The sequence below is a fragment of the Clostridium akagii DSM 12554 genome, from assembly GCF_000686725.1.
Lineage (GTDB): Bacteria > Bacillota > Clostridia > Clostridiales > Clostridiaceae > Clostridium_I > Clostridium_I akagii.
The window spans coordinates 417773-475443 of the sequence record NZ_KK366008.1; the positions used below are offsets into that span (position 1 = coordinate 417773).

General features: G+C 30.3%; 52 protein-coding genes (2 of these 52 running past the window's edge). 9 read left to right on the forward strand and 43 right to left on the reverse strand.

Going from position 1 to position 57671, the window contains the following annotated elements; all coding sequences use genetic code 11:
• The 6 genes from BR66_RS0120450 to BR66_RS0120475 form a co-directional block, all read right to left on the reverse strand.
• A protein-coding gene (locus BR66_RS0120450; protein ID WP_026884582.1) for a hypothetical protein crosses the window boundary here: on the reverse strand, positions 1–322 show its 5' portion. Its footprint begins 101 nt before the window's first position; only the first 322 of its 423 coding nucleotides appear in the window; its start codon is at positions 320–322; its stop codon lies beyond the left edge, outside the window.
• A gap of 314 nt (positions 323–636) precedes the next feature.
• Positions 637–1605 (reverse strand): ABC transporter ATP-binding protein, encoded by a 969-nt coding sequence (locus tag BR66_RS0120455; RefSeq protein ID WP_026884583.1) that lies wholly within the window; start codon positions 1603–1605, stop codon positions 637–639.
• On the reverse strand, positions 1605–2624 hold the full coding sequence (locus BR66_RS0120460) for an ABC transporter ATP-binding protein (RefSeq protein WP_026884584.1): 1020 nt from the start codon (positions 2622–2624) through the stop codon (positions 1605–1607). Before BR66_RS0120460 ends, BR66_RS0120455 begins: the two co-directional genes overlap by 1 nt.
• A 14-nt stretch (positions 2625–2638) precedes the next feature.
• Positions 2639–3559 (reverse strand): ABC transporter permease, encoded by a 921-nt coding sequence (locus BR66_RS0120465; protein WP_026884585.1) that lies wholly within the window; start codon positions 3557–3559, stop codon positions 2639–2641.
• 10 nt (positions 3560–3569) lie between these two features.
• On the reverse strand, positions 3570–4502 hold the full coding sequence (locus BR66_RS0120470) for an ABC transporter permease (RefSeq protein WP_026884586.1): 933 nt from the start codon (positions 4500–4502) through the stop codon (positions 3570–3572).
• A gap of 77 nt (positions 4503–4579) precedes the next feature.
• The gene (locus BR66_RS0120475; protein WP_026884587.1) at positions 4580–6271 is read right to left on the reverse strand and encodes a peptide ABC transporter substrate-binding protein; all 1692 of its coding nucleotides are present in this window, start codon (positions 6269–6271) and stop codon (positions 4580–4582) included.
• Positions 6272–7098: 827 nt separating this feature from the next.
• On the opposite strand from BR66_RS0120475, the gene glgP reads away from it, so the two are divergent.
• On the forward strand, positions 7099–8736 hold the full coding sequence (gene glgP / locus BR66_RS0120480; RefSeq protein WP_026884588.1) for an alpha-glucan family phosphorylase: 1638 nt from the start codon (positions 7099–7101) through the stop codon (positions 8734–8736).
• A gap of 155 nt (positions 8737–8891) precedes the next feature.
• Here the strand turns inward: glgP and BR66_RS0120485 are convergent, their stop codons facing one another.
• The 7 genes from BR66_RS0120485 to BR66_RS0120515 form a co-directional block, all read right to left on the reverse strand.
• The gene (locus BR66_RS0120485) at positions 8892–9437 is read right to left on the reverse strand and encodes a YcxB family protein (protein ID WP_026884589.1); all 546 of its coding nucleotides are present in this window, start codon (positions 9435–9437) and stop codon (positions 8892–8894) included.
• Between the two features lie 19 nt (positions 9438–9456).
• Complete coding sequence (locus tag BR66_RS0120490) at positions 9457–10383, reverse strand: methylenetetrahydrofolate reductase (protein WP_026884590.1); 927 nt, start codon at positions 10381–10383, stop codon at positions 9457–9459.
• Between the two features lie 65 nt (positions 10384–10448).
• Positions 10449–10919: a hypothetical protein gene (locus BR66_RS0120495; protein WP_026884591.1), complete on the reverse strand. Its 471-nt coding sequence runs from the start codon at positions 10917–10919 to the stop codon at positions 10449–10451.
• 109 nt (positions 10920–11028) lie between these two features.
• Positions 11029–12078 carry a response regulator gene (locus tag BR66_RS24395; protein ID WP_051624327.1) on the reverse strand — a complete coding sequence of 350 codons (1050 nt, stop codon included), beginning with the start codon at positions 12076–12078 and terminating at the stop codon, positions 11029–11031.
• A gap of 18 nt (positions 12079–12096) precedes the next feature.
• The gene (locus BR66_RS0120505; protein WP_026884592.1) at positions 12097–13266 is read right to left on the reverse strand and encodes a response regulator; all 1170 of its coding nucleotides are present in this window, start codon (positions 13264–13266) and stop codon (positions 12097–12099) included.
• A gap of 29 nt (positions 13267–13295) precedes the next feature.
• The gene (locus BR66_RS0120510) at positions 13296–14582 is read right to left on the reverse strand and encodes a response regulator (RefSeq protein WP_026884593.1); all 1287 of its coding nucleotides are present in this window, start codon (positions 14580–14582) and stop codon (positions 13296–13298) included.
• Positions 14583–14662: 80 nt separating this feature from the next.
• On the reverse strand, positions 14663–16354 hold the full coding sequence (locus BR66_RS0120515) for an ATP-binding protein (protein WP_051624328.1): 1692 nt from the start codon (positions 16352–16354) through the stop codon (positions 14663–14665).
• A 235-nt stretch (positions 16355–16589) separates the two neighbouring features.
• Between BR66_RS0120515 and gloA2 the strand changes: the two genes are divergently transcribed.
• Entirely contained in the window at positions 16590–16976 is a 387-nt protein-coding gene (gene gloA2, locus BR66_RS0120520) for an SMU1112c/YaeR family gloxylase I-like metalloprotein (protein ID WP_026884595.1), read from the forward strand.
• Positions 16977–17031: 55 nt separating this feature from the next.
• Here gloA2 and folE2 read toward each other — a convergent pair whose 3' ends face one another.
• Both folE2 and queC read right to left on the reverse strand, forming a co-directional pair.
• On the reverse strand, positions 17032–17835 hold the full coding sequence (gene folE2, locus BR66_RS0120525; protein WP_026884596.1) for a GTP cyclohydrolase FolE2: 804 nt from the start codon (positions 17833–17835) through the stop codon (positions 17032–17034).
• A gap of 20 nt (positions 17836–17855) precedes the next feature.
• Complete coding sequence (gene queC / locus BR66_RS0120530) at positions 17856–18536, reverse strand: 7-cyano-7-deazaguanine synthase QueC (protein ID WP_026884597.1); 681 nt, start codon at positions 18534–18536, stop codon at positions 17856–17858.
• A 155-nt stretch (positions 18537–18691) separates the two neighbouring features.
• Here queC and BR66_RS0120535 point away from each other — a divergent pair, with 155 nt between their 5' ends.
• On the forward strand, positions 18692–19561 hold the full coding sequence (locus BR66_RS0120535) for an aldose epimerase family protein (RefSeq protein WP_026884598.1): 870 nt from the start codon (positions 18692–18694) through the stop codon (positions 19559–19561).
• A gap of 32 nt (positions 19562–19593) precedes the next feature.
• Here BR66_RS0120535 and BR66_RS0120540 read toward each other — a convergent pair whose 3' ends face one another.
• A complete protein-coding gene (locus BR66_RS0120540; protein ID WP_026884599.1) occupies positions 19594–20007 on the reverse strand; it encodes an acyl-CoA thioesterase in 414 nt (137 codons plus the stop codon).
• 245 nt (positions 20008–20252) lie between these two features.
• Here BR66_RS0120540 and pyk point away from each other — a divergent pair, with 245 nt between their 5' ends.
• Positions 20253–21671: a pyruvate kinase gene (gene pyk, locus BR66_RS0120545; RefSeq protein WP_026884600.1), complete on the forward strand. Its 1419-nt coding sequence runs from the start codon at positions 20253–20255 to the stop codon at positions 21669–21671.
• A gap of 125 nt (positions 21672–21796) precedes the next feature.
• On the opposite strand, the gene BR66_RS25395 is transcribed toward pyk, so the two are convergent.
• The gene (locus tag BR66_RS25395) at positions 21797–23092 is read right to left on the reverse strand and encodes a VTT domain-containing protein (RefSeq protein ID WP_156946340.1); all 1296 of its coding nucleotides are present in this window, start codon (positions 23090–23092) and stop codon (positions 21797–21799) included.
• 247 nt (positions 23093–23339) lie between these two features.
• Between BR66_RS25395 and BR66_RS0120555 the strand changes: the two genes are divergently transcribed.
• Complete coding sequence (locus BR66_RS0120555; protein WP_026884601.1) at positions 23340–24065, forward strand: ABC transporter ATP-binding protein; 726 nt, start codon at positions 23340–23342, stop codon at positions 24063–24065.
• Positions 24058–26127: a putative ABC transporter permease subunit gene (locus tag BR66_RS24405; RefSeq protein WP_156946341.1), complete on the forward strand. Its 2070-nt coding sequence runs from the start codon at positions 24058–24060 to the stop codon at positions 26125–26127. The genes BR66_RS0120555 and BR66_RS24405 overlap by 8 nt, the downstream gene beginning before the upstream one ends.
• A gap of 109 nt (positions 26128–26236) precedes the next feature.
• On the opposite strand, the gene BR66_RS0120565 is transcribed toward BR66_RS24405, so the two are convergent.
• On the reverse strand, positions 26237–26641 hold the full coding sequence (locus tag BR66_RS0120565; protein ID WP_026884602.1) for a hypothetical protein: 405 nt from the start codon (positions 26639–26641) through the stop codon (positions 26237–26239).
• A gap of 147 nt (positions 26642–26788) precedes the next feature.
• On the opposite strand from BR66_RS0120565, the gene BR66_RS0120570 reads away from it, so the two are divergent.
• The gene (locus BR66_RS0120570; RefSeq protein ID WP_051624329.1) at positions 26789–27331 is read left to right on the forward strand and encodes a DUF2383 domain-containing protein; all 543 of its coding nucleotides are present in this window, start codon (positions 26789–26791) and stop codon (positions 27329–27331) included.
• Between the two features lie 102 nt (positions 27332–27433).
• On the opposite strand, the gene BR66_RS0120575 is transcribed toward BR66_RS0120570, so the two are convergent.
• The 11 genes from BR66_RS0120575 to BR66_RS0120625 all read right to left on the reverse strand — a co-directional run bounded on the left by BR66_RS0120575 (position 27434) and on the right by BR66_RS0120625 (position 37646).
• On the reverse strand, positions 27434–28321 hold the full coding sequence (locus BR66_RS0120575) for a DUF2156 domain-containing protein (protein WP_026884604.1): 888 nt from the start codon (positions 28319–28321) through the stop codon (positions 27434–27436).
• A gap of 173 nt (positions 28322–28494) precedes the next feature.
• On the reverse strand, positions 28495–29304 hold the full coding sequence (locus BR66_RS0120580; protein ID WP_026884605.1) for a hypothetical protein: 810 nt from the start codon (positions 29302–29304) through the stop codon (positions 28495–28497).
• A gap of 72 nt (positions 29305–29376) precedes the next feature.
• Positions 29377–30123, reverse strand: a complete 747-nt coding sequence (gene ymfI, locus BR66_RS0120585; RefSeq protein WP_026884606.1) for an elongation factor P 5-aminopentanone reductase — start codon at positions 30121–30123, stop codon at positions 29377–29379.
• Between the two features lie 86 nt (positions 30124–30209).
• Complete coding sequence (locus tag BR66_RS0120590) at positions 30210–31295, reverse strand: FtsW/RodA/SpoVE family cell cycle protein (protein WP_026884607.1); 1086 nt, start codon at positions 31293–31295, stop codon at positions 30210–30212.
• A gap of 243 nt (positions 31296–31538) precedes the next feature.
• The gene (locus tag BR66_RS24410; protein ID WP_084156573.1) at positions 31539–31796 is read right to left on the reverse strand and encodes a DUF3892 domain-containing protein; all 258 of its coding nucleotides are present in this window, start codon (positions 31794–31796) and stop codon (positions 31539–31541) included.
• Between the two features lie 63 nt (positions 31797–31859).
• On the reverse strand, positions 31860–32495 hold the full coding sequence (trmB, locus tag BR66_RS0120600; protein ID WP_026884608.1) for a tRNA (guanosine(46)-N7)-methyltransferase TrmB: 636 nt from the start codon (positions 32493–32495) through the stop codon (positions 31860–31862).
• A gap of 116 nt (positions 32496–32611) precedes the next feature.
• Complete coding sequence (locus BR66_RS0120605; protein WP_035796715.1) at positions 32612–33268, reverse strand: site-2 protease family protein; 657 nt, start codon at positions 33266–33268, stop codon at positions 32612–32614.
• Between the two features lie 111 nt (positions 33269–33379).
• Complete coding sequence (locus BR66_RS0120610) at positions 33380–34408, reverse strand: hypothetical protein (RefSeq protein WP_026884610.1); 1029 nt, start codon at positions 34406–34408, stop codon at positions 33380–33382.
• A gap of 14 nt (positions 34409–34422) precedes the next feature.
• Positions 34423–35466, reverse strand: a complete 1044-nt coding sequence (locus BR66_RS0120615; RefSeq protein ID WP_035796718.1) for a phosphodiester glycosidase family protein — start codon at positions 35464–35466, stop codon at positions 34423–34425.
• 86 nt (positions 35467–35552) lie between these two features.
• Positions 35553–36584 (reverse strand): hypothetical protein, encoded by a 1032-nt coding sequence (locus BR66_RS0120620; protein WP_026884612.1) that lies wholly within the window; start codon positions 36582–36584, stop codon positions 35553–35555.
• A gap of 12 nt (positions 36585–36596) precedes the next feature.
• Complete coding sequence (locus BR66_RS0120625) at positions 36597–37646, reverse strand: phosphodiester glycosidase family protein (RefSeq protein WP_026884613.1); 1050 nt, start codon at positions 37644–37646, stop codon at positions 36597–36599.
• Between the two features lie 326 nt (positions 37647–37972).
• Here BR66_RS0120625 and perR point away from each other — a divergent pair, with 326 nt between their 5' ends.
• Together perR and BR66_RS0120635 are read left to right on the forward strand one after the other, a co-directional pair.
• Entirely contained in the window at positions 37973–38407 is a 435-nt protein-coding gene (perR, locus tag BR66_RS0120630; RefSeq protein WP_026884614.1) for a transcriptional regulator PerR, read from the forward strand.
• A 122-nt stretch (positions 38408–38529) separates the two neighbouring features.
• Positions 38530–39504 carry a hypothetical protein gene (locus BR66_RS0120635; RefSeq protein WP_026884615.1) on the forward strand — a complete coding sequence of 325 codons (975 nt, stop codon included), beginning with the start codon at positions 38530–38532 and terminating at the stop codon, positions 39502–39504.
• Between the two features lie 242 nt (positions 39505–39746).
• On the opposite strand, the gene yihA is transcribed toward BR66_RS0120635, so the two are convergent.
• From yihA to pyrF, 14 genes are all read right to left on the reverse strand, one after another.
• On the reverse strand, positions 39747–40331 hold the full coding sequence (yihA, locus tag BR66_RS0120640) for a ribosome biogenesis GTP-binding protein YihA/YsxC (protein ID WP_026884616.1): 585 nt from the start codon (positions 40329–40331) through the stop codon (positions 39747–39749).
• The gene (gene lon, locus BR66_RS0120645; RefSeq protein ID WP_026884617.1) at positions 40321–42654 is read right to left on the reverse strand and encodes an endopeptidase La; all 2334 of its coding nucleotides are present in this window, start codon (positions 42652–42654) and stop codon (positions 40321–40323) included. The genes yihA and lon overlap by 11 nt, the downstream gene beginning before the upstream one ends.
• A gap of 97 nt (positions 42655–42751) precedes the next feature.
• Entirely contained in the window at positions 42752–44458 is a 1707-nt protein-coding gene (gene lonB / locus BR66_RS24415; RefSeq protein WP_051624330.1) for an ATP-dependent protease LonB, read from the reverse strand.
• 183 nt (positions 44459–44641) lie between these two features.
• The gene (clpX, locus tag BR66_RS0120655) at positions 44642–45940 is read right to left on the reverse strand and encodes an ATP-dependent Clp protease ATP-binding subunit ClpX (protein ID WP_026884618.1); all 1299 of its coding nucleotides are present in this window, start codon (positions 45938–45940) and stop codon (positions 44642–44644) included.
• Positions 45941–45960: 20 nt separating this feature from the next.
• Positions 45961–46548 carry an ATP-dependent Clp endopeptidase proteolytic subunit ClpP gene (gene clpP, locus BR66_RS0120660; RefSeq protein ID WP_026884619.1) on the reverse strand — a complete coding sequence of 196 codons (588 nt, stop codon included), beginning with the start codon at positions 46546–46548 and terminating at the stop codon, positions 45961–45963.
• A 120-nt stretch (positions 46549–46668) separates the two neighbouring features.
• The gene (gene tig, locus BR66_RS0120665) at positions 46669–47964 is read right to left on the reverse strand and encodes a trigger factor (RefSeq protein WP_026884620.1); all 1296 of its coding nucleotides are present in this window, start codon (positions 47962–47964) and stop codon (positions 46669–46671) included.
• 199 nt (positions 47965–48163) lie between these two features.
• Positions 48164–48946 carry a sugar phosphate isomerase/epimerase family protein gene (locus tag BR66_RS0120670; RefSeq protein ID WP_026884621.1) on the reverse strand — a complete coding sequence of 261 codons (783 nt, stop codon included), beginning with the start codon at positions 48944–48946 and terminating at the stop codon, positions 48164–48166.
• Positions 48947–48960: 14 nt separating this feature from the next.
• Positions 48961–49755, reverse strand: a complete 795-nt coding sequence (locus BR66_RS0120675) for a hypothetical protein (RefSeq protein WP_026884622.1) — start codon at positions 49753–49755, stop codon at positions 48961–48963.
• A 168-nt stretch (positions 49756–49923) separates the two neighbouring features.
• Complete coding sequence (gene carB, locus BR66_RS0120680; RefSeq protein ID WP_026884623.1) at positions 49924–53118, reverse strand: carbamoyl-phosphate synthase (glutamine-hydrolyzing) large subunit; 3195 nt, start codon at positions 53116–53118, stop codon at positions 49924–49926.
• 101 nt (positions 53119–53219) lie between these two features.
• Positions 53220–54305, reverse strand: a complete 1086-nt coding sequence (carA, locus tag BR66_RS0120685; protein WP_026884624.1) for a glutamine-hydrolyzing carbamoyl-phosphate synthase small subunit — start codon at positions 54303–54305, stop codon at positions 53220–53222.
• Between the two features lie 410 nt (positions 54306–54715).
• Complete coding sequence (gene pyrE, locus BR66_RS0120690) at positions 54716–55390, reverse strand: orotate phosphoribosyltransferase (protein ID WP_026884625.1); 675 nt, start codon at positions 55388–55390, stop codon at positions 54716–54718.
• 35 nt (positions 55391–55425) lie between these two features.
• On the reverse strand, positions 55426–56322 hold the full coding sequence (locus BR66_RS0120695) for a dihydroorotate dehydrogenase (RefSeq protein WP_026884626.1): 897 nt from the start codon (positions 56320–56322) through the stop codon (positions 55426–55428).
• The gene (locus BR66_RS0120700) at positions 56315–57055 is read right to left on the reverse strand and encodes a dihydroorotate dehydrogenase electron transfer subunit (protein ID WP_026884627.1); all 741 of its coding nucleotides are present in this window, start codon (positions 57053–57055) and stop codon (positions 56315–56317) included. Before BR66_RS0120700 ends, BR66_RS0120695 begins: the two co-directional genes overlap by 8 nt.
• Before the next feature lie 66 nt (positions 57056–57121).
• Positions 57122–57671: the 3' portion of an orotidine-5'-phosphate decarboxylase gene (gene pyrF, locus BR66_RS0120705; protein WP_026884628.1), read on the reverse strand. It continues 314 nt past the right edge of the window; the window shows 550 of its 864 coding nt (coding positions 315–864); its start codon lies beyond the right edge, outside the window; it ends in the stop codon at positions 57122–57124.

Below are 57671 nucleotides of genomic sequence, written 5' to 3' on the forward strand. Positions count from 1 at the left end.
TTCTAACAAATATATTTTCATTGAAAATCACTTTGGTTCCACCTATCTCTGTTTTTGAAAAATGTCCAGTCCAAAAACCAGTGAACATTTTATTTCCCATATTAAATTCATATTCACTATACTTTTTATTTTTAGTAATAACAAATTTTGTTGTATTTCCCCTATGAGTATATTCAATAAATTCTTTTCCAGCATTAACAATTTCAATTTTTTCAATATCGCTACGCCATTTATAATCAATATTATTAGTAACCGCATTCCAGACTGATTCAACATTGGAATTAAAGTAGGCTGTTACTTCTGATATCTTTGGTTTTTTCAAAGTTATTCACCTCACAAATTATAAATATTTTCATCTTATTATAGAAGCTTGTACAAACATTACCTACAATTATACCACATGTTTACAATTTATGTTTATTACATCTTTATGAATTTTTATAAAGCTTTAAGCAGCATATTCTAAAAAAATAAAGTTGTTCTGTTAATCGCTTGTAATAACATTGTTTGATAATTATAATATAATATTTATAATTTTGGTATTAATGTGATCATGGTGAAAAAGGTCAACTAATATGACAATGTAGAAAAACTGACGTATAATTAATCAAAAAAATGGATGTATAAACATCCATTTTAAAAAAGATGGCAACTAACGAAATGTTGTTTCTCTACCTCTTTAAATTGCGGTCTTTCTTGGAAACAAATCTGCTTTGCATATTTGCATCTTGCTGAAAACCTGCATCCAGGTTTGGGATTGATAGGACTTGGTACCTCACCTTCAAGTTTAATTCTTTCCCTATTTTTCTCAATCTCAGGATCTGGTACTGGTATAGCTGATAATAATGCTTGAGTATACGGATGCAAAGGTTTTTCATATAAATCGTGACTACTTGCAAATTCCATCATATTTCCCAAATACATAACTCCAACTCTATCCGAAATATGTTTAACCATTGATAGGTCATGAGCTATAAATAAATATGTAAGACCCATTTCCTTTTGCAATTTTATTAATAAGTTTACAATCTGTGCCTGTATGGATACATCAAGCGCTGAAATTGGCTCGTCACACACTATGAACTCTGGTTCTATAGCTAATGCTCTAGCTATACCAATCCTCTGTCTCTGTCCACCAGAAAACTCATGTGGAAATCTTGAAGCATGCTCCCTGTTTAATCCAACATGGTCAAGCATTTCATATATTTTTTTTGTTCTTGCCGCCCCTCTATACATACCATGAATATCAATTCCTTCTGCAATTATATCACCAACAGTCATTCTTGGATTTAATGAAGCATAGGGATCCTGAAATATTATTTGGGCTTTCTTTGTAAAATCTTTTTTAGCTTTGCCTTTTAACCCTTGAATATCAACACCTTCATAGATTACATGCCCATCTGTAGCTCCATATAATCCAAGTACCGTTCTACCACAAGTCGTCTTACCACAACCTGATTCTCCAACAAGCCCTAGTGTTTCACCTTTTCTTATGACAAAACTCACATCATCAACAGCCTTAAGTACTGCTCCCGCTCCAACATTGAAATATTTTTTCAGATTTTTAACTTCAATTAAAATATCTTTTGAATTATCTTCTGGCATTACTCTGCACCTCCTACATTTAATGGTGATTTTACCTTAGGTGCCATAGGATGTTGAAGCCAACATGAAACTGAATGTGTTTCGGATAATTTAGTTTCTTCAGGCATACTTTCATTGCAGATTGCCATGGCATATTCACATCTTGCTGCAAAAGGACATCCCACTGGTGGCTTTAATAAATCCGGTGGTGTTCCATTCAATGAGTACAGCACATCTTTATTTACCGCATCAAGTCTTGGAACTGAAAGTAAAAGTCCCCATGTATATGGATGCTGAGGATTTTTGAAAATCTCCTCTGTTTTTCCTCTTTCAATAATTAATCCTGAATACATTACTTGAATTCTATGTGCCACACTAGCAACAATTCCAAGATCATGAGTAATTAGAATTATAGCTGTACCAAGCTTATCCTGTAAATCTTTCATAAGATCCATAATTTGTGCCTGTATTGTAACATCAAGTGCCGTGGTAGGTTCATCAGCAATTAATATCTTTGGATCACAAGCAAGCGCTATTGCAATCATTGCTCTTTGCCTCATACCACCGGAAAATTGATGAGGATACTGATTTGCTCGTTTGTCTGAATTTGGTATGTTAACAGTTTCTAGCATCTTAACTGCTTCTGCAAAAGCATCCTTTGCATTTAACCCTCTATGAATCATAATACTTTCAGCTATTTGTTTGCCTATTTTCATAGTAGGATTTAAAGATGTCATGGGATCTTGAAAAATCATGCTAATTTGCCCGCCTCTTAATTTTCTAAGCTCCTCATCTTGCATTTTTAGAATGTCCTTACCATTAAATAATATTTCTGACCCTTGTTTTATTTCACCAGGAGGTGTTTGTATAAGCCTCATTATTGATTTTGCTGTAACCGATTTTCCACACCCAGACTCCCCAACTACAGCAAGTGTCTCATTTTCATTTAAATCAAAACTTATACCTCTAACTGATTGAACCTCTCCCGCGTAAGTATGATATGAAACTTTTAATTTTTTTACTTCCAGTATTTTTCCCATTTTAATCTTCCTCCTTACTGACGTTGTTTTGGATCAAGTGCATCAGATAACCCATCACCTAATAAATTAAATGTAAGCATTATTAAACTTATCACAAGTGATGGCCAAAACAATTGATAAGGATAAAACATCATATTTGGTGTAGCATTTGAACATAATGCACCTAGACTAATATTGGGAGATTTAATACCTAAACCAATATAACTTAAAAATGCCTCCGCAAATATATAACTTGGAACAGCAAGAGTTACATCAACGATCATAATTCCAATTACATTTGGCATTAAATGTTTTAGTATAATTCTAGGAGAATTAGCCCCTAGAGCCTGGGCTGCCATAACATATTCTTGTTCCTTTATAGAAAGTACTTGCCCTCTAACCATTCTTGCCATTCCCGTCCAGCCTGTTAATGTCATTCCAATAATAAGCGGTATAATTCCATTGCTTTGCATAACAATAATTATTATAAGCACTAATATTAAATATGGAATACTATTTAATATTTCAACTATTCTCATTAATATATCATCCACAGCTCCACCAATATAACCAGATACACCACCATACAGTGCGCCTACAACGAGTTCTATCATTGCACCTACAACTCCTATTATTATTGAAGTTCTAGTTCCCGCCCAAGTCCTAACCCAAACATCTCTTCCCAGGTCATCCGTTCCAAACCAATGTGTGCCATTAGGACTAATGTTAGTTGTTAATGGATTCACTCCATTAACTCCAAAAGACCTTAGATATGGTGCAATTATAGACATAAATGCTATTATTACAAGAAGAACTAAAGAAAACATTGCTACCTTATTTTCCTTTAGTCTTCTCCACGCATCTTCACCATAGGTGATGTTTTTTCTAACTATTTCGTCAGAATTGTTATTTTCACATCCAATAGTCTTAAATTTTTCCTTTGAAAGTTCAGCCATTTTTCTCCCCCTATTTCTTGTTGTTACTCAATCTTATTCTAGGATCAATAAATCCATAGAGCACATCTACAACAAATACAGATATTATGTATAATATTGCAACAAAGATTGTTGTTCCCAATATCACTGGATAATCTCTATCTGAAATGCTACTTACAAAATATCTTCCTATTCCCGGTATTGAAAAAATGACCTCAATAACAAATGTACCAGTAAATATCATTGCTATTTGTGGTCCAAGCATTGTAATTGATGGCATAATTGCATTTCTTAACACATGTTTATAAACTAAGGCTACCTTTGAAACACCTTTTGCTCTGGCAGTCATAACATAATCTTGTCCAATCACATCTATACAGTTACTTCTCATAAATCTAGCATAAACAGCTATTGTACCCAATGCCATTGATAATGCTGGTAATACTGTGAATTTGAATCCACCCCACCCTGATGTTGGAAATAGTTCGAATTTAACCGTGAAAAAATATTGTAATATAGCGGCTAGAACAAATGATGGTATTGCTATCCCTAAAATTGCTATAAACATAACAGTATAGTCTTGCCATTTATTCTTTTTAAAAGCAGCTATAATCCCCAATATAATTCCTAATGAAAACCCAATAATCAAAGCTTCTCCACCAAGTTCACCCGAAATGGGAGCTTTTTGTGCTATTATACTATTTACAGTAAGACCTGGGTATTGATATGATTCACCTAAATCTCCATGAAGAACTAAGTTTTCCATAAACAGTGCATATTGAGTTGCTAATGGCTTATCTAAACCATATTTCTTATTTATATTTTTTACTGTCTGTGCTGGTAATTTTTTAGGACTGGCAAATGGATTACCCGGTATAGAGTGCATCATAAAAAAGGTTGCTGTAGTAACAATAAATATTGTTATTATCATATATGCAAATCTTTTTAGCACAAATCTCAGCATTATTATCCCTCCAAAAGTATATTAAAATATTATTACGGCAGAGAAAACTCTGCCGCATAATTATAATTATCCCAAAACTATTTACTTGCTTTTCCAGAAATATATGCATATTTTAATTCTGAACCAGCGGCAAATGGCAACCTTTGTGTTCCCTTTACGTAATTATAAGTGAAGCTACTTGATGATTGATGATATGTTGTAGCAAAAGGTACATCAGTAACTAGAAGTATTTTCTCTGCTTTTTGGAAATCTTCAAGTCTTTTTGATTGATTATTTTGAGTTTTAGCATCTTCTATCAACGCATCATAATCTTTATTTGAATATGCATTAGTTTGAGCTGTTGCACTTGTTTCCCACATATCTAAGAATGTCATAGGGTCATTATAATCAGCAGACCAAAACTCTCCACTTTGCATTTGGAAATTTAAAGTGCTCTGATCTTGTAAAAATTGTTTCCATTCTTCGTAATTAACCTTAACATTTACACCTATTTTATTCTTAAGTTCTGATATTAAAAGGTCTCCTTCTTTTTTAGCTACAGCATCAACACCCGCTTCTGTGTCAACAATTGTAGTTTTTGTTGGGTCTGGATCCATTCCCAATTCTTTTAAACCTTGGCTGAATAATGCTTTTGGATCACCAGTTAATTGGCTTAATGGTGATTTAACTTTATCTCTATAGAAGCTGCTACCGATTTGTATATCTGTTGGTATGTATTCATTAGCAGGTGTTCCAATTCCACCACCAACAATATTAAGGTAATCTGTTCTATTTAGTGATAATGCGATTGCTTTTCTTATTTTATCATTTGTCATTAATTTATTTTTATCTTTAAAATTAAATGCAAGGTATCCTGTTGTAGGTAATAGTGAGCTTTTATGAACTACTTTGTTGTTTTTAGAAAATTTTTCATTCCATTCTTTTGAAATAACAGCTACTGAATCAATTTCACCACTTTGAAGTGCATTCATCTGAGCACTATTGTCATTCATAAAGTCAAAAGTGATTTTGTCTAGTTTTACATTGTTTTTATCCCAATAACTATTATTTTTAACTAATTCAAGTTTGCTTCCACTTACCATACTTGTAATTTTGAAAGGTCCATTATATACTAATGAATCAGCCGTAGAACCATATTTTGCTCCTGCTTTTTCGACTATATCCTTTCTTAGAGGTATAAAGAACTTAAAATTTAATAATTTTTCAAAGTAGGCACAAGGGTGCGATAATGTTATTACAAGTGTACTATCATCTGATGCACTTACACCTAATTGATCAAGCGGTAGTTTTCCACTATTTACATCATCAGCATTTTTTATTCCGGCACCCTGAAGTAAATAAGCATATTCTGATGCCGTATTTGGATCAAGTGCTCTTCTTAATGCATATACATATTGATCAGCTGTAACAGGTTTTCCATCTGACCAATTACTTTTTCTTAATTTAAATGTCCAAGTAAGCCCATCTGACGATGATTTCCAACTTGTAGCACCCGCAGGAACAACTGTTTCTTTACCATTTTTAAGTTCATCCCTTCCAAGAGCCTCCTGAGTTTCTTGAAGAACATAAGCTGAATACATGTCCGTTCCTTTAGAAGAATCAAGTGTTTTAACATCCGATACTGGAAGTGAGAGGTTTAAGTGTTGATCCTTATCAAGTGTAGTTGATGAAGTGTCGCTAGAACTAGAAGTACTACCACATCCTGATAATGCCACTGTTGAAATAACTGCTGCTGAAAGTAATACTGTCAATAATTTTTTACTTTTCATAGATTTTCCCCCTTAAAATTATGTATCTATATTTTTATATAGTTCTTAAAATAAGCCTAAACTATATATGATGTAGCTAATGTAAAATAATCAATTTTTTTCAATAAAAACATATAAACATAGATAATCCTTGTTTTTATGATAAGTTACATATAATGTTAAATTAATTTATATTATAATATCATAATATCATAATAAATTTACATAGTCAATCGATTTTGTTGAATGTGTTAAAATAATCCTCTTTAAATTGATAATTTATCAATTGTATACTATATTTTAGTTTTATTTTATCAATTTAATATATTTTAAAGGATCGCATTAACATATTATAGATATTGTTATTATACTTATGCTAAATAAGCAAATTATATGCTGATTTATGTATAATACTCGAATTGTATATATGAGATACAATGTAACTGTAAATAATTTTAATTTATTTACTTTAACTATGGAATGCTAGTGTCCACAGCATCCTTGCCATTAATTAAACATTAATTGATAAATATTTTTATTAATATAATAACATTTATCATATTGCTTAAATCATAAATATACTTTTTATATCTTAGCTAAACATATATGTTTACTATATTTACATGACATTACTATCTTATTCATTATTTGTCAATAATATCTCCTCATAAATATGAAAAATATTGCATTAATTGAATTTATTTTTTAACAATCATATAATTCTCATATAATAAAGTAGGGATCTTTCTATTCTAAGATAAAATTATTTGTGCAAACGATTGCGTAAGTGTTGATAATAATATATAATCATTATTGTAAACATATTTTTTTAATTTAAGGAGGATACTATGGACATAAAATCACTTCCGAAAATTGCATATTTTTGTATGGAATATGCATTATATTCTGACTTTAAAACCTATGCTGGAGGTCTTGGCATACTTGCAGGTGACTACCTAAAAGGTGCAAAAGACATGAAATTACCTTTAATAGGTATAGGTATTAGATGGAAACAAGGTTATGGAGAACAGGTAATAGGAAAAGATGGTTTGCCTTATGATGCCTACCATAATTATAAACACGATTTTTTAGTTGATACGGGTATAAAAGTGTCAGTAAAAATCAGAAACGTTGATGTTTTCTGCAAGGTGTGGAAATGCGAAAACTTTGGTAATAATCCAATTTATCTTCTTGATACAGACATTCCAGAAAACTCTGAAACTTGGATAACTGGACAACTTTATGGTTGGTTTGGTGAAGAACGAATTGCTCAGGAAATGGTATTAGGCATTGGTGGAATTAAAGCTTTAAGAGCACTTGGAATCCCAGTTGATGTTTACCACTTTAATGAAGGACATGCGGATCTTGCAGCTATAGAATTAATCAGAGAGAAAATGGCTTCAGGGTCTACCTTCGAAAATGCCTTAGAAAAAACAAGGGATGAAGTTGTTTTCACAACCCATACACCTATTGTTCAAGGTAATGAATCTCATCCAATTGATAAACTTGAATTTATGGGTGCTTTTAATGGTCTAACAAAAAATCAAATGATACAGATTGGCGGAGATCCTTTCAATATGACCGTTGCAGGATTAAGACTATCAAGAAAATCAAATGCAGTAGCTCAGCTTCATGCTGAAACTGCTAATAAAATGTGGAAAGACGTTGCTAACAAATGCACGATAATTGGAATAACAAATGCTATACACAAAGGTACCTGGGTAGATCCAAGAATCACAAAAACTTTTAATGAACATGGAGACCTTTTATCTACTCATAATGAAATAAAAAAAGAACTAATCACATTTATAAATGAAAGGACAAATTCTACTCTAGACAAAGATAAACTTTTAATTGGTTTTTCAAGAAGAGCTGCCCCATACAAAAGAAGTGATCTTATATTCAGAAAACCTGAAATAATAGATCCATTATTAAAGCAAGGTAAAATACAAATAGTATTTTCTGGGAAAGCTCATCCTTTAGACGATATTGGAAAAGAAATAGTTGCCAATTTAGTTGTTATGATGAAAAAATATCCAAACGCAGTAGTTTTTTTAGAAAATTATGATATGAATATAGGTAGAATGCTAACTAGGGGATCAGATATTTGGCTTAACAACCCAAGAAGGCCTTTAGAGGCGAGTGGTACTTCAGGAATGAAAGCTGCAATGAATGGTGTACTTAACTGTTCTATACTTGATGGATGGTGGCCAGAAGCATGCAATGACGGCATCAATGGATGGCAATTTGGTGATGGAGTTGGTATCGTTGACGGTAACGAAAGTGACGAAGACCTAGCAAAACTTGACAAGCATGACTGTGATGCCTTATATAACGTACTACTGAATAAAGTATTACCAACCTACTATGACAATAAAGTTAAATGGCAAGAAATGATGCACCAAAGCATTAAAAGTTGCTCTGAATATTTCGGGGTTGAAAGAATGCTTACAGAATACTATGAAAAACTTTATATAAAAAGTTAAGCTTCAAAAAATGCTTCTAACTTAATTCATAAAAACAAAAAAACAAGTGGATTTGTGCTAACAAAAACCCTTGTTTTTTTGGCATGGAAAGTGAATAAATATTCTAATTTATGTATTTTAAAACTTATCTTTGAACCTTAAATCTTTAAAATTTCCTACTTTAATTTAAGTTTTTCTTCATGTACATACTTTTTTAAAATTTCTTTTAAAATCTCAGGTTCATTATTTTCTCTATCTAAAAATCTTATGGGTATTATAAGTCCCTGATTTCTAGATGCATAAATTTCAATGATTCGTTTATTCCCTATTACTCTACTAATACTACTCCATTTTATCATATTTTTAGAAACATCAGAGGTGATTTTTATTCCTCTATCTGAAAATGTATACACGTATTCTTTTTTAATCAGCTCATCCTTATCAATTAAACTTTTGCAATTATAGCAAATAAATATTGGTGGTCCTACTACAAATAAAATAAATATTCCTGTACATGTATTTAGAAAATTATTATTTAATTTTCCATATTTATTATAATAAGATAACAATGTATAGGATAATATAACTAAACTTGCAACAGATATTCCCATCCATATTTTTGTTCCTACTTTTCTATAATAATTATTCGCAGTATAAGCCAATAAATCCTTAAATTTCATTTCCACTTTTACTACCATTTCATCTGTATTAACTTTTTTCATTCTATTTAACACATCCATTTCATTTAATTTTTCTATTCATAATAGCTTTTATATCTTTTGTAAGCTGAATGGAGGCTTCTATTTCAATTTTTCTATTTGATACACTTTCTATGCTACAACCTATTGGTATTCCTTTTTCAAGTCCAAAATCCAATAATTGTTCAAATGTATTTATTGAAAGATCTAATGATTTCTGAAGTATATCATTGGAATTCATTAAATCATTCTCAAGCCATTTTGGTATATTAATACCTAACCATTTCATAAACTCCAAAGTTTTTATTGATCCACAAGGTGTAAGATTTATTATTATTGGTACCATCTCTATGTTATTATTTCTACAATAATAATAATAGTCAGACAAGAAATTTTTTGCTGGTTCTACATCATAAACTGCCTGAGAAACAAAAAATTTACAACCATTTTGAATTTTACTTATTATTCTAAGATGTTCATCATCATATTTTGTGTGCCGTTCAGGTATAATTACCCCTCCAAAATTTAGTTTTGAATTTAATTTTCTGCTCAAACTATAAGCATCTTTTAAATTTAATCTAACCTTCTGAGTTTTAGCCGACGCACCCACGAATACTGAAAATCTATCCTTGTCCAAATCTGATTGAAGCCAATTGGATAATTCTGTTTCTCCGTACTTACCAACGCAACGATAAATTATTTTTGGAATCTCTAAATCCTCCAAATATTTTTCACTATAAATCTGAGGGTCTATGGTTTCTAAAAAAGGAAATGGTCTTTCTTCTGTTATTCTATCTTCTTCATCTTGAATGTCATATAAAATAAGTCCATCAATATCTGTATCTTTTATTCTCTCCATTTGTTTCTGAGAAATTTCTTTTACCTTCTCTTGTTCAGTGCCCTTTTTAGGTGGCGTTATTCCATAAATTAAAATCCCTGGTTCTTTATTTAATATCTTATCTTTAAGCATAATTATTTTAGTGTTAACCCTTACTAATAATAGCTCACACTAATTTCCCACCTCACTTTGTTTCGTTAAATTTTATTGTTCCAATGCGCAAACCAAGCATCTTTCTGAAATTCATTCCAGCATATAGTGACTCTTTCAAATGTAAACCAGAATTCAGAAAATCCGTTATTATCCCCAGTAATTTTACAAAAAAAATTATTATCATCTGCGTCTTCAGTTTCCACACTCAGTACTGACATGCCCTCTACAATTTTATTAAAATCAACCATTCTTACAACTGCTATTGATGATCCTTGCTTTTTAATATTAGACTTATCATATACAAATGAATTTATGATTTTGAAATTTTCAAATACAAGTTTTGCTTGTCCCGTACTTTTAGGAATTTGAAATTCATTAAGTGGATGATCTTTTAATATATCTATATGATCAAATCTAAATTCTAAAACTTGATTATCCATAGTAGCGTCCTTTATTTCACAATCATGCAAACCAATATTTTCAAAGGTATTTTCCGAAACATATTTATAATCCATATGACATCACTTCCTTATGTAAACTATACATTAATAATTTTTTAATAATTATACCACCATACACTATGCTTTCAAATAGAATTTTATAATTTCCATAAATAAATTAACTTTAGTATCTGTTTTTTACTGTAATTTCCAAATTTTCATGGCTATTTCCTGAACAATTAATATATCCATTTGTTTTTTTAAGGATTTCATTTAAAAAGGCAGATAACACATTTAAATGGGTAATATTTATGTTTTCTGAATGAGCAGTTTGTAACCTTATTACAACTGACAAAACATTTTTTTCTTTTAGTTCCTCAGTTGAAAACATAAATTGCAGTTCTATCCTATTCTCTTTATAAAAATTTTGTATTATTGAATTTACTATAGATGCAAGTACAGCAAATAAAAGTTTATAATCCCCATTAATAGTAAATTCATTGATTGCTTGGAACTTAACATTTATCATTTTTTGCTCATGTGTTTTAATAATATAATTACCCAAATCTTCCTCTATTCTTTTAACATTAAAGTTAACGTGTACACCCAATACAGAATCAATATAGTAACTATAAAAGTCTTTTACTGCATTACGATAATTATTAATTATAATGCTATCCTTGCCTATTTTAGACTCCAATAATGATATACTTCTAATAAAATAATCATTAAGTTCTACAAATTTTTCTAGACTTATTTTCATTCCTACAGTCTTATCCTCAAAGGATTTTATCATATTCTTATACAATATATTTTTAGTTTCCAAAGCCTTTCTTAGTTCCTTATTAATTTTTTGTAGATTGTAATAATCAACAGCCTGTCTTATGCCAACAAGGAAGTCCTCTTCAAGGTCCCAAGGTTTTGCTATATATTTAAAAACTCCAACTTTATTTACAGTTGCTAGTACCTGTGAAATTTGAGCATATCCTGACAAGACAATCCTTAATGTGTTTGGATATTTTTCTTTTACAATTTGAAGTAATTCAAGCCCATTCATTTCTGGCATTCTCATATCTGTAACTATTACTGATATGTCATTTTCATTCATTATTTTCAAAGCATCTTTCCCCGATTCTGCATATAAACCAATAAACTTTTCTCCAAGTATTCCTCTACGTATAGAATGCAGTATTTTTACTTCATCGTCAACAAATAGAACCTTTGTATTATCCATTTCCCCACTTCCTTTTTATTACTCATGAATTTTACCTATTAAATCCTCACATGCTTTTTCAGTTATTCCTAAGTAGTCTAAAGTGCCTACATTAAAATCCATAAAAGTTTTTATTTTTAATAGTTTCCATGAATAATAATTTGCTATATGAGCAGCACATACTAGTTCCTTGTTAACAACTCTTTCGTCTAAAGGTTCATGGTGAAACATTGCAACTTCTATTATAGAATGTGGAACTCCCCACCAATCTAATAAATACCCACCCAATTCAGCATGTGTAACATTTAATACCTGTCTCTCAAAATCTAATGGCGATTCATTTGGATTTTGTTCTATAAGATCCAATATTTCAAAACATTCCTTCTTAAAATACTGAATTTCTAAAATTTTTCCTATATCATGTAAAAGCCCCGCTGTAGAGCAGTACTCCGGTATTTTTTTGTTAAGTAGTTCTCGATAAATTAGATGCAGTATCTTATTGGTCATAACAGCATGACTCCATAATACATCAATTTTAAGTTTTCCCATATCACCTTTTATATCAAACACATTACTTACTAGTACTATATTTTTAATATTATTAAATCCCAAAAATGATATTGCTTGTTTTATTGATCCAACATTTATGGAGTAGAATGCTGAATTGGCAATATGGAGTATTTGTGCTGACACAGATGGATCTTCTGTAATACATTCTGTGATTTTCTCCAAGGTTGCATCTTCATTTATTAAAGAACATAATCTGCTGTACATATATGGCAGAGTTGGAAGCACATCAATTTTGTCAATTATATCAAGTACTCTTTTTTCTTTACGAATATCCTCAAATTCACTTATTTGATTGATTAAATTCACAAAATTATTGTTGTCCCAAGGCTTAAATATATAAACCTTGGCTAAATTATTCTGAATAGCATCAAAAATTTGCTTTTCATCTGTATAACCACTTAATATTAATCTAAGCGTATTAGGATAGAGGGCTTTTGCTGCTTCTAGCAAGCTGTATCCGTTCATGTTTGGCATTCTCATATCCGTTACCATTATATTAATACTATTATTTTTTAATATTTCCAAAGCTTCATTACCACTTTCAGCTAAAAAAATATTATAATCATAGTCCATAAATAACCTTTTAATAGCTCTAAGAATTTGCTTCTCATCATCCACAAACAATATATTTTTTTTCACTGGTATCACCCTCATCCTTTTTGTAGAAGTTAAAATGGTAGTTTTACTGTAAATGCACTTCCTTTGTTAATTTCACTTTCAACATTTATTTCTCCATTATATTTGTTTACAATAAGATCATAGCAAACACTTAACCCAAGTCCAGTTCCTTCTCCAACATCCTTAGTTGTGAAAAAAGGATTAAAAATATCCTTTACTATTTCAGGTTTTATACCTGGACCATTGTCAGTAATTTTACAATTAATATATCCACTTTCTTCATATATCCTAATTAAAATCTGTCCTCTTCCATCCCTATATCTAGATTTAATTCCCTGGATGGCATTAAGAATTATATTGAAAAATACTTGACTTAATTCTCCTCTACTACACAAATACTCTCTACTAGTTTCAATTTTTTTTTCGATATCCGTATATTTTTTATAATCATTTCCAAGTACTATAATTACCTCATCGATAATATCTTCAATGCTGTTGCAAGTAGCCTCTGAACTTAGATCTGTGCTTGAAAAAGTAAGTAAACTCTTTATTATTTTACTTACTTTATCAATACCATCTCTAGAATCTATTAACAGTTCTTCAATATCCTCATCGATAAATTCTAATTTTTCAAAATCATCTTTAAGACTTATGGGCTTAGTTATACTATGGGCAACTATTACTTCATTTGTATCAATTTTCTGTTCCACTATAAGCTCTTTATAACTTTTTACTACTGCTTTATATACCATTATGTATTTATTTAGGGATTCATAATTACTTGACAAATATCCTAATGGGTTATTAATTTCATGTGCTATCCCTGCGGCCAAAGATCCAATAGCTGATAATTTTTCCTTTTGAATAAGCTGATATTGTGTTTCTCTTAACTGTATAGTGGTTCTCTTAAGCCTATCATTCTGTTTTTCAAGCATTTTTAAAGCTTCGATTACAGTATTTTGATTTGCCTTGATTCTAATAGCAGCTTTAACCCTTGAAATAAACTCTATCTCCTCAATAGGTTTAGTTATATAATCATTTGCTCCCAGTTCAAAACTTTTTTGTAAATTAGTTTTATCATTTAATGAAGTGAACATAAGCACGATTAAATCCTTAAATTCCGGATGTGATCGTATTTCTTGTAAAACTTCCAGACCTGTCATAACCGGCATAATTATATCTAATAGAACTATATCTATGGAACCTTCTTTAATTATTTCCATAGCCTCTACTGGTGAGTTACTTGTCTCTACATCACAATTGATATTGTTTTTCTTTATAACATCTTTGGCATGTTGTAAATTTAATTTTGAATCATCAACTATAAGTATTTTCATGATATTACCTCTCATTATTCAAAATTATTGTGTACAGTATAGCTACAATAAGGGATGTATTCTTTTTCAACTTTTTAAATTTAGCTGTTCTTAATAGGCAACTTTATAGTAAATGATGTACCTTTCCCAACTTCACTATTCACTATAATTTCTCCATGATGCTTGTTTTTAATTATATCGTAAGAAATGCTCAGCCCCAGTCCCGTGCCCATCCCAACTGGCTTAGTTGTGAAAAATGGAGCAAATATTTTACTCAAATTTTCTTTAGCTATACCTATACCACTATCCTCAATAATGCAATATACATATTCTTCATCCGCTCTAGTTGTAATTTTTATTTCTCCAAGTTCAGACTGTCCTTTTGATTTTATTGCCTGAGTTGCATTAATAATTATATTTAAAATAACTTGATTTATATGGCCTGGTATAGCCTGAATAATAGGTATGTTCTGTAAATTCTCTGAAATTTCTGCCGAATATTTAATTTCATTTTTTGATATTATAAGTGTATCTTTTATTCCTGAATTTAAATCATATTGTTCAAAATCTTCTTGATTAGCTTTATGTGAAAAATTCCTAAGCCCTTTTACAATTGCACTTATTCTTTTAATTCCCTGATTTGTATCATCATATAAATCTTCTAAATCTTCAAATATGAATGTCAAGTTTTCTGATTCATCTATATCATTTATATGATCAACCAATTTTTTATATATTTCCATATTAAAATTTTGGTATAAATCTTTGTATTGCTCAATAATTTTTTTTAATGAATTAACATATTTTTTTAATGTCTCAAAATTACTAGATACAAATCCAAGTGGATTATTTATTTCATGCGCAACACCTGATGCTAAATATCCAATGCTGGCCATTTTTTCATTTTGTATTAACTGACTTTGTGTATTTTTTAGCGTTTCCAATGTTTCTTTAAGTTCAATATTACTCTTAAGCAATCCATTTTCTGCTCTATTTCCTACATAGGAAAGGGCTAAAAGTTCACAGCATATTTGCAAAAATGCAATCTCTTCTTTTTGCCACATTTCTCGTTTTTGTAAACTATCAAATTCCACAAAACCTTCAATATGTTTTCCAATTTCTATAGGTAGTACTAAAATGGACTCTGATTGTTCTATAGATGGTATATACTTATATTTTTCATTCTTAGTAATATCATTTATTTTTAATACCTGATCTATACCTTGAAAACAATTGCTAGAATAAGTATTTTTAAAAGAATATTTTTTACTAATTGTAGCTTCACTAAACCAATTCCTAACATTATCTATATATTTATTATCATCCTTATACATATATATTCCTACTCTATCTACTCCCGAAAATTCACCTATTATTTCTAATACAGAATCAACATTGATGCTATAATCATTTTCACTTAAAAGTTGTCCTGAAATTTTCGCGAAAATTCCTTGGACTTCCGTTCTCTTAGATATATCTCTTACCTCAATTAAAAATGTATTGTCATTCTTCAGTTTTTTTAGACTAACCTCTACTGGAAATAATCTGTCATCTTTTGTTTTATGAACTGTTTCGTAAATAGTATCTGAATATTGTATGTTTTTAATTTTTCCAGCTAATTCTTCTACAACGTCATCGGTCATTAAATCTGTGATTTTCATAGCGGTCAAATTTTCTACATCGTACCCATATTTGTCCACTGAAGCTTTATTTGCATACAAGATTATCATTTCATTGCTAACTAAAAAAATCATTTCTTCAGTATCATCTAATAAAAATGTCTCTTTGCCCATATGTTCACCCCCACATAAAGAACCGGATAAAATATATCATATTTTTTATCCATAACTTCAAAAAAACTCTAATTTAATCGTATACAATATTCCACATAAATTGTCACATGTACATATAGTTATTGTATCATTAACATATATTCTAATCAATATATCATATAATGTCGAATCATGGAAGTAGATTTGAATATGTGCTATAATCTAGGATATAATTTAAGATTTGAGGAGTGTTATTATGAAATTTAATAAAATACATCATATTGCAATAATTTGTTCAGATTACAACATATCAAAAATATTTTACACAGAAATTCTAGGTTTTTCCATAATAAATGAAGTTTATAGAACTGAAAGAGATTCATATAAGTTGGATCTTAGAGTTGGTGATAATGATAGATTAGAACTTTTTTCCTTCCCTAATTCGCCTACAAGACCAAGTTATCCAGAATCCTGCGGACTTAGGCATATTGCTTTTCAAGTTGATGATATTGAAACTTGTGCTACCTATTTAAAAGAACATAACATAAAGGTTGAGCCTATAAGGATTGATGAATTCACAGATAAAAAGTTTACTTTTTTTAGTGACCCGGATGATTTGCCCATAGAAATATATGAAAGCTAACAAAATAACAAGGGACAAGTTATTAATAATTTTAACTTGTCTCTTGTTACTTTGATTATGCCTTAGGTATTTTTGTTACTTCAATTGTGGCAAAAGCGTCGTGGGGATGAATTGATTCTTGATTATGAGAGCTTACTTTAAACCATATAATTTTATGATTCTCATTCAGTTCTTTAGCTGTAAGTCTTACTATATCCTCAACGAATCTAGGATTTTCATATGCCTTCTCAGTAACATATTTTTCATCAACTCTTTTAAGTATTGGATACAGTTCACAACTAGCCGATGCTTCAACTATAGAAATTATATCCTCAATAAAAACTTCCTCATTATATCTAATTTCTACAATAACATAACCTCTTTGATTATGAGCTGAATATTCACTTATGGCTTTTGAACAAGGACAAAGAGTTGTTACTGGTACCTCTACATAAAGTATTAAATCAAATTCATCTGTTATTTTATTAAATTTAGATTTTATTTTGCATTTATATGGCATTAATCCTTGAAATTTAGATACTGGAGCGGTCTTTGTTAAAAAATATTTAAAATCTATATCTAAATATGAATCTTTTGACTGAAGTCTTTCACATATTTCATCTAACACAAATTTTATATCATCTTTGTAATTTTTTATATAAAATTTATCATTATACAATTGTGATAATATTATAGGTAGCCTACTCATATTTATGCCCTTTAAATTTTTTTCAAGACTAACTGCCATAGAAAAGTTTCCTATGGTTGAAATTATTTCACCATCTTTTTTCCCTATTCTAAGCGGATATTCTATATTTTCAACCCCCACTTTATTTATATTAAACTCAAAATTTCCTTTTTGGTTTTGTATATCTTCCATTTTCCTCACACCTTCAACTGCTATTTTGGAGTCATATATTCAACTGGGTCTTTATATCCAGCTTCTTCAAAAGCTTTTAATCTTAGTAAACAACTGTCACACTCTCCACACGCTTTTTCATATCCATTGTAACATGTCCAAGTTGATCCATAATCTACTCCAAGCTTAATTCCTAGTCTTATTTCTTCTGCCTTTGTCTTATTCATAAATGGTGCATGTATCTTTATTTTTTTATTATCTTTTACTGCACAAACAGTACCTTGGTTGATAGCATTTTCCATGGCATCTATAAATTCTTTTCTGCAATCAACATATCCTGAATAATCTACTTGGCTTACACCTATAAATATATCCTGAGATCCAATTGCCTCAGCGAAAGACGCAGCATAGGATAAAAATATCATATTTCTAGCAGGTACATAGGTTACAGGAATATCTTTCCTTTCTGCATCACCGTTAGGAACATCAATATGTGAATCTGTAAGTGCTGACCCACCCCAAGCATTCATATTAGTATTTACAATAATATGTTCTTTAATCTTTGCTCCATTTGCAATTTTTTTTGCAAAATCCAGCTCTTTTTTATGTCTTTGACCATAATTAAACGATATTGCATAAACTTCATAACCTTCAGATTTAGCTAAATATAATGCCGTACTTGAATCCAATCCTCCAGATAATAATACAACTGCCTTCTTCATCTTTATCACTTCTTTCATAACGAATAAAATTTCACTTTATTATATATGATAATTAGTATAACTTCAACTAATACAACTTGAGAATATTACCTGTATATAAAATTAATTTCTCTATATGGTATAATATAATCAAAATTTGTTTTAGGAGGATTATTATGTTTGATGTAAAAAACTATGAAGATAAGTATAAAATATATGAACTGATTGACAGTGAAAAAAAATCCTACATAAAAATATGTCCAGAAAGAGGAGGAATAATAATAGGTTTTGGAGTTAATGAAACCGAGACTCTTTACCTTGACAAAAAAACTTTTTATGATTCTTCTTCAAATATACGAGGTGGAATACCTGTTTTATTTCCACTATGTGGCCAATTACCTAATGGTAAATATGAACTTAATGGAACTCAGTATTCAATGAAAAACCATGGTCTTGCTAGAATAAATAAGTGGGAAGTAATTGATACTTCAGTAAAGGATAATGCATCTATTACAATAAAATTCCAAAGTGATGAGCTTACTAAAAAATCATTTCCCTTTGATTTTCAGGTCATATTCAAGTACACATTAAAAGGTAATGAGCTTACTATATCTCAACAATTCGAAAATAAATCAAATATTGATATGCCTATGTCAATAGGATATCATCCCTACTTTAAAGCTGAAAGCAAAGATGATATCTTTTATGATACAAATGCCACAGAATTTTTAGATAATAATGATATGAAAATAAAACCTGTTTCAAAAGAAAATATAAACATATCAAAAAGTGTTGAATCCAAAATATTATTAAATCATACTGGAAAATCATTCACTTTTAAATTAAATGATTTGAATAGAACTTTCACATTTACATATGACAAACTTTTCAAGTATATAGTTCTATGGTCGGTAATTGATTCTGATTTTGTATGTGTGGAACCTTGGTCTGCGAAAAACAGTTCACTTTCCACAAAACAAGATCTGATTTATGTTAAACCAAATGATAAATTAGATTTTAGTATTTCCTTAAAAATCGAATTATAAAATAAAGGTTGTATAAATGATTAGAACATCATCTATACAACCTTTATTTTTTCCCAAAGTTCTGGATATTTTCGTTTTAAATTTATTATCCTAAATTCCTTACTACTTACAAATGCTTGAACTGTGCTTCCTTTAGCTAATATCTTCCCATCTATTGCTCTAAACACTTCATATTGAAAAATCACTTTTACCCCAGTTATTTCTTCAATATTTGTTTTAATTATAACTTCATCACCGTACTTAGCACCTTGTATATATTTACAGTGAGTTTCAATTATAGGCATCATTATTCCCATATCTTCCATGTCTTTATATGTAATATTGAGCTTTGCTATAAATTCATCTCTAGCAACTTCAAACCACACATAATATTTTGAATGGTGTACGATTCCCATTTTATCAGTTTCAACATATCTAACTTTAAGCCTTGTTTCATTAATAAACATGTTATCCCTCCTAATTCTTATGTTTATATATTATACCATATTAACATTGCTATATTTTAAATTCGGATATCTTTACAACAAATATCTATAAAATTTTGTATATTACATTGTTGAATATATATACATAATGCTTTATTATGTAATAATACAGTAAGATAAAAATATACTAATATGCTTATTAGGTATTTTCAAAAACATGTTAGTAAATGGAATAACTATATTAAACAGTAAAGGGGATATTAATTATGCAAAAAACAAAAATGGTTTTTACAATTGGTCCTGCTAGTGATAGCGAAGAAATATTGACAAAACTCATGAACATAGGAATGAATGTCACTAGACTTAACTTTTCACATGGTACACATGAGGATCACAAAATAAAAATTGATCTTATAAAGGATCTTAGAAAAAAGCTTAATAAATCAGTTGCCATAATGCTTGATATTAAAGGTCCTAAAATTAGAACTCATGATTTTAATGGTGATAAAGTTTTAATTGACAAGGGACAAAAGTTCACCTTTAGTTGTGGCAAAGAAATACTTGGTAATAAAAACGGATGTTCTGTTACTTATGAAGCACTTTATCATGATTTAAAAGAAAATGGTACAATTCTAGTTGATGATGGTCTGCTTGAATTCAAAATAAGTTCAATTGAAGGTACTGAAATAAACTGCATAGCCTTAAATTCTGGTTATATAGGAAATCATAAAGGAATAAATGTTCCTAACGTATCTATCGGGCTTCCCGCCGTAACTGAAAAGGACAAATCTGATTTAATCTTTGGATGTGAGCAAGGTGTTGATATTGTTGCAGCTTCTTTCATAAGAAAAGCCGATGATGTATTAGATGTTAGAAATATCCTCAATGCAAATGGTGGCCAGCATATTCAAATAATATCAAAAATCGAAACTCAAGAAGGTGTAGATAACATAGATGCTATACTTGCAGTTTCTGATGGTATTATGGTTGCTAGAGGTGATATGGGTGTAGAAATCCCAATTCAAAAAGTTCCTATAGTTCAAAAAATGATAATACATAAATGTAACAGAGTTGGTAAACCAGTTATTACTGCAACTCAGATGTTAGATTCTATGATTAGAAATCCAAGACCAACTAGAGCGGAAGCTTCTGACGTAGCAAATGCAATTTTTGATGGTACTGATGCAATTATGCTTAGTGGTGAGAGTGCTAATGGAGACTATCCACTAGAAGCTGCTTTAACAATGTCCAATATTGCCATTGAAGCCGAATCAAATATTGACTATAGGGCCAGTTTAAATGAAAGAAAAGATAAAGCTGTAAATAACATATCAAATGCTATAAGTCTTGCTACATGTACCACTGCGGATGAATTAAAGGTATCTGCAATAATTACAGCAACTCAAAGTGGTCTTACTGCTAGAATGGTATCAAAATATAGACCAAGTTGCCCAATTATTGCTGTAACACCTAGCAGACAAGTTGCAAGAAGTTTATCCATTAATTTTGGATTGCAAACTATAATTTCAAAAAAATTAACTTCTACTGATGAATTAATGGCCGATGCAGTAGAAAAGTGTTTAACTGCTGGATACATAAAAAAGGGTGAGGTTGTTATAATTGCAGCCGGCATACCTGTTGGCCAGTCTGGTACAACAAATATGATGAAAATACAAGAAGTTTAATCAAGTTACATTAAAAAACTAAAACCATATAAAATCTACGTGCTATGTTAAAATACTTACATGATTTTTCAAATATAAAGGGAGTAGCTAGGATATATTTGCAAATCCTGGTTACTCCCTCTCATTTAGCTAAGGCTTGGTTTTTGATTAAGTTCTTTTATAATTTTAAATATTTGATTTATACTTATGTTAATCATTACCCAAGTTAAACCAAAAACATAACCTGCTAAAACACTACTGGCAGTTGCTTCTCTTAAAAGTATAGCTGCTGTTCCTGCTAAAATACACACTGCAATTGAAGTTATCATAACTAATGTCTTTATCCAATACTTTTTTTGATACTCCATAATTATAAAGGCAATAAACCCATAAAACATTATAGAAATAAATGCTACATCACAGGGAAAATTATTAATTATACTGTTTTTTCCTATGCCCACCATTAATAATATAGTTTTAAGCAAAATAAATACAACTTCACCACCCAAAACATTTGCTATAATTCCAATTATATCTGACTTCTTATTTTTACTCTTAAATATAATAAATGCCACTAAACACAAAGTCAAACATAAAACTACAACATTGTTTTCTATAATCAAGAATACATTCATGAATTTTGGTGTACTAAAATTAAAAATACTTCTTATTACGTAGGATGTAGTAATATTAAATTTAATAAATTCATTGTCCATAATCTTATCTATAACAATTAAAATTACAACAACCATGACCAAAAGTACAAATTGTGTAAGTATAAATGCAAACTTAATTTTTCCCAGTGAGTTATATGTGATAATTATTTTACTTATAAATTTGTAAGTATAATCTTTTATCCGAGTTTTATAGTATTTTAATATAATAATAGTAGCCACAATAAGAGCCAATATTATACAAATTATTACTGCAAACTGTCCAGCGTATCCATGCAATTTATCCCATTTTCCACCTAATACTTTTCCCAGGGATATAAATGTAAATGACCATATAAATGCGCCTAAATAAGAGTGAATTATAAATTTTTTTATGGATACATTTGTGATTCCTGCGGTATAACCAGTTATATGCCTTACTCCTGGAATAAAAAAGGTAACCACTAAAAGTTTATTCCCATATGAATCAAACCACTTTGACACTTTCTCAAGTTTTTCTGGACCAAGATGAACGTATTTCCCGTATTTTTTGAAAAACCCTATTCCTAAAGTTTTACCAATAAAATATGAAATAGTTACCCCTATACTTATTCCTAAAAATGCCACAAATAAACTTATCCCATAGTTTAACTTACCTTTATATACTAAATAGCCACAATAACTCATTAACGTTTCCCCAGGAAGTGGAAATGCCAAAAGTTCCAGTGTTAATGCACCTAGTAATACCCAATATCCATAATTACTAAAAAGTGTTTGGATTAATGACAATTTTAACACCCCCATGCCTAAAACTTAAATCTACTTAATATATTAACATAAAATCAATTATAGCAGGAATCTAATTGCTGAAACATTTATGTTTTTTGTATTATTACAATAGCAGCTATTTATCTATCTTTAAATTTTTAAGTTTATTGCATATTACCTAAGTTTTACTACTAATATTAATATTTGACTATTGAACCCTTTTGCTATATTTTATAACTATAGAGTTTAAATAATGGAGGGCTAAATAATGATTGAAATAGTAAATGTAAACAAAAGTTATAATGGTAAATCCAAAGCCGTGGACAGTCTAAATCTCACAATCAATGATGGCGAAATATTTGGTTTTATTGGACATAATGGTGCTGGCAAAACAACAACCATAAAAATGCTAACTGGTATATTAAATAAAGATTCAGGCTACATAGGAATAAATGGAATAGACATAACTCATGAACCAATGGATGCAAAAAAACAATTTGGTTATGTACCAGATAGTCCAGACATGTTTCTAAGGCTCAAGGGCATAGAATATTTAAATTTTATGGCAGACATGTACGATATAGACAGTGAAACAAGAAAAGACAGAATAAAATCATTAAGTGAAAGATTTGAAATGGCTACTGCACTTAATGATAAAATACAAAGTTACTCACATGGAATGAGACAAAAAATCGTAATAATAGGTGTACTTATTCATAGTCCTTCCATTTGGATTTTAGATGAACCTATGACTGGCCTTGATCCCAAATCCTCCTACACTTTAAAACAAATGATGAGAGAACATGCTGATAGTGGTAAAACAGTATTTTTTTCAACTCATGTACTTGAAGTTGCAGAAAAATTATGTGATAGGGTTGCAATCATAAATAAAGGCAAGATATTATTTTGTGGGACTATAAATGGGATGAGAGAACATTTTAAAACAAATGAATCCCTAGAAGAGATGTTTTTGGAGATGACTGCAAATGAGTAAAATATTTATATTGACGAAAACCTTGCTAAAAAATGACAAAATTAGTTTTAATAAAAAAACCATAGGGCTATTACTGATTCTAATTTTATGTTTTCTCCCTTTAGCACTTGTTCTCACTTTTTCTACTATCTCCTCATACGATCTTCTTGCATCCTATCATCTTCAAACTTTATTGTTGGCATCTATTTTCTCTTTAGATTGCATTATAATGATTTTTTTTGGTTTTTTCTACATAATGAGCTTATTCTATTTTAGCAACGATATTGAAACGCTTCTGTGTTTACCGCTATATCCTTATCAAATTTTGACATCAAAATTAATAATAATTGTTATATTTGAATATTTTACTGAATTTGTCACACTTTTGCCAATACTTATAGGTTTTTGTTATAAAGCTGGAAGCCTTGCATTTATTATTTACTCAATAATTATATTTTTGATTTTACCTCTGCTACCAATCATCCTTTGTTCGTTAGTTATAATGGTAATAATGTCTTTTAGTAAGGCTGCTAAAAACAAAGATCTTTTCAAAACTTTATCTGCCGTGGTTGGTGTGGCATTTGCCATACTTTTTCAATTTGTGATAAATAGATTTAATGGAAGTAGTAGAAGTGGTAATTCTCTTGCAGGAACATTAAAACAAAATACCCACGTACTTGAAAATGCTACTAATGTTTTTCCAACTGCGAAACTTGCCTCTTACGGCTTAGTAAATGCAAGTTCACTAAGTGGATTATTAAACATACTATCATTTTTAGTTATTTCCATTGCTGCTCTAATAATATTTATTATGGCAGCACAAGGTCTCTTTTTAAAAGGTGCTCTAGGAATGTCTGCAACAAATTCTACCAATAAAAAGCTATCTGATAATCAGTTTAATAAAGCTTCCATTAAAAACTCATATATAAAATCCTACACAATGAAGGAGCTAAAGCTACTATTTAGAACTCCGGCTTATTTTCAGAACTGCATACTTGGTGGCGTTATATTCCCAATAGCTATGTTTTTTGTTTTAATTTTAGGTAAAGGTGGATTATCGGATCTTCCTAAACTAACAATGAACGGCAGTTTTTTAGCAATAGCTTCTGCCATACTCATTGCTGCATCTTCATTTAATATGATTTGCCCAACGTCCATTTCAAGGGAAGGATCCAATTATTACGTTATGAAGTATATTCCAGTGCCTTATGAATCACAAATTTTATCTAAGGTATTATCTGGATTTATAATTAGCAGTTTTACCGCTATAATAACACTTATTATCGGAATATATTTATTTAAAATAACATTTATAATGATTTTACTCATAGTTATTATATCAACCATTGGAATAATAACATGTTCACTCTTTGGTGTATTCATAGATTTAAAAATTCCAAATCTTGATTGGGATAATGAAGCTAAGGCAGTAAAACAAAATTTAAATCCATTGATATTGATGTTTCCAACTATTGTTTTATTAATAATAATAGTTGCACTTATTAGCATAGCGAAATTGGATTTATTTTTTTCATTTATATCTATGCTACTTATATTTTCTCTTTTGTGTTTTGGTGGCGTAAGAATTTGTCTTTACAATGGTAGCAAAATTTTAGGTGGAAAAGATTATTCATCTTCTCCTTTTAAATTTGGTAAATTCAAAGTAAAAAAGACTAACATGAGAATGTTTGTTTCAATTGGCATTACAGTTATTACCCTAGGAGTTGTAGCTGCAATTCTAGGCATTGAGATGACTTCAAGCACTAAAGTTTCTCTTGGAATTAATGATTTTTCTATAAAAGCAGGTCTTGAAAGCTACTCCACTAATACAAATGAAATAAAAAACGTATACTTAAAAGATACGGTTCCTAGTATGAGTAAGATTGTTGGTACAGGCATTGGTTCTGTAAAAAGAGGTAAATTCAATGTAAATGGATATGGAACTGGGGAAGTATTTATACAGTCTTCAAATGGTCCATATTTATATATCATTACTAAAAATAATTTTATTATTATGAATTATGATGATGCCTCTAAAACCAAAATGCTTTATAATGATTTAGAGAAAACTACTAACAGATAGTCCAGATGTAAAACTTATGTGGATCAGACTAGAACAATATAAGTTTCTTAGCTTCATATTAGTCTCATTTAGTATTTTTACAGACAACAGTAGATTTGTTTTCACAAACCTACTGTTGTCTGTGTTTCTTTATATCTGCCTCATATACATGTATTAAATTAAATTCACCTTCTGCCTCTTGTCTTAAGCTCTCCCACTCCTTTGGTACATGAAGTCCAGTAGAAAAATCTAATGTATTTGTATTTCCAAGGTTCATTTTTACATTAGCTAAACTTTTACAATTTTCAAATAATTTAGGTGCAAAAGCTAAACAAATATCTAAAATTGCATTTTTATCATCTCTGTTTTCTGGAATAACAGCATGTATATTTCCAAGTCTTTGGAGTTTTTCTTCATCATACTTTGCTTCATACCATCGTTTTTCTCCTTCTCCTTGTAAAATTTCAACATATATATCTTCTAAACCATCCTTACTTTCCTTACCAATCATATAAATTTTAGAATAAGCCGACATAATAATCTCATCTCCAAATATATTTTAATATTATTGTGTGTAAATACAATATTTTTATAATTATTTTTTATATACACACCTGGAAAAATAATATTTACATAAAATAGCGTCACATGTGCATACTATATTTAGAAAGGAGTGTTGTGCATGACTAAAGGTAAATCTAAAATTAAAAAAAATAATCCAATAAAAAATAAGGCTGAAAATGCCACCCTTGATCCTTCTACTTTCACAGAAAAGCTTAAAAAGACTTCCATAAGTGAATTAAATACTATATTAAAAGGTGAATACATGGCAATAGACTCCTATGAAAAATATATAGATAATATATCTGATGCAAATGCAAAATCCGAACTTCAAAAAATACAAAAAGAGCATAAGACTCAAGCTATATCTTTAGCAGAAAGAGTACAAAATCTTGGAGGAATCCCAACCAAAAATATAGGTGTGATTGGAAAAGTTGCTGAAACTATTTCTGATATAGCAGATATCACTAAAAGTAAACCAAGTAGTTATATTAAAAAAGCATTAAATGGTGAAAATCAAGGAATTAAATTAGTGGATGAAATGATTAAAGGCGATCTTGATAACGATAGTAAAAATTTAGTAAATTCAATGTTAAATCAAGATAAATCTCACGTAAACATATTATCAGGTCTTTCCACTAGCCTTGAATCAACTAATAAATAAAATAAGGGAGTAGATTTTATATGAACAAAATCTACTCCCTTATTTTCTACTTCAACAGAAAATCATTCTTAACATTAATTTGGTTTTCTTCAGATTATTTTTTTATTCTACTACATACTTTTTAACAAATTCAAACAATTTATATGATTCTTTTGCTTTTCTTAACCCCGGTATACCTAAATCTTGCTCTCTGTTTATTTTTGGTATACTACTAAAACAAGTTTCAACAAAAATTTTATTTATAAAAGTGTATAATCCCTTTATTTCTGGATCTGCTTTTTCAATATGTATTACTGCTGTTTCATCACTTATCTTTTCTCCAATTGTAAGTGCTACTATTTTATCTTCCACAAATACAACCATACCCTGGAAATTAAATTTATCTATGTTTCTTAACAGGCTTTCCACCCCTTTAATCTCGTAACATAAATATTCACTCTTGTCCTCTTTTTGCTCTAACCAATAGTTAAGTGCTTTAATACACTCTTCAATAGAAACTTCTCTTATATCTTTAATAACATAAGAATAATTTTTTATAAATTGATTGTAATGATTCTTTTTAGCATGAAGTTTTTTTCCTGAAAGGGATATCAACTTTTCACTATCATAAATATAATCAAAATTATCTCTATCTTCTACAATCTCTATATCTTCGCCATATGTTTTTTTTAAATCTTCTACAAAATTCTCTTCTATATCTTTGAACAAACACTGCATTTCAAGCTGAATTTTGCACTCCTTCAGCATTTCAACTATTTCTCTAAGTTGTTCAATTTTATAACCTACAGGTTGCATAAAATGAGTTTCACCATCAAAATCCTTCTTTTTAATAATTAATACATTGTCGTATATAGCATACTCTATTTCGCAGGCGTCTTTCCATATATAAAGTGTAGTAAACGAATATTCACAACTTTTGTATTCAAAGTCATTCAAATAAGCATCTAATAACTTCTTATCGTTTAAATCAATTCTCTTAAATTTTAACACAAAACCACTCCGATTCTATAACAAATTAACATTCATTATTATTTGATACTTAATTTCAAGAATGTTGTTTTTTTATTATACCATATAATTAATTGTCTATGTACTAATTGTTAAAAACACTATGATACTGTTTCATATTTACTGAAAAATTTATCCCACATCACAATTAGAACTTAATTTTTATATGTGGATATTTCAACGTTAAAATTCCCTTCTGAATCACAATTTGTATCAACACTATGCTGGATACCTGCAGTATTTAATTTTTTATCAAACTCATCCTTAACAAAGGTCATAGCACTAAGTTTGCTTTGATTCTTTTGTATCTGAAAGTTTAATTTAGTTCCACTTACCGAGCAACTTCCAGTAACACTGACTCCGTCACTTTTGTAAGTAAGATTTATTTTATTAAATTCTCCCCCATTTGCATTTATAGCAGATTGTATTTCACTAAAATAGCTATTTCCCTTAACTGAATCATCCACATATCTAGCATCCTCCACATTATAATCTTTTATTATGCTAGCTGCTGCTCCCATAGTAGTATCGTCCCCACTAGTTATAATTATTGAGTATATCCTTTTTATGGAATGTACTTTAAGTGATTTTTCTATTGCCTTAACATTTTCTTTTTTTCCAGAATCAATGAGGGTGTTTTGTGTTCCATTTTGAATAAGTATGCAACCATTATATCCATTATCAATAAAATTTACCTTCAATATTTTTTCTGCAATATCACTAGAAATATTTTGTGATTCTGTGGTTTTAACTCCACTAGAACCATTTTCTTTATTTTCTGCACCTGCAGAGCCCGCTCTATAGATTGGTATTTGTATATATCCTATGAATGTAACTAATATAGCAATGGCAAATCCTATTATATAAAATTTTATATTTTTACTCTTTTTTACTACTGCACATATTCCCATAGTTAAAAAATAGAGTACAAAAGCAAGCCCTATTATCAATAATAATATTTCCATAGATATCATCCTCTCAAGTTATCTATTAAAAATATTGACATATTACTCACTAAATATTCATTGTGAATTATTCTACAGAAGTCCACCATCAATAGTAATTATTTTTGAGGTGATATAGCTTGAATCTTCACTTGCAAGAAAAACTGCAAGTTTGCCAACTTCCTCTCCCTTGCCAAAACGTTCCATTGGTATTTCTTCTTTTAGCGCTTTTGTTTCCTCGTCACTAAAATATCTGTTCATGTTTGTATCAATTACCCCTGGAGCTATAGCATTTACTCTTATATTTGATGGCGCTAGTTCCTTTCCAAGTGCTTTTGTAAATGAATTTATTGCGCCTTTTGAAGCCGAATATAATACCTCACATGATGCTCCTACATTACCCCATATGGAAGAGATGTTTATTATTACTCCACTCTTTCTTTCTATCATGTTTTTTAAAACAGCATGAGTGCAATTATATACCGATTTGAAATTGGAATTCAATACGTGCTCATAATCATCTTCAGTGTTATCTATAAACAGACCTATACTTGATATGCCTGCATTATTCACTAAAACATCAATTTTACCAAAATCCTTCACGATATTTCCAATCATCTCTTCTGAGTCCTTAAAATTTCTCACATCTGCTTTATATTTTCTTGAATAAGCCCCCATGTTTTTAATATCATTTAATGTTTCTTCTGCCCCAACCTCATCTAACATATAGTTAATGGCTACCATAGCTCCTGATTTCGCCATTTCAATAGCTATGCTTCTTCCGATTCCCCGTGAGGAACCTGTAACCAATACCACTTTTCCCTTTAAAATCTCATTCATTAAATATCACCAATCCTCTTAGTTATGTTCAAAGATCCTAGCATATATGATAAAAAAAAACACCTTCCCATATGGAAAGTGAATTTCTAAAAATTTATTTTTTTCTTTCTCATTCCAATGTTCATAACCAAAGCAATAATTATATAATTGGAGAAAATGAAACTATTACCATGACTCATAAACGGTAGTGGAATTCCGGAAATAGGTACTATTCCAACTGTCATACCAATATTCCAAAAAATCGAAAACATCAATCCTGTAAAAGTACCAGCACAAATCATCTGTCCAACAATGTCCTTAGATTGTCTACCAATTTTTAATATTTTGTACAATATAAACGCATATAGTAATAACAAAACTATAGCTCCTATTAGTCCCCATTCTTCACCAACTACAGAAAAAATAAAGTCTGTGTGATTTTCCGGTACATATTGTCCAGCTACTTGAGTTCCTTTTAAAAAACCTTTACCAAGTAATCCTCCAGAGCCTATTCCAACTTTAGAATTTGCAAGCTGATAGCTTGATTGTTCAAATAAAGATGTAATCCTAGATCTTTGGTGCTGTTGCAAAATACTACTATTCCAAACAAGCCAACATAATGGAACACTGGTTATTATTGCTCCATAAATTATTTTTAAATTAATTCCGCATATAAATATTATCCCTAAGGTAATACAAAGACAAATTACAGCCATACCAATATTAGGTTGTTTAAAAATCAATACAACTGGTATTATTGTATAAACTACTATAATGCCGATATTTTTAAGTTTATTAACCTCACTATCCATATCATTTATTTGTTTTGCAATAAATAATGTTAAAATAACTTCAAAAAAACCAGCAGGTTCAAGTTGCTGAGATCCTATTTGTATCCAAGAATTAGCACCATTTATTGGTGTGGTGAAAAACAGAGTATACACTAGCGAAATAATCCCTAGCCAATATAAAACAGTTGAATAACCAGTTAGTACACTATAATCTACTAGTAATACTAGATATACTAATATTAACCCTATTCCTATACCAACAAACTGAGATACAAACAAACTTGTGGAACGTGATGCACTATAAACATTTAATGCTCCAAAAATTGATATAAGCAGAACTGCAATAAGTAAACTAAAGTCAATCTGCTTGAACAATTTTTTATCGATAACCCATTTTTTCAAGTGTTAAACCTCCTGTATTCCTAGTGCTACTAATCATAGCAACTTCATCTATTTATATTACAAACATATATCAATAAAATTATACATCTAAATTATAACACTTGTCTTATAATAAATCATGAAATTATTGTATACAATGTCAATTCTATATTCACAAATTATGAATATAGAGAAAACCATCAATAACAATGATTCATGATTCTCTCTATGCAGCTGATTTTAGTCCACTATAAATCTTCATTGTTAGTTTAAATTATTAGTGTGGTTCACATTAGGGATGCTGGTGAAGTTATCATCATTTGTATCATTAGTTGTTAAATATTCGTTGCCGTCCGAGTCTTTTTCCAGACGAACACCACTAATTGTCCCTTGGTATACCATACTTAATGCTTCTTCTTTCATAATTATATCACCATTTTCAAGTCCATAAGCAATTGTATCACCATTATTGTTTGTCACTACTTTTTTTATTACATGTGAATTTTTAAATCCAAATGTCATAATTCTACCTCCCGTGGTTATGAAACTATTTTCTCCAGTAGGCAAAACTTTATGCGCAATTTATTATTTGAGAGTTGCTTTTACAAACATTATTTTCATACCTAATTTCACAAATTTATTTTCATACTCAGTAGGAATGTTTTCTGCGAAATTGCTATTATGAAGATCATAGGTATAATAGTTAATTTCAAAATTGTTTGAAGCTAAATATTCCATTGACGCTTCAAATAAATCAAAATTATCAGTTTTGAACCATATTTCTGTGTTTGCTCTTATAAATTGTTTATATTTTATTAAAAATTTAGGGTGAGTAAGTCTTCTTTTATTATGTCTGTCTTTAGGCCAAGGATTACAGAAATTTATATATATCCTGCTTATTTCACTTTCATCAAATATCTCGCTTATAAATGCTATTTCAAGTGGGATTATCCTTACATTTGAAATTTCTGCTTTTTCAACATTTCTCAGTGTGCACACTAAAACTTCATCTTTTAAATCAATTGCTATGTAGTTCTTATCTGGATTTTCCACTGCATTTCTTGTTGTGAATTCTCCTCTTCCACATCCCAGTTCAAGATATATTTCATTATTATTTCCAAAAACTTCATTCCATTTACCTTTAAAATCTTTTGGCTGAATTATAACCAAAGGACTTTTTTCCAGTTCAGGTCTTGCCCACCATTTTTTCCTAAGTCTCATTGTATTTCCTCCGCCCTTTTGTCCTAAGACATCTTATCAAAATATGCTAGTATATTAACTGAAAATTTTTAAAGATGCCTTTTCTCTATTTTAGATATTTCCGAGGAAATATCTGATTATCTTATAATTATCTGTGCTATGTTCATAAATAGGTGATACATTGCAGTACCTGGTATACCTATCATTAGACCAAGTATTGAATTGTTGCTAAATATAGGCACGGCTAATACAAAAAAAATGATTAGTTGATACCTGTACAAAGAATCTGATATATTGTAAAAGCCCTTTGGGAATAAATCTACCAATATATGAAAACCATCAAACCCTGGAATAGGTATTAGATTTAAAAGCGAAAAAGTACAATTTAAAAATACAACTTGATTCGCTATTTGTAATATTATATTACCTAAATTACTTGATGGTAAAACCTTGAATAAAGCAATTGTTATAAAAGCAAAAACAAAAGCAACAACAACATTTGCTAAAGGTCCTGCAATAGATACTTTTAAATCATCTCTATTGTAATTTTTAAAGGCACTTGGATTTGTTTCCACTGGTTTTGCCCAACCAAAATGAACAATCAAAATAAAAATAAAACCTAATGGGTCTATATGTGCAATGGGGTTCAAAGTTAATCTACCTTGAAATCTAGGGGTTTTATCTCCTAATTTATCTGCAACTAAAGCATGGGCATACTCATGAAAAGTAAATGCTATTAAGATTGCAGGTATAATTATAACGATATTGTAAATCTGGCTACTTATATTCTCCATATCAATTCCTCCTATGAATTTCTATTTCTTTTACTTTATTATATCAAATCTAAAATTAGGTTATAAGCAATTTATAAATAAAAAATTTGCAGACTAATCTCTGCAAACCTTCTATTTATATGGTATATCTGCAAGTTTGCCATTATTCTCAGATACAATTCCTTTATCTGTCATTTTAATTAAACTTCCGTTATAAGAAGTGATTTGATTTGATTTCAGTGAGGAAACTTGTCCTTTAAGATTATTATTTACATATATATTACCATTTTCTGTTATAAATAAATCTTTTGGGTCAAACTGCTTAGTAACATTTATAGTTTTCCAGTTTGTAACTGGAACTTCAGTATTTCCATAGTATATATTTGTTATTAATCCATTTACCAAATTTCCAACATAAATGTTATTCTCAGAATCAGAGCCTAATATTATTGGGCTAGAAACATTAATAAAATTCATGTTAGCTTTATCATTTGTAGATATAATTTTATGTGAACTTAAATCCTCATAAACAAGTTCAGCTTTATCCGGCAGAATCTTTATATTCCCAATTTTCACTGAAGAAGTATCCACCTGGCTTACGTCATCCATAGCATTATTTAAATAAATTTGTGATTTATATGAATTTCTACTTACTTTCACATATATTAAATTTGTTACTGGGGAAATTTGAATATCTGAAACTTTTGATGAACTATCTGACCATGTAACATCTGAATTTATGGTGTTTTTGATAGATTTACTGGCATCATATGAATTTAATTGAATTTTTCCGTTCCCAGTAATAGGTTTTTCTGCAATTATAAGTCTGTGTCTATCTGAAACCCAATTGTAAAAAGATATTTCATTCCCTTTTTCAGGTAATACTTCTTTAAGTTGACCATTAGAAGTATCAACAGTTTTTAGCGTTCCATTCTCACAATATGATACAAATCTTCCATCATATGAAGCATTAATATTTATAGCATCACTAGGAATATCAATGGAAATCTGCTGTTTTTTAGGTGCTTTAGCTACAACTTTATTTATTATAAATGAATTTTCTGGTTTTAAATAAGTCTCATTAATATAATATAGTCCAGCAAATTGTATTACTAAGGATATTATTATCCATATACTTAAGTGTTTAAAGACCTTTATCATAAGTTCTCCCCCTACTATTTGGCATAAACAATGGAAGGTACATATCTTTCACCCACTGCATCACTTGGATTGTTTATTATATCTCCATTGTAGTACATTGTGGATGAGGAACCTCCATCTAATGCTACAGCATTCAGCGCACCATATTTGAGCATTAAGTTTCTAACGTCCTCATAGGATGCCCCCATGCTTCCAACAGACCTTCCATCAATGGTTAGAAACAATATGCTACCATCTTGCATTTGTCCTATTGCAGTCCTAGGTGCAAGTCCTGACTCTTGACCGATAACCTCTGGCTTACCATTTACTACAAGAATAGCTTCACATGAAATTGCATCATTAGCATTTGCAGCTAATAAATCATTAGCACTGTAATTACCCACAATCATTTTCCCCGCAGAGGTAAGACCAAAGCTCTGTATTTTTTTATTGCTATCACTATCAAAACTACTAATGATTTTTCCATTGGAAATCAGATTACCTATAGGTATACCTCCAGTTCCTGTATATTTAGCACTTCCAGCAGTTGCCTCATCAGAAAAGTCTCCACCATTTATTGCTGCAACAGCATCATATCTTTGTGCCATAACACTGGTAATTTGACCTTCTTTACCAAGGTTCTTTGTATAGCCAACTTTTACTCTTGTAGGATCTTTAATAACTAAGAAATATCCTTTAAATTTTCCGGTTGCAGACGCAACATTTTCCAAATCAATTCCTGTATCATTTAAATGTTGTACTTGAATTTCACTTGTATTGGTTTTTTCTGAAGTTGTTAACTCGCCACTTTTGGCAGTACTGTAGTTAGTCAAATTATTTATTTCTGAATCTGATAAAAACCATCTAGCCACATATTGATGCCTTCCGGAATTAATAAACATACTAACTACATTTTTTTTGACATTTATGAACGGTCCGTAAAACACTAGCAAAGTTAACGACACTGACGTAAATAAAATCTGAAACAATAAAAATAGACCTGAATATTTAAGTTTTGAAATTTTCTTACCACCTATGTTATTGTTTTCTGATTTTATCTTATTTTTAAAAATAGACATCAATTTACCTTTCCTTTCATAATATGCTACAAGGATATTTTGCTGTTTAAAGGTATTTATTAATTTCATTAAGCCATATTTGCATTTTATAATGGCTTGAACTTAAGTTTACCACCATTGTTATAAATAATATTACCGTTATTTATTTGTAAAAAAGTGCCTTGATAATTATAGGTTTTATTCCCCTTTACATCGGTAACTATACTATTTTGCCTATCCAAAGTGTAAATGCCTCCATTTGGTAATACAACTATATTTTTATTATCAATCATTGTGCCCAATACTATTTTTTTCCATGAAGAAATATTGTCTGAAAGTTTTCCATAATAGATTGCATTTGACTGTAAACTACCATTTCCCACATAAAAATTGTCATTATCATCAGTTCCGATAATAGATGGTTTTAAAACACCTGGTATAATTATACTCGACTTTTCTGCATAGTTATATACTTTTATTCGTCCATAAATATCATTGTAAATAAGTTGATCATCAGAAGATGCTACTGCAAAAGTGCCTATATTATTAGTTAAAGTTAAAACTCTTTTAAGTTGTTCATTTCTGTCTATTCTATACATATAAAATGAATCATTACTGTGTCCAATTTTTATGTACAGCACTCCTGTTAAAACTGACATTTTCATTTCAGCACTCTGCCCAGCACTTGCAAAAAGTGCTTTGTGCGTTGTGCTATCATCTATTTCAGTTTTAATTTCCTTATCTGCATCATAAGAGTAAAATTTTATTGTAGTATTATTTACTTTTTCAACAATATCCATAATGTCTGTTCCCGGAACCCACATATAAGCAAGACATTTTACTCCACTCGAATATGTTAAATTTGCTTTTGTTTTTCCAGTACTAGTATCTACTACTTTCACCAAACCATCTTCTAAAGTCGCAGTGTATGCTAAATCATCTGATAAGGTTACATTCTTTGCTGTACTACCTAATGCTACATTAGGAACAATTTTTTTAACTTGCTCTTCTGCTGTTATATCTGTTATTTTTATACTTCCAGCTGAAGCATAATAATATTTATCTAAAAATACATATAATGTACACTGTAGAATCAGTGAAATTATAATCCAAATCATTATCCTCTTTGAAGCTTTCACTGCCCATTCCTCCTATTTCTTTACATATACAGCTGTAGGCACCGGTCTCTCACCAAATTTTGTATCACTTGGAGTATTTTGCACCTTGCCATTATAGTACATAGTTGTAGATGCACCACCATCAAGGTTTACTGCATTAACAGCGCCTGCCTTTTTCATTACCTCCTGTACATCCTCTATTGAAGCACCTGCTTCTAACCCTTGTCTTCCATCCAATGTTAGTAGCAAGATAGATCCATCATGCTTTTGTCCAATAGCTGTCCTCGGATTTGCTCCTTGGCTTGAAATTCCAGATTTTACAACTGAATTTTCAATTAGTGTTGGTCCAAAACATAAAGCATCAGTAACATTCATATTCAATAATTCGTCAATAGAGTAATCACCAACAACCATGACTCCACCTTTTTTAATACCGACAACTCCTGTGTATGTTTGCTTCGTATCAGCATTACCTGAATATGGAAAAATTAGTTTTCCATCGGAAATAATAATTCCAGTAGGTATGCCACCCGTACCGGTCCATGTGGCTGTAGAATTACTCCCTTTATCATCAAACCCGCCACCATTTATAGCTGCTAAAGCATTATTTTCTTTGGCAATATCACTAGTTTTCTGACCTGACTTTCCTATATTCTTTGTATATCCAACTTTAACCCTACTAGAATCATGTACTGTAACAAGAAAGCCACTAAATTTATGTCCTCCATCAACTTTACTTATTTCAACTCTATTATCATGACCGCCTATATTTATCTTGCTTAAATCTTGAACTACCGCTGATCCAATGCCACCTGTATCAGTACCTTTTATTATCGACTGTATTTTATTATCAGACAAAAATAAAGTAGCAATAAACTGATGGCTATTTGTAGCCATGGCTGTTCCAACTATATTTTTTCTAAGATTAGTGAAAAACGGTGAATAGTAAACAATTATTGGAGCTGTGGCTATTCCAAAAAGTAATTGAAATACTAAAAAGTACATTAATAGCTTCCATGTTTTAATTTTTTTAACATTTTTTTTAGTGTACCGTGTTTTACTGTGTTGTCTATCATTACTCATATTATTACCTCATAATTTTCATATTACGCATAGGTTATATTTTACATCAATATAAAAAACTTTTCGTTTATAATTTATGTCTTTTTTGTAAACGATTTGTTATTTAATATAATATCAAATATCTGAATTTTATTTCAACATAAAAAATTCCAGAATAATTTTCTGAAATCTTTTATATTATAACCTTTTTATTACATTAAAAGCAAGTCTTAAAACGTTTAAATTAAATTAAATGTACTAATACTCATGATTTCCATAGTATTTCTTTTGACAATTGATAGTATTTATTATATAATATAATTAATTAAACAATAAGGATGGTGCTTATGAACAGCATAACTAGTATTTTTAAAGAAAAACGATTAAAATTGACACCTCAGCGTATCGCAGTGTACAAATATTTACAGTCTACAAAAAAACATCCATCCGCTGAAATAATTTACAAAGCTTTACAAGAAGACTATCCAACTATGAGTTTAGCTACGGTTTATAAGGCCTTAAAAACACTTGCAGACGTGAATTTGGTAGAAGAATTAAATGTTGGAGAAGGTAACTTTAGATATGACAGTAATGTCACTGCTCATCCGCATATACAGTGTATTTCATGTGGTAAAGTTGAAGATATTGATAACGTGACTTTTTCAGATTTAAATATCAGAGTAAAAGAATTTACTGAATACGAAGTTTTGACTAATAAAATTTACTTCTACGGAATTTGTAAATCTTGCAAGGAAAAAGTAGTTGCTGTAGAAAGCAATTAATCTTTAATAATGGCATGCTTTAATTGCAAGCCATTATTTTTTTTATGTTAATATAAACCATAATAAAATAATATATAATAAAAAAAAGCTTTTCATCATATATTTTCCATGAGGTGATTTATATGAAGCTAAACGTTTTATTCTTAAGAAAGCGCTATATATATTATGGCACTCTCTTAATATTAATATTTGTTTTACTAATTTTATTTTTATTATCTAAAAATACATCCTACATTTTTTCAACTTCCAATGATAAAAAAAGTATTCAAAATTATGATTTAACAGGTGATGGTTTAAAAGATTCCATTTACATACTAAATAATAAAAACCAATATGAAATTAATGTGACTTCAAAAGAAAAAAATTACATTTTAAAATCCAAAAACGAACTAAATAATTTGGGTAATCACTATACTTATTGGCCACTACGTCTTACGCTTTTAGATGCTTCTAGGGATAAACTTCCTGAAATTTTTGTACAGGCCTCCAAAGATGGATCTCCAATACAAAATGTATTTATGTGGAAGAATAACAAATTTCAAAACATAATAAATAATTCGAATAATCTACTTGGTTTTATAGATTACCACAATAATAAAACCCCTAAAATTATTTTAGGAAACCTTAATAATAAAACTGCTGAATTGTCAAATTATATAATTTCTAAAAATAATTTGATTAAATATCCCTCGAATTATAATTCTAATTTTTTAGGTAAAGATTCTATTCTAGAATTTATTAAGTATATTGATAGTCTGCCTTACAACATTTTATATAGTCCGAGAGAAGTATTTTATCCAGAAGCAGCTAATAGCATTACAAAAACAGTAGATACACTTTCTAGTTTCAATGCAACATATTATTTTCAAGATGGTTTTTTTATAGATAATGGTTGTGACAAAGATGGGGTTATAACCAGTATGAAATGGATTTTAAATTTCAAAGGCATTTCTAATTCAGATACTAAAATTGTTAAAAACTACACTCTAAACTTAATTTTGAAGCCGTCTGGTGATACAAATAGCAGTTATTACTTCAAAATTTTCTATGCTGACTTTATAACTCAAGATAATTCATCTGCTTTATATCTTCCATAACCTTTTTCAACTTAAAATTTACGGACTGTTTTCAGCTAAAGTGAAAAAAATTCATAAAAAATAAAAAAGGGACCGTTTTACGGTCCCAAGGGGGATGGGGGGTTTAGCATAAGACAAAAGTTTTACCTTTATCTCACGCTAATGGAGATATTATCTCCAATTACATTTATTATGATGCCCTTATTTTAGTTTTTTATTCAACATTATAAATATTTTAATAATAATTTTCTAAAATATTTGATTTATAAAACGTCATTATAAATATGATCTAGTAAATCCTCTGTTCCAACCTTTTTTAGTGAAGAATAAAAATAAATTTCTTCATTTTTTCCAAGTCCAAATGTTTCCCTTATTACCTTTTCACTTTTTTGAAGATCACTTTTGGTGAGCTTATCACTTTTAGTTGAAACAATCATGCATTTGTATCCATAATGCTTAACCCAATTATACATTAACAAATCATCAGCATTGGGCTTTCTTCTACAATCCACCAATAGGACTACCTTCTTAAGTTCTGGTCTTCCTGTAAGGTAGATGCCTATCATGCTACCCCAACTTTTTTTCTCTTCCTTGGATATTTTCGCATATCCATACCCTGGCAAATCAACTAAATATGAGTTATTATTTATCATAAAATAATTAATAAGTCTTGTTTTTCCTGGTGTTGAGCTCACTTTAACTAATTTTCTTCTATTGGTAATTGCATTAATTATAGAAGATTTTCCTACATTTGATCTTCCTATAAATGCGACTTCTGGTAATCCGTCTACAGGAAATTGTTCGAATTTTACAGCTGAAATTATAAATTCAGCTTGTTTAATTTCCATTATTATCTTCACCAACCAATGCGTTATTTATAACATCCTCGACTTTTTCTGCTAGTATAAAATTAACTTTATTTGTAACTGTTTTGGGTATATTTTTCAAATCTTTTTCATTCTCCTTTGGAATTATTATAGTATCAATTCCAGCTCTATGGGCAGCTAAAGATTTTTCCTTAAGTCCACCTATTGGAAGCACCCTTCCTGTAAGGGTTATCTCTCCAGTCATTGCAACGTTATGTTTGACTTTTCGATTGCTTAACGCTGAAACTAAAGCAGTTATAATTGTAACTCCCGCTGAAGGACCATCCTTTGGAACTGCTCCTTCAGGGACGTGAATATGAATATCTTTTTCTTTATAAAATTTTTCATCTATGCTATATCTCTTAGCATTAGTTCGTACGTAGCTAAATCCAGCTTCTGCAGATTCTTTCATTACATCTCCAATTTGTCCTGTAATCGAAAGCTTACCAGTCCCAGGCATAACTGCAACTTCTACTGGTAATGTATCTCCACCATAGCCAGTCCATGCCATTCCTGTTACTACCCCTATCTTATCTTCTTTATCAATTTTATCATAAGTATACATATCTGATCCTAAATATTTTTTAACAAGTGCAGTGGTAATTGTTGCAGATTTTTTATCTTTTTCTACCATTTCAGCAATAGATTTTCTGATAACAGCTGCTATTTTCCTTTCAAGATTTCTAACCCCTGATTCTCTAGTATAGTTATCAATAATACAACTTAATGAATTATCAGTAAATATGATTTCCCCATTATCTAAAGAGTGTTCTTCCAATTCCTTCTGCACTAAATGATTTTTTGCAATGTTAAATTTTTCTTCTGAAGTATATCCAGAAAGCTCTATTATTTCCATTCTATCCAAAAGTGGAATAGGAATTGTATCCAAATTATTAGCAGTAGTCACAAACATAACATCAGACAAATCGAAATCTAGTTCCATAAAATGATCTCGAAAACTATAATTTTGCTCTGAATCCAATACCTCTAAAAGAGCCGATGCAGGGTCCCCTTTATATCCATCACCCATTTTATCAATTTCATCTAATAAAAATAGCGGATTCATTGACTTTGCTTCTTTCATACTATAAATGATTCTACCTGGAATTGCTCCTACGTATGTTCTCCTGTGACCTCTTATATCTGCTTCATCACTTACTCCACCAAGAGACATTCTCACAAAATTTTTATTTAAAGCATGTGCTATTGACTTTGCTATAGATGTTTTACCTACTCCTGGTGGACCAACAAGGCATAAAATTGGCCCTTTTATTGAATTACTCATCTGCTTAACTGCAAGATATTCAATTATCCTATCTTTAACTTCTTTAATACCATAATGTTCTTTGTTTAGTATATTTCTAGTTTCTTTTATATCAATATGATCCTCAGTTTTAATATTCCAAGGTAAATCCAATATCCAATCAAGATAATTCCTAATGACTCCACCTTCTGATGAAAAGCTACCAGCATTTTTAAGTCTACTTAGTTCATATATTGCCTTGGCCTTTATACCCTTAGGAAGCTTTGCTTTAGTTATTCTACTTTTATATTTTTTTTGTTCCTTTATATCTTCGTCATCTTCCCCTAATTCTTCTTGCATTACTTTAATTTGTTCTCTTAGGTAATACTCTTTTTGACCTTTTTCTATCTTATCTTTAACTTTATTTCCTATCTCTTTTTCCACTTCAAGAATATCTATTTCACTGTTTAGAACCTCTAAAATTATATTCAATCTTTTTATTGGTTCTGTTGCTTCTAATATTTCTTGCTTTTTTTCTTGTTTTACAACTAAGTAGGAACATATTGTATCTGCAAATCTTCCTAAATCCTCTTCTTCATCTAGAGAAATCAATGTATCATTTGGTGCTGCTCCTGAAAGTTTTATATAAGAACTAAAACTTTCTTTTACCATTCTAGTTAATGCTATACTCTCATTATCTTTAATAGAATTATTATCTTCAATTTCTTCTATTTCAACCTTCATGAAATGTTCGTTTTCAACATAAGCATTAATTTTTCCTCGTTTTTCCCCTTCAACTAAAACTCTTACTGTATCACCAGGTAATTTTAATATTTGTTTGATTGTACATATAGTACCTGTTGAATATATGTCACTTGCTTCAGGTGATTCGGTTTTTGCATTTCTTTGTGCAGCTAAAAAAACCTCCTGCTTATTCACCATTGCATCTTCTAGAGCAAGAATAGATTTTTCTCTTCCAACATCAAAATGCATTACCATATAAGGAAATATAATTATACCTCTCAGTGGTATTAGAGGAAGAACTTTAACATCATCACTCATTTTTCTCCCCTCACTTTCAATTGCTATACTAATTGTGTAGATAGTCTAATACATTATACATTTAAAATCAACTTTTTTCAATTGTGTAAATTTGATTTCAACTATAAACTTGATTATAATTTTTATTTGAGGTTTTTTCATTGTCAGCCAATAAAACCTCAGCCTGTGTTCCAATTAGTATTTTTTCTGTTTGCTTGTTATTTACAAATGCAAAATTGAAAACTTCATTAATACTAGATACGGGAAGAATTTTTGCACCCTTAATTTTTTTGAAATTTTCCTGCCAATTTTCCTTAGGAATTATTATTGTATTTGCTCCTGCTTTTATAGCAGCATCTATTTTGGCCTTAACTCCTCCTATTGGTCTTACTTTTCCATATAACGATATTTCTCCTGTCATTGCTATTTTATTATCTACATACATTTCTTTAATTGCACTAAATATAGCTGTAGCAATACTAATACCAGCCGATGGACCATCTACTGGTATCCCACCCGGGAAATTCACGTGTATATCATAATCATCACATGCTAAATTGAATTTTTTTTGTAACATTGTCATTACATTTTCCACAGAACATCTAGCATTGCTTTTTCTAATAATTTTGCCATTAGCACTTTTAATTTCCTCTTCATCTACTATACCTGTTACCTTAATGTTACCTTTTTTATTTAATACTCTAATCGCACTTGCTTCTATTTCCATAACAGCACCCATATTAGGTCCATACACAGCAAGGCCATTTACATATCCGATCTGTGGTGTTGCATTTATTTTTTTATCAATTTTCGGTGAATATTCACCATTCTCAATAACCCATTCAATATCTTGTATTGTTATCTTATCTCTTTTTTCGTTAAGTGCTATCCCAAATGCTAATTGTATTAAATTAACAGCATCCCTGCCATTATTAGAGTACATACTCACCATTTCTAATGCTTTTTTTTCAATCTTTGTACCAACCTTATTTACTGAGTTTAGCGCTATTTTTTTTATTTCTTCTGATTGTAATGGTTTGAAAAATATCTCTACACACCTGGATCTTAATGCAGGGCATAGTTCTTCAGGCCTACGTGTTGTTGCACCTATAAGCCTAAAATCTGCTGGCAATCCATTTTCAAATACTTCCTTTATGTAATTTGGCATATTTTTATCATTTGAATTATAATAGGAACTGTCAAAAAAAACTTTCCTATCTTCTAAAACCTTAAGCAGTTTATTCATTTCAGTTGGGTGAAGTTCACCTATCTCATCAATAAACAATATACCCCCATGTGCCTTAGTTACGGCTCCTGGTTTAGGCTGTGGTATTCCAGCAACGCCTAGTGCTCCTGCTCCTTGATATATAGGGTCATGAACCGAACCTATAAGTGGGTCTGCTATTCCTCTATCATCAAATCTAACCGTAGTCGCATCAATTTCAACAAATTTTGCATCTTTATTAAATGGTGAATAGTATATCCCTTTTGCATCTTCTAGAACAAGCCTTGCTGCTGCTGTTTTACCTATGCCCGGAGGTCCATATATTATTATATTTTGAGGATTAGGACCACATATAGCTGCCCTTAACGCTTTTATTCCTTTTTCTTGACCTATAATCTCATCAAAGTTTTTGGGTCTGCTCTTTTCAGTAAGTGGGACTGTCAATTTAATTTTCCTTAGTGCATTCAAATTATCCATTTCATTTTTGCTTTCTTTATTTATTACAATTTTAGATGTCCGCTGACTTTTGAGTAGATTAAAAAAATATATCCCTATGACTAGTGTGAAAAATAATTCTGCTACCAACAATAGTATCATCATATTAATTTGGAAATACTCTCAAAACAATTAATTTCACCAGAATAAGCATATATTTTTCTTGTTTTGAGACAATTTCCTCCTCCCTTCATAATTTTCTATTTGTTATTATTATTTACACTTTCATAGCAATATATTCCACAAAAAGAGGAGAGTAATAATTACTCTCCTCTAATAATTTAACAACTAAGCTGTTTCTGGTCCTTTTTTCTTAGTTATATCTTCAGTTTTATTTACAGGTTCTGGAACCACAACTACACTTTCATCCAATTCCAGTTCAGGCTGTTTGGTACTTATAGTGTCTTCTTTTACTAACACTTTTTTTACATCTTTCCTTGAAGGAATATCAAACATGATGTTTTTCATCATATCTTCTATTATTGCCCTCAATCCTCTTGCACCAGTATTTCTTTTTATTGCTTCTTTTGCTATTGCAATAAGTGATTCCTTGTCAAATTCAAGTTCAACATTATCCATCTTGAATAATTTTTTGTATTGTTTTACTAAAGCATTTTTAGGTTTGCTCAATATTTCAATCAATGCTCCTTCATCCAATGCATCCAACGTAACAAGTATTGGAAGTCTTCCTACAAATTCAGGTATTAATCCAAATTTCAGAAGATCTCCTGGCATAAGGTCTTTTAGAAGTACACTTACGTCTTTTTCCTTCTTTGACATGATTTCCGCACCAAAACCCAAAGAACTTTTTCTTGTTCTGTTTTCTATTATCTTATCAACCCCATCAAATGCACCACCACATATAAACAATATATTAGTAGTATTGATTTGTATAAATTCTTGATGAGGATGTTTTCTTCCCCCTTGAGGTGGCACAGAAGCTGTAGTTCCTTCTAAAATCTTTAATAATGCCTGTTGGACACCCTCACCTGAAACATCTCTAGTAATTGATGGATTTTCTGATTTTCTAGCTATTTTATCAATTTCATCAATGTATATAATACCTTTTTCAGCTTTTTCCACATCATAATCAGCATTTTGAATTAGTTTAAGAAGTATATTTTCTACATCTTCTCCCACATATCCAGCTTCTGTTAGTGTTGTAGCATCAGCTATAGCAAAAGGTACATTTAAAAATTTAGCTAAAGTTTGTGCTAAAAGAGTCTTACCAGATCCTGTTGGTCCGAGTAAAAGTATATTACTTTTCTGTAATTCAACTTCTTCACCACTTACATTAGAATTAATTCTTTTATAATGGTTATATACAGCAACAGCTAATGATTTTTTAGCATCTTCTTGACCAATTACATATTGATCTAAATAATTCTTTATCTCAATTGGCTTTGGTAATGATCCCACTTCTACTGAAGATGTATCTTCAAATTCATCAGTTATTATTTCGGAACATAACTCTATGCACTCATCACAAATATAGACTCCAGGTCCTGCAATAAGTCTTCGAACTTGATCTTGACTTTTGCCACAAAAAGAACATCTTAACTGTTTTTTATCATCGAATTTTGCCATCTTTACACCTCACTTAAAGGTTATTTCTTTTTTGTTGTAAATATTTCATCTATCAATCCATAAGCTTTAGCTTCATCAGCATCTAAAAAATTATCTCTTTCTGTATCCTTTTCGATAAGTTCTAGAGGCTGGCCTGTTCTTTCACTAAAAATCGTGTTTAATTTCTTTTTTATTTTGAGAATTCTTTCAGCATGTATTCCAATATCGGTTGCTTGACCTTGGAATCCTCCAAGAGGTTGATGAATCATTATTTCACTATTAGGAAGTGCAAATCTTTTTCCCTTTGCACCAGCACATAATAAAAATGCACCCATTGATGCTGCCATGCCAACACAGATTGTTGAAACATCTGCTTTTATATATTGCATTGTATCATAAATACCCATACCAGCGGTTATTGATCCACCTGGACTATTTATGTATAGGTTGATATCCTTATCTGGGTCTTCACTTTCTAAAAACAATAGCTGTGCTATTACTAAGCTAGCTGTTACATCATTTACTTCTTCTCCTAAAAATACAATTCTATCTTTTAGAAGTCTAGAATAAATGTCATAAGACCTTTCTCCTTTGTTTGTTTGTTCTACTACCATAGGTACCAAACTCATAAAAATCCCTCCCATATGACAAGATGACAATTTAAAATATTGCCTAAATCATCTAATATTTAACCTCTTTATATTATGCTAACATAATACAGTAAATAATCAATACCTTTTTACTTTTTATTATTCTACAGTTTTACTACTATTAACTAGTAAATCAATAACTTTTTCATTTGCAACATCATGTTCTAAAATATTTCTTTGAGCATCAAGAAGCATCTTAGCCATCTTTTCATCGTCTTTTTCTGAATACTGCTTAGCTAGTTCTGTTGCCTTAACAAGAAGTTCTTCTTCTGTTACTTTAATATCTTCTTTTTTCACTATTTCTTCAAGTACCAATCTTGTTTTTACTCTCTTTTCAGCAGTTTCTCCCATGAATTCTCTAACTTTTTCTTCCGAACTATTTGTGAATTCATAATATGATTTAAGATCTAACCCTTGATAACTCAATTTACTTTCTAATTCCTTAACCATTTGATCAACTTCACTCTTTATCATAACTTCTGGTACATCAACCTTTGCATTATCACATACAGCTGATATAACAGCGTCTTCATATTCATCTTTTTCTTTTTTGCTGTTTGTTTCTTCAAATTTACTCTTAGAATCATTTCTTAATTCTTCTAATGTATCAAATTCTGAAACATCCTTTGCAAATTCATCATCAAGTGCTGGTAATTCTTTGACTTTAATTTCTTTTATTGTTACATTAAATAAAGCCTTTTTGCCATTAAATTCTTCTTTACCATATTCTTCTGGAAAGCTTACTTCTACATCTTTTGTATCGCCTTTTTTAAGTCCTATAAGCTGTTCTTCAAAGTTTCCTATGAAAGCTCCACTACCTATTTCTAATGAATAGTCAGTACCCTCGCCGCCTTCGAAAGGTGTTCCATCAATAAATCCTTTAAAATCTATTACTGCAATGTTAGTATTTTCAACAACACTTTCAGCTTCCTTTGTCTCAATTCTAGCATTTTTCTGCTGCATAGCTTTTAATTCATTATCTATATCTTCTTCAGTTACTGGATATTTAACCGTTTTAACTTCTACGCCTTTGTATTCTCCAAGTTCTACTTCTGGAACTACTGTAACTTTAGCAGTATAAACAAGATCTTTTCCTTCTCCGATTTCAACTATATCAATTTCAGGATAATCAACTGGTTTTATATTATTTTCCTCTAGTGCAGCTGGATATGTATCATCACAGCAAAAATTCACTGCATCTTCATAAAATACACCTGCTCCAAAATACTGTTCAATTATAGACAAAGGTGCTTTACCCTTTCTAAAACCTGGTACATCATACTTTTTACTATTTTTCTTATATGCTTTTTTAACAGCCTCATTAAATTTCGCTGACTCAACTGTAATTTCAAATTTAACGACGTTATTTTCCAATTTCTCTAATTTTGCATTCATACGTAAATTCCTCCTAATCAAGTGAAAGCTTATTAACTTTAACATTATAACACATTATTATGTATTTACAAACATTAATTGTAAGCCTTTCATCAATGAATCTTTCATATATTATATAACAAAAAAGCTTAGGTTTACAATTATAACTTCATATGTTTTAAATTATCTTTACGCCTACAATTAATTCTTAAATACATTGCTATATATATTTAACTAAAAAATCTTTAGCTTCTGTAAGCTGACTATATGAATTGTAATTGTTTCCATATACTTCTATTATAACATTTCCTGAATACTTATGTGCCTTTATTTTATCAAATATAGATATAAAATCAACAGTTCCCTTTCCTGGCAATAAACAAATATGATCCTTATCCCTATCATTTACATGAAAATTAATAAGATTTTCATCCATTATATCTAGATATTTAAAAGGATGTATTTTAGTTTTGTAAGCTTGCTTTATATCAAATGTAAAATACAATGGATATTTTGTATGTGTTTTTATCATATCCAAATATTCTAAATTACTTGACATGCACCAATCCACGTTTTCTTGTGCCAGTTTAATACCATTCTCTCCAGCAATATATGTAAGTGTATCATACACATCGTATATTAATTTAAAATCAATTTCATCTATATCTGTTCTTCTCATGCCATGGAAAGTATAGCAACTAGCTCCTAAAACACTTGCAGCCTTGCAAACCTTCTGAAAATACTTCAGCATGTCTGTTCTTCTTCTTTTGTATGAGTCAAAGAGATATGGTTCATACAAAGGTGAAAAACTATGCACACTATTTATCTTCAACCCATATTTATCCTTTTTATCTTTAAGTACTTCTATAAAATTATTTTCAAATTCCAATGGTGTGTTTAAAAAAATTTCCGCACATTTAAAACCTAGACTTGATATTATTTCAATGCTATCCTCCGTCTCTACCTTTGGATAAAATACAGCTGAAGACAACCCTATATTCATACTGGTCACCTCCTTTAATTAGTTAAAGAGCCGTCTCCCTTTAAATATTGTGTTTTATTATCAGTTACAATCTCCAGTCCCTGTGCAGTAACATTGTTTATCTGCACATTTAATCCAGTAATGTTAGTATTCATATTAGTTTTATTCTGAACATTAAACTTCCAAATATATTTATCATTCTTATTAAACCAAGGAAGTTGTGTTATGTATGCTATATTACTGTCATCTATAAATTTAGGTGATTGAACCCATATATATGTTGGATTGTTTTTTAACACGGTAGCCTTATCAAAACTTTGTCCGCCTCCAGAAACATAGGACAAATTCGTTATATTTGATGATGTTCCATCTGAATTTGCAAGTATAACATCCTGGGTGCTTTTTTGAAACAAAATTACTGCTGAACTTGATGGATTTATATTATAATCTAAGTCTGAATCGCTATTATCAACACTCTTAATAACTTTTGCCACTGTAGTATTATCATATACAATTTTTGCTTGTTTTCCACTTGGCATAGTAACTACAAAACTTCCTGTATCAACTTTTTTAGTTGGCACATTATTCTTCTTTACTATTTTTTCTTTTTTTACTACGGTTTTTGGATTACTCTCTTGTTTGGTAGTCTTATTGCTACCACTCTTTGTAATATTCCCCAAAGTTTTGCCTATGCCACTTAGATTAGTCTTAGATACAATCATTACTATTGCAAAAACTACTATAATAGAAATAATACCAATAATGGTTTTCTTTTTTCTTCTTCTCATTCTTTTTTGATATTCACTGCTAAAAATACTTGGTTTTCCCACTTTGAACCCTCCTTAACTTATTACTTATCACCACTTATTATAACTCATTGTTAATGATTTTAATAATTTTTTCATAATAAAAAAACAGAGTGGACAACTCCACTCTATAAGATTCTGTATTAATAATTAAATTAATTATATCAATTTTTCAATAAATTTAAAAGCATTTTACTGCTTGTTTACAAAATATTTACTCATGGGACTATATTCAACTTCATTATTTGAAAGCTTATATTTAATTGCCGTCAAGAATACATCGGCTGTATCAATACAAGTAAATACTGGTATTCTATGTTCTGTAGCCTTTCTTCTAAGCTTAAATCCCAAAGTTTCTAACATATTTCCTTTAGTAGGTGAATTTATTATAAATTTAAAATTCATATTGCCCAAACTATCAATTGCATCTTGTAATTCTAATAAATTACATTTAACACCATTTTTATTTAAATAATCTCCAGTTTCTGAAGATGCGTAGATATTAAACCCTATTTTCACATAATTTTTTATTATGTCTATTCCCTCTTCTTTATCTAAATCTTTTAAAGCAACATATATATTTCCTTCAGAAGGTATAATATAATTTGCCCCGCAGAAACCTTTATATACTGCAGATTCAAAATCATTGCCAACCCCTAATACCTCACCTGTGGATTTCATCTCTGGTCCAAGATATGTATCAACATCCACAAGTTTTTCATTGGAGAAAACTGGTACTTTAATAGCATAAAGTTTGTTATCTTTAATAAGTCCACACCCATAGCCGAGGTCTTTAACTTTACTGCCTAGCATTATTTCAACAGCGAGCTTTACCATTTGGATTCCAGTTACCTTACTTAAAATTGGAACCGTCCTTGAAGCTCTTGGGTTAACCTCAATTACATAAACATCCTTTCCATCATACACATATTGTATATTAAATAATCCTTTTATATTTAAAGCTTTAGCAATTCGTTTTGTATAACTTTCAAGTGTTTTAAGTACCTCATTTGAAAGAGTTCTTGTAGGATACATGGTTATACTATCTCCAGAATGTATACCCGTTCTTTCCACATGTTCCATAATTCCAGGTATCAATATATCTATGCCATCTGAAATTGCATCCACTTCTATTTCAGTACCTTTAACATATCTATCAATAAGTACAGGATGATCTGATGATAAATTAACCGCATCAGTCATGTACTTTTCAAGTGTCTTATTGTCGTGGACAACTTGCATTGCCCTACCACCTATAACATAAGAAGGTCTTACTATTACAGGATATCCTAAAATTTCTATTGCTTTATATGCACCATCCATATCTGTAACTGACACTCCTTCTGGAAGAGGTATCTCTATATCATTTAAAAGTTTACTAAATTTTTCTCTATCTTCAGCAAGATCTATGGACTCAAAGGAAGTTCCAAGTATATTAATATTCCTTTTGCTTATTACTTCTGCTAGATTAATTGCTGTTTGACCACCAAACTGAACAATAATGCCATATGGCTTTTCCTTTTCAATAATATCTAACACATTATCTATGTATAAAGATTCAAAATACAGTTTATCCGCTGTATCAAAATCCGTGCTTACTGTTTCAGGATTGTTATTTATTATTATTGATTTATAACCAGCTTCTTTTATTCCCCAAACTCCATGGACACAACAATAGTCAAATTCAATTCCCTGTCCTATCCTTATTGGCCCTGATCCAATAACTATTATCTTTTTATCGTTGTCAATGACGTCTTCATCTTCATCTTCATAACATGAGTAAAAATACGGTGTATCTGCATCAAACTCACCACCACACGTATCGACCATTTTATAAACTGGCAATATATTATTATCTTTTAATATATTTCTTATAAATGCTTCATCTTTTCCAGTAATTCTGCTTATTTCTTTTACAGTGAAACCCATTTTTTTTGCTTCTATGATATTGTCTTCTGAATTATTTTTCTTCAGAACTACTTCCATGTCTATTATTGATTTAATGTTACTTAAAAACCAGCAATCTATTTTTGTTATATTATGAATTTTATCTATTGTTAGTCCCTTTCTCATAGCTTCAGCTATAGCAAATATTCTCTCGTCATCTTGAAGTTTTATTTTTTCAACCAGTTCCTCAGTAGTAAATTCTTCAAGGTAATCAAGCCTTAAGCCAATTATTTTTTCTTCTAAGGACGTAACCGCTTTTAACAGTGCATTAATAAACGTTCTATCAATGGACATTACCTCTCCAGTAGCTTTCATTTGAGTACCTAGGGTTCTAAATGCTGTGTCAAATTTGTTGAAAGGCCATTTGGGGATTTTTACAACACAATAATCAAGTGTTGGTTCAAAACAAGCACTTGAATTTTTAGTGACATAATTTTTCAGTTCATCCAAACTATAACCAATTGCTATTTTTGATGCAATCTTTGCTATTGGATATCCTGCTGCCTTAGATGCAAGCGCACTTGATCTACTAACTCTTGGATTTACCTCAATAACAATATAATTATTACTTTTAGGATCAAGGGCATATTGAATATTACAGCCACCTTCTATTTTAAGGTTTCTTATAATCTTTATAGCAGCTTTTCTAAGCATTTGATATTCTGTGTCTCTAAGTGTTTGCGATGGTACAACTACAATGCTATCCCCGGTATGTATTCCAACTGGATCAAGATTTTCCATATTGCAAATAATTATACAATTGTCTTTTCCATCTCTAATAACTTCATATTCAATTTCTTTCCATCCTGCCACGCTTTGCTCCAAAAGTATTTGACCAATTGGACTCATTTCTATTCCCATACTGCAAATCTTCTGCAATTGTTCCATGTTTTCAGCAATACCACCACCGGTTCCACCCATGGTATATGCAGGTCTTATTATAACTGGAAATCCAAATTTATTCACAAATCTAATGCATTGGCCAACCTCAGTGGCAATTATACTTTCAGGAACTGGTTCTCCAATCTCCTTCATTAGGTTTTTGAATTCTTCTCTATCCTCTGCTTTCTTTATTGCTTCACTGTTTACGCCTAAAAGCCTTACATTGTATTTTTCTAAAATGCCTTTATCCTTAAGATTCATTGCAAGATTAAGCGCTGTCTGTCCCCCAAAACCTGCAAGTATTCCATCAGGTCCTTCATTTGCTATTATTTTTTCTAATGCTTCCACTGTAAGAGGCTCAATATAAACTTTATCTGCAATATGATAATCTGTCATTATTGTTGCAGGATTACTATTTACAAGTATAGTCTCAATTCCTTCTTCCCTTATAGCTTTAGCAGCCTCAGTACCTGAATAATCAAATTCCGCTGCCTGACCTATAATTATAGGACCAGAACCAATAATGAGAGCTTTTTTTATAGTTTTATCTAAAGGCATATTTATTTCCTCCAATATTTTTAAGTTTAAAGCATCTGAAAGAAAACAACAAATCAAATATACTAGCATACTTGCCTGTTATTTTTTTGAAGATACCTAAGTTATATTGCTTCCTCTTTCACGTTTTTATCCATTATAGCAATGAACTTATCAAATAGATACGCTGTATCAGTTGGTCCTGGAGCTCCTTCTGGATGAAACTGTACTGAAAATACTGGTAAAGAGTTATGTTTCATACCCTCCACAGTATCATCATTAAGATTTTTATGGGTAATTATCATACCTTTATTTTCAACACTTTTTTTATCCACCGCATATCCATGGTTTTGAGATGTTATATATGCTTTATCCCTTTCTATATCATAGACACCATGATTCCCACCCCTATGTCCGAATTTAAGTTTATAAGTATCTCCACCAACTGCTAATGCTATGATTTGATGTCCGAGACATATTCCAAAGGTTGGTACAGAATTTATTATACTCTTCACTGAATTTATAACACCTTTAAGTTGCTTTGGATCTCCAGGTCCATTTGTAAGAAAAACTCCATCTGGTTTAATACTCATAACCTCATTGCAATTAGTGTCATATGGAAATATAGTTATGTCGCAATTCCTTTGTTTTAAATTTTCAATAATATTACCCTTGGCACCAAAATCCATAACTGCTACTTTAAAGCCACTACCCTTAATGTGTTTACTCTCTTTTGTACTAACCATTTTTACATAATTTTCACTAATATCTTTTTCATCCATAATATTTTTGAGTTTTTCAATATTAAACTCTTGGTTTGATATTACACATTTCATTGAACCAGTATTCCTTATTTTTTTTGTAATAGCCCTTGTGTCCACACCGCATAAACCAACTACATTCCTGTCTTTGAGCATTCCATCTATGCTACCCTCACTCATATAATTAGATGGATCTGTGCAAACAGTTTTTACAATAAACCCTTTTGCATAAACTCCTTCAGATTCATTTTCATTGCTGTTCACACCATAATTACCTATCAAAGGATATGTCATATTAATTATTTGACCTGCATAGGAAGGGTCCGTGAGTATTTCTTGATACCCGGTCATACAAGTATTAAAAACAAGTTCACCAACTGATGTCCCTACTTTTCCAAAACCATTTCCAACGTATGTTGTTCCATCTTCTAAATATAGTATGCCCTTCATAAAATACACCTCTTTTATTATATTAAAACCACATTATTTTATATTTATACACTCAAATTTATATTTATACATAGATTATCATATTGCTAGTTTTACTGTCAACCCATATTTTACACTGTACACCCTGATTTTTTACATAAAAATAGAGCCATATCCTGATTAGGAAGGCTCTTGCGTACAAAAACAAAGTTATGCATAAAGTTATGTTATGCCACTTATATATACAATTTCACCTTCTCAGCCTCACAGGACCAAAATTAAAGGTTATATTTAATTTTCATTTTATCTTTTACATCATACACTAATTCTACATTAATATCAATAGTTTGGTTCAAATTATCACAATTTGTAATTGAATAAATAATATTTATATTCTCTTTATAAGAACCCCTGATCAATGAGAAAAGTTTTTACTCTGCTCCATAAATATCATAATATTCGGATATTTTCTTTTTCATTTCATCATTAATTAAAATTTTGCCGTCAATTCCTTTATTATAAAGATGGGATACTACGTCCTCAATAGTAACTATGGAACAAGTTTTCATACTAAATTCTTCTTTAATTTCAGTTAGTGCTGACTTTGCACCTTTTCCTTTTTCCATTCTGTCTACAGAAATTATTAAACCAATCACATCTACATCGCCTTGAGCTTTTATAATTGGCATAGTTTCATGTATCGAAGTACCAGCCGTAGTTACATCTTCAATTATAACTACTTTATCTCCTGATTTAATCTTACTTCCAAGAAGTATACCTGTATCACCATGATCCTTTACCTCTTTCCTATTTGAACAGTAACCTACATTGATATCATATAGATTGTTTAATGAAATAGAAGTAGTTACACTAAGTGGAATTCCTTTATATGCTGGTCCAAATAATATATTAAAATGGCTGCCAAAATTTTCTTTAATAGCCTGGGCATAAAATTCTCCAAGTTTACTAAGTTGTTTGCCTGTTGTATAGTTTCCAGTATTAACAAAGAAGGGAGTTTTTCTACCGCTTTTAGTTGTGAAATCTCCAAAAGTAAGTACTCCACAGTCTACCATAAAATCTATAAAATCCTTTTTATATTGCTCCATAGCTTCGCACTCTCCTATTATTAAAAAAATTTATTTTATATAATTCCTGTAATTTCTGATAAATCTTTTATGCCTTCTTTTTCCATAAATGCTTCTATTCCTTCTATTATGTCTAAACATATATCCGGTTTAATGAAATTTGCTGTACCAACTTGAATGGCAGTAGCTCCTGCCATAATGAATTCTATAGCGTCACTGCTGGTTATTATCCCACCCATACCAATTACAGGTATTTCTACTGCCTTTGACACTTCATATACCATTCTAAGTGCCAATGGTTTTATACCTGCTCCTGAAAGACCAGCTGTAATATTATTAAATACAGGTTTTCTCCTATTTATATCGATTGCCATTGCCTTAAAAGTATTCACAAGGGATATAGAATCTGCTCCTGCTTCTGTGCATTTCACTGCCATATCAACTATATCTTCAGCATTTGGTGACAGTTTTACCATAAGTGGTTTTTTAGAATATTTTCTAGCACTACTAACAATATCATAGGCAACCTTGGATTTTATTCCAAAAGCCATGCCACCACTCTTAACGTTAGGACATGATATATTTAGTTCAATTATATCCACATTAGTTTTGTCTAGAAGCTCCATCCCAATTTCATAATCTTCCTTGCAAGAGCCTCCCAAATTTGCTATAACTATATTCCCGAATTTTTTCATCTTTGGTAACTCTTCTTTTATAAAAGCTTTTACTCCTGGATTCTGAAGACCAACGCTATTCATAATACCACCGTCTACTTCATATATCCTTATGCCATCATTACCTTCCTTAGGGTTTAAAGTTAGTCCCTTTGAAGATATTCCTCCAAGCCTTCCCACATCGAAATAATTGTTATAATCATTACCAAAACCAAATGTACCCGAAGCTGCAATTACTGGATTTTTAAACTCAATGCCTGAAATATTAACTTTAGCCATTTATCACAAGCTCCTCTCCTAAAAAAACCGGTCCTTCTTTACATGATCTTTTTCTTCCACTCTTAGTTTTGCATGTACATACAAGACACGCCCCAATGCCACATGCCATTCTATTTTCCATAGATACATAAACAGTAACTTTTTTATCTCGGCACATTTCAACAACTTTTGTCATCATTATCTCAGGTCCACAACATAAAACCATATCGTAATTCTCAACTTTTAATAAATCTGTAACATACCCTTTGTGACCAGCATCACCATTTTCTGTGGATAAATAGAAGTTATTAACATTTTTTTCCACATTGTCCACAGTTCTACTCTTATTTCTAAATCCCACGTGCAAATCTATGTTGCAACCTTCTAATTTATTAATAAGATACCTCATTGGAGCTATACCTATTCCGCCAGCAACTATTGCTATATTTCCCTTTATTTTTTCAATGTCAAAGCCGTTGCCCAAAGGTCCCGTTATTTTTATTTCATCATCTACTTTTAGTTTTGATAAAATTTCTGTTCCTCGTCCAAAAACCCTATAAAGAAAAGTTATTTTATCTTCATCAATATTATTAATACTTATTGGCCGTGAAAGCGTAGGTTCCCTGTCCCAACCTCTAAGCATATAAAACTGACCAGGCAAACCTTCGAATTTTCCCTTAATGCTTATTTCATAAATATCTTCATCTATTTTTTTATTACTATATACTTTTTCTACTAAATACTTTTCACTCATAGATTTCCTCCATAAATTTAAATACAATGCATTGTCATAGTCAAAATAACTATTTGTTATTTTGAATTATTTCAATTGGCTTAAAATATCATCCCTCATAGTTATAGAGGCATTTCTCGCAGATTCTTCAAAGTTCTTTTCCCCATTATCATCTTTCTTATAAGCAAGTAGTATTCCTCTTGAAGAATTAACTATACCACCATTTCCATGAGATAAATAATTTGAAACTTCCTTTGCTGTTCCACCTTGAGCTCCATATCCTGGTATTAAAAAGAAAGTTGAGCCAAATTTATTTCTCATTTCTTTACCTTCAAAACCCGTGGTACAACCAACTACAGCTCCAATAGAACTGTAACCAGACTCACCTAAGTAATCCTTTCCCATTTCACTTAACTTTTCCCCAACAAAATCATAAACTCTCTTATTTTCACAATTACTTATGTATTGAATATCCTTTGAACCTTTGTTTGAAGTCCTCAGCAGAACAAAGATGGCTTTTTCATTGTCTTTTATATATGGAAGATAAGGCTCTATACTATCAAACCCCATATAAGGATTTAGTGTTATAATATCGCTTTCAAAATCCCCTTGAAAATGAGCCTTGGCATACATTTCT

Excerpts from the sequence above, each read along its gene's own strand:
- trmB (WP_026884608.1), bottom strand. The coding sequence starts at position 32,495 with ATGAGACTTAGGAAAAAATGGTGGGCAAGACCTGAACTGGAAAAAAGT.
- pyk (WP_026884600.1), top strand. The coding sequence starts at position 20,253 with ATGCAAAAAACAAAAATGGTTTTTACAATTGGTCCTGCTAGTGATAGC.
- carA (WP_026884624.1), bottom strand. The coding sequence starts at position 54,305 with ATGAAGGGCATACTATATTTAGAAGATGGAACAACATACGTTGGAAAT.
- lonB (WP_051624330.1), bottom strand. The coding sequence starts at position 44,458 with ATGATGATACTATTGTTGGTAGCAGAATTATTTTTCACACTAGTCATA.
- BR66_RS0120555 (WP_026884601.1), top strand. The coding sequence starts at position 23,340 with ATGATTGAAATAGTAAATGTAAACAAAAGTTATAATGGTAAATCCAAA.
- BR66_RS0120455 (WP_026884583.1), bottom strand. The coding sequence starts at position 1,605 with ATGCCAGAAGATAATTCAAAAGATATTTTAATTGAAGTTAAAAATCTG.
- BR66_RS24405 (WP_156946341.1), top strand. The coding sequence starts at position 24,058 with ATGAGTAAAATATTTATATTGACGAAAACCTTGCTAAAAAATGACAAA.
- BR66_RS0120570 (WP_051624329.1), top strand. The coding sequence starts at position 26,789 with ATGACTAAAGGTAAATCTAAAATTAAAAAAAATAATCCAATAAAAAAT.
- BR66_RS0120515 (WP_051624328.1), bottom strand. The coding sequence starts at position 16,354 with ATGGGCAAAGAGACATTTTTATTAGATGATACTGAAGAAATGATTTTT.
- BR66_RS0120580 (WP_026884605.1), bottom strand. The coding sequence starts at position 29,304 with ATGGAAATATTATTATTGATAATAGGGCTTGCTTTTGTACTCTATTTT.
- BR66_RS0120490 (WP_026884590.1), bottom strand. The coding sequence starts at position 10,383 with ATGCTTAAAGATAAGATATTAAATAAAGAACCAGGGATTTTAATTTAT.
- queC (WP_026884597.1), bottom strand. The coding sequence starts at position 18,536 with ATGAAGAAGGCAGTTGTATTATTATCTGGAGGATTGGATTCAAGTACG.
- glgP (WP_026884588.1), top strand. The coding sequence starts at position 7,099 with ATGGACATAAAATCACTTCCGAAAATTGCATATTTTTGTATGGAATAT.
- BR66_RS0120565 (WP_026884602.1), bottom strand. The coding sequence starts at position 26,641 with ATGTCGGCTTATTCTAAAATTTATATGATTGGTAAGGAAAGTAAGGAT.
- BR66_RS0120470 (WP_026884586.1), bottom strand. The coding sequence starts at position 4,502 with ATGCTGAGATTTGTGCTAAAAAGATTTGCATATATGATAATAACAATA.
- clpP (WP_026884619.1), bottom strand. The coding sequence starts at position 46,548 with ATGAGTTTGGTACCTATGGTAGTAGAACAAACAAACAAAGGAGAAAGG.
- BR66_RS0120625 (WP_026884613.1), bottom strand. The coding sequence starts at position 37,646 with ATGAGTAATGATAGACAACACAGTAAAACACGGTACACTAAAAAAAAT.
- BR66_RS0120460 (WP_026884584.1), bottom strand. The coding sequence starts at position 2,624 with ATGGGAAAAATACTGGAAGTAAAAAAATTAAAAGTTTCATATCATACT.
- BR66_RS0120485 (WP_026884589.1), bottom strand. The coding sequence starts at position 9,437 with ATGAAAAAAGTTAATACAGATGAAATGGTAGTAAAAGTGGAAATGAAA.
- folE2 (WP_026884596.1), bottom strand. The coding sequence starts at position 17,835 with ATGGAAGATATACAAAACCAAAAAGGAAATTTTGAGTTTAATATAAAT.
- lon (WP_026884617.1), bottom strand. The coding sequence starts at position 42,654 with ATGAGTGATGATGTTAAAGTTCTTCCTCTAATACCACTGAGAGGTATA.
- gloA2 (WP_026884595.1), top strand. The coding sequence starts at position 16,590 with ATGAAATTTAATAAAATACATCATATTGCAATAATTTGTTCAGATTAC.
- BR66_RS0120700 (WP_026884627.1), bottom strand. The coding sequence starts at position 57,055 with ATGAGTGAAAAGTATTTAGTAGAAAAAGTATATAGTAATAAAAAAATA.
- clpX (WP_026884618.1), bottom strand. The coding sequence starts at position 45,940 with ATGGCAAAATTCGATGATAAAAAACAGTTAAGATGTTCTTTTTGTGGC.
- BR66_RS24395 (WP_051624327.1), bottom strand. The coding sequence starts at position 12,078 with ATGGATAATACAAAGGTTCTATTTGTTGACGATGAAGTAAAAATACTG.
- BR66_RS0120495 (WP_026884591.1), bottom strand. The coding sequence starts at position 10,919 with ATGGATTATAAATATGTTTCGGAAAATACCTTTGAAAATATTGGTTTG.
- perR (WP_026884614.1), top strand. The coding sequence starts at position 37,973 with ATGAACAGCATAACTAGTATTTTTAAAGAAAAACGATTAAAATTGACA.
- BR66_RS0120465 (WP_026884585.1), bottom strand. The coding sequence starts at position 3,559 with ATGGCTGAACTTTCAAAGGAAAAATTTAAGACTATTGGATGTGAAAAT.
- tig (WP_026884620.1), bottom strand. The coding sequence starts at position 47,964 with ATGAATGCAAAATTAGAGAAATTGGAAAATAACGTCGTTAAATTTGAA.
- yihA (WP_026884616.1), bottom strand. The coding sequence starts at position 40,331 with ATGGAAATTAAACAAGCTGAATTTATAATTTCAGCTGTAAAATTCGAA.
- ymfI (WP_026884606.1), bottom strand. The coding sequence starts at position 30,123 with ATGAATGAGATTTTAAAGGGAAAAGTGGTATTGGTTACAGGTTCCTCA.
- BR66_RS0120615 (WP_035796718.1), bottom strand. The coding sequence starts at position 35,466 with ATGTCTATTTTTAAAAATAAGATAAAATCAGAAAACAATAACATAGGT.
- BR66_RS0120610 (WP_026884610.1), bottom strand. The coding sequence starts at position 34,408 with ATGATAAAGGTCTTTAAACACTTAAGTATATGGATAATAATATCCTTA.
- BR66_RS0120670 (WP_026884621.1), bottom strand. The coding sequence starts at position 48,946 with ATGAATATAGGGTTGTCTTCAGCTGTATTTTATCCAAAGGTAGAGACG.
- BR66_RS0120535 (WP_026884598.1), top strand. The coding sequence starts at position 18,692 with ATGTTTGATGTAAAAAACTATGAAGATAAGTATAAAATATATGAACTG.
- BR66_RS0120635 (WP_026884615.1), top strand. The coding sequence starts at position 38,530 with ATGAAGCTAAACGTTTTATTCTTAAGAAAGCGCTATATATATTATGGC.
- BR66_RS24410 (WP_084156573.1), bottom strand. The coding sequence starts at position 31,796 with ATGACATTTGGATTTAAAAATTCACATGTAATAAAAAAAGTAGTGACA.
- BR66_RS0120510 (WP_026884593.1), bottom strand. The coding sequence starts at position 14,582 with ATGAAAATACTTATAGTTGATGATTCAAAATTAAATTTACAACATGCC.
- BR66_RS0120475 (WP_026884587.1), bottom strand. The coding sequence starts at position 6,271 with ATGAAAAGTAAAAAATTATTGACAGTATTACTTTCAGCAGCAGTTATT.
- BR66_RS0120695 (WP_026884626.1), bottom strand. The coding sequence starts at position 56,322 with ATGGCTAAAGTTAATATTTCAGGCATTGAGTTTAAAAATCCAGTAATT.
- carB (WP_026884623.1), bottom strand. The coding sequence starts at position 53,118 with ATGCCTTTAGATAAAACTATAAAAAAAGCTCTCATTATTGGTTCTGGT.
- pyrE (WP_026884625.1), bottom strand. The coding sequence starts at position 55,390 with ATGGAGCAATATAAAAAGGATTTTATAGATTTTATGGTAGACTGTGGA.
- BR66_RS0120605 (WP_035796715.1), bottom strand. The coding sequence starts at position 33,268 with ATGGAGAATATAAGTAGCCAGATTTACAATATCGTTATAATTATACCT.
- BR66_RS0120540 (WP_026884599.1), bottom strand. The coding sequence starts at position 20,007 with ATGTTTATTAATGAAACAAGGCTTAAAGTTAGATATGTTGAAACTGAT.